A 56,260-nucleotide genomic window follows, 5' to 3' on the forward strand; every position below is an offset into this window, starting at 1 on the left:
GCGCTTGAGCCGCGAAGCGCCCCAGAGATCTTTTCGGAAACGGCTTCGCGGCTCAAGCGCCGCTCCTACGGGAATGAAAATTAGGGTATCTCAGTCTTTGTCATCGGCCTGTGAGGCTAGCAGGCATGCCTCAATCACCGCAAAACGATCCTGCCCCCAGACCATGGTGTTTTCGGTCAGGAAGCTGGGTACGCCCCAGCTGCCGGCGGCCATCATGGCGTTGCGGTTGTCTTCGGCGCGGTCGCGCCAGCTGTCGTCATCCAGCCAGCGGCGGGCCCGGTTCCAGTCCAGCCCGGCATTTTCCACCAGAAACTTCAGGCCGTTGTCGGTGGCAGCATTGATGCCCTGGCTCCAGATGCCGGTGGCGGCAGCACGCAACCATTCGCGCAGGCGACCTTCCTTTTCCGCAAAAGGCCAGATGGCCATGCAGCGTTCCACCCCGGCACCCACCGGATCGCACACCTTGCCGAACGGCACCTTGTGCAGGCGGGCTTCCCGGGCGGCGTCCTTGAGAATGTAGAAGCGTTTAGCCTTGGGCACCGAGAGCCCGCGCATAACCATGGGCAGTACCGGGCGGATTTTCAGGTTCAGACCATAGTGGTCGGCCATGGCGTAGGTGCGGGCCAGGGCCAGATAGGAATAGGGGCTGCGGAAGGAGAAAAACAGCACCAGCGGTTTGCCTTTCAGGCCTTCCGGCACGTCTTTCAATCGGGCGCGTTTGGCGCGGCCGTAGGGCAGCGGCCAGTCCGCGCTGCCAAGCCCCAGGTCGTTGAGACGATGGGCCAGGTGGTCCAGCCGCTCGATGCTCCAGTACCACTCACCCTCGTACTGCAAGGTGCCGGTGAGGTAGTGGCCGTCCTTGAGGAACTGGTCGCGACGGGCTTCCAGGGACAGCTGTGCCCGGTCGGCGGCCATCTGGCCGTGCTCGGTGAGCAGGTCTTCCAGCTTGTCGTGGTCGTTGCGCCACAGGGCATCGGCCAGGGCGGCGGCCAAGCTCCAGAAGCGCTCGTCGCCCTCGTGTTTGAGCAGGCAGCGGGTGGCCGCCAGGCTCACTTCCCGGGGTGGTAGTTGCCAGGTCTTGGGGAAATCCAGATCGTGAACGCGGGCAAGTTGGATGGCATCGCGGGGAGCCAGCTCTTCGAGCATGTCCGCTGCCGGGTACATCTGCTGATCCAGGTACAGCATCACCCGGGGGGTGATAGTGATGCCGAAGTGGCGGGCAAAGCGGGGCAATACCTGGGCCATCAGCACCGAATAGGGGTCATCAATGCGGAAGTAGAATACCGCCTGATGAGGGTGCCGCTTCAGCTTGCGTTGCCATTCACGAAAGGCCCGCCGCCATTGTTGCAGGCGTTCGCTGGTGATCAGCTTGGCCACCAGTGGCATCAAACGTTGTGTCAGACTCATTAACAGAGTGCTCCTCGTATTGGGCACAAGCCGGGACCGCCGAGAGGGTAACGCGTCGGCGCCGGTCAGGGTTTCTACGATACTTGTTCAGAAAGCGCCTTGTGGCAACACCTTGTCTACCGGGGTGCGGCAGCGGTCATGGAACCGTGTGGGGCAGATGGGAAGCGAGGCCAACGAAAAGGGCGGCCCGAAGGCCGCCCGTGTCGGTTACTTGTTGAGCTGGCTGAGATCCCGTACGGCGCCGCGGTCGGCGCTGGTGGTCAGGGCCGCATAGGCTTTCAGGGCGGTGGACACCCGGCGCGGGCGCATTTCCATGGGCTTGTAGGCCAGTTTGCCGCGGGCTTCCATCTTGCTGCGGCGGTGGGCCAGTTCCTCATCGGAAATGTCCAGGTTGATGGTGCGGTTGGGGATGTCGATGGCGATGGTGTCGCCTTCTTCCACCAGCGCAATGGCGCCACCTTCCGCCGCTTCCGGAGAGGCGTGGCCGATGGACAGGCCGGAGGTGCCGCCGGAGAAACGACCATCGGTGAGCAGGGCGCACTGCTTGCCCAGCCCCTTGGATTTCAGGTAGCTGGTGGGGTAGAGCATTTCCTGCATGCCCGGGCCACCTTTCGGCCCTTCATAACGAATCACCACCACGTCACCGGCGACGATCTGGTCACCGAGGATGGCGCGTACAGCGGAATCCTGGGATTCGAAGACCCGGGCGCGGCCGGTGAAGGTGAGGATGGAGTCATCCACCCCGGCGGTTTTCACGATACAGCCGCGCTCGGCGATGTTGCCGTACAACACCGCCAGGCCGCCGTCCTTACTGTAGGCGTTCTCATAGTTACGGATACAGCCGTTTTCCCGGTCATTATCCAGGCTGTCCCAGCGGGTGTCCTGGCTGAAGGCAGTCTGGGTAGGGATGCCCGCCGGGCCAGCGGTGAACATCTTTTTCACCCCTGCATCGCTGGTCCGCATGATGTCGTAGTGCTCCAGGGCTTCCGCCACGCTGGCGGAATGCACCATGGGAATATCCCGGTGCAGCAGCCCGGCCCGGTCCAGTTCACCGAGAATGCCCATGACGCCACCGGCGCGGTGTACGTCTTCCATATGATACTTCTGGGTGGCCGGCGCCACTTTCGACAGGCAGGGCACCTTGCGGCTGAGCCGGTCGATGTCTTTCATGGTGAAGTCCACTTCGCCCTCCAGTGCAGCCGCCAACAGGTGCAGCACGGTGTTGGTGGAGCCGCCCATGGCGATATCCAGGCTCATGGCATTTTCGAAGGCCTTCACCGAGGCAATGTTGCGTGGCAGTACCGCTTCCACATCCTGTTCGTAATACAGCTTGGCCACATCCACGATGCGACGGCCGGCTTCCAGGAACAGCTCGCGGCGGTCCGCGTGGGTGGCGAGCAGCGAGCCGTTGCCGGGCAGGGACAGGCCCAGCGCTTCAGTCAGGCAGTTCATGGAGTTGGCGGTGAACATGCCGGAGCAGGAACCGCAGGTGGGGCAGGCGGAGCGCTCCACTTCGTTGAGGGTTTCTTCGTCCACGCTGTCATCGGCGGCCATCACCATGGCGTCCACCAGATCCAGCTTGCCCTCGGCCAGCTTGGTCTTGCCCGCTTCCATGGGGCCGCCGGACACGAAGATCACCGGAATATTCAGGCGCATGGCGGCCATCAGCATGCCGGGGGTGATCTTGTCGCAGTTGGAGATGCAGACAATGGCGTCGGCGCAGTGGGCGTTGACCATGTACTCCACGGAATCGGCAATGATGTCGCGGCTGGGCAGGGAATAGAGCATGCCGTCATGGCCCATGGCGATGCCGTCGTCCACCGCAATGGTGTTGAATTCCTTGGCGATGCCCCCGGCCTTCTCGACTTCACCGGCCACCAGCTGGCCCATGTCCTTCAGGTGCACGTGCCCCGGCACGAACTGGGTAAAGGAGTTGGCGATAGCAATAATCGGTTTACCGAAGTCCCCGTCCTTCATGCCCGTGGCACGCCACAGGGCACGGGCGCCGGCCATGTTACGGCCATGGGTGGTGGTACGGGAGCGATACTGCGGCATGGGAACCTCGTAATGATCGATAGCGGGACATAGCCGAGCATTGTAACCCACAGTCACACGCTGTTGGAGCCTTGCTCGCAAGGCGAAGAAGCGGGGAGAGGCGCTCCCCCTGGAGCAGCGCCCGCCCCGCTCGACGCAATCATCCCATCCCCCTCCCACCGTTGGAGCCATGCTCGCATGGCGAAATAGCCCAGACGCTAACCTGCAGAGCGCCAGGGCCGTTTTTCACCAGCGCGCAAGTTGAATATGTAGGATATGGCTTACAGAATTTTGTAAGTGGCTGAGATAAAGTGAATTTTCAGGATTGGCACTGCAAGAAAAGTCCGGCTAAAAATTCCTGTTCAACACGCAAGTGCAAGAAAAGTCTGATGAGATTGGTTCCCGGATTTCGGGTAAGTCATTGGTTGCCTTGGGGTTGTGGGTGGATTCAGGGAAAATCAGATCGGGGATATATTGCAAAGTGATATATCGCAAGTGCAATTGAATACGCTGTTATACGTGAAGGAGCACAGATGAACATCGTCACCCCCCCGATTACTGTCGGAGAAGATGAGGCATTCGAGCAAGATGTCCTTGGCCGAAGTAATTTTGGTAAATCTCTATTGAATTTAGTTTGCCAGTCAAGCGATGAGCTTGTTATCTCTCTCGATGGAAAGTGGGGTGAAGGAAAGACTACGTTTGTAAAAATGTGGAAAGGCATGCTTAACCAAGCCGACGTTCCTAGTATATATATTGATGCTTTTGCAAATGACTATATAGATGATGCATTTATTGCCGTTGCTAGCGCTATTACAACATATATTGAACTGAATTCTGTAAACCCGGATGCTCAAAAGTCAAAAGAATTCCGGGAAAAGGCAAAACATGTTGGAGTTCAATTATTATCCTGGACTGCTAAAGTTGGAATTAAAGCGGCCACGCTGGGTGCAATAAAGGATAGTGACATAGACGAATTAAAAGATATTCAATCCGATGTGGCTAAAGGGTTGTCTACAGTCGTAGGAGACTACGTCGGCGAAAGGCTAGCATCACACAAGCAAGATGTAGAGCTGCTTCAGTCATTTAAAGCCTTGCTATCGGAAATGCCGAGCCTTCTTAGTCCAGAAGGCAACAAGCCTCTAGTAATAATTATCGATGAGCTCGATCGATGTAAACCCACTTATGCCGTAGAGCTCATTGAAAAAATTAAGCATCTATTTTCTGTTAAGAATGTTGTATTTATTCTGGTAATGCATAGAAAGCAGCTTGAAGAGGCCGTTAAGTGTATATACGGGGAAAATATAGATGCGCACACCTATCTTCAAAAATTTATTAACATAGAAACCACGATCCCCAAGAAAACTGGTGACCGTCACGATAGCGACATCAATCAGTACAATAAAAGGCTATTCGGCTTACATCAAATAGAAACGTGGGGAGATGACCGCAATCTAGTGGATTCCCTGGACGTGCTCGCCACGCACTTTAATTTGTCATTGCGCCAGCTTGAGCGGGTCTACACAAATCTGGCTGTTTTTTACGCATCTTCATCAAGGAATCAGCTTAGGCTTGTTCCTATAATTTCGTTTCTGGCCGTTATAAAGGTAGTTGATCCATCCGTTTATGAGGCTCTTTTGCATCAAAAAATGACCTACGAAGAGCTTTGCGAAAAGACTGGGCTATCCGAGCATGATCAAGAAGGTAGAAATTTGAGAAGGTTACAGTTTTTAGCAATGTGGCTTAAGTTCTCGCTTATAACGGATGAGCAGTTTGAACAGCTTGATGAGAATGATCGAATAAGAGGCTTCGGCCAATCATTGTGGGAGTACAGTGTAGAACGAAATCGATTAATTCCTATATTTATCCAAAAGTTAAGCATGTTTACTGTTTCATAGAAATGTATAACAAGCGCATGTTGTCGGACTGGTTTTACGCTGCGCTACAAACCAGCCGCAAATGCGGGCGTTAGGCTGATATATGCCACTAGATAATCTTTACAGTAATTTCAGGGCTGAATTCCCAGAAGTAACACGATTAGCTGATCGCAAGCATATCCAGGAGTGGGATTCGGTTGATCCTGAAATGGCATTCAGTTGGTTCGAAAGTCTAGCGAAAGCCATAAATCTGGAAATGAGTAGGGCTGCCCCTGTAGAACAATACCTTCCTGTTTTTGAATTCTTTCGCAGGGAGTTCATGCTTGGAACTGAAGAAGAGAAGAAGTGTATTGATGCTTCCTTTGTCGAGAACCTCTTCTGGGGAGTGGATAAAGTGAAGGCAAAAAATTACTGGCTGGCTTTTCCTGATGTATTAAAGAAGCTATATGTTGCTTTTCATGGTAGGGGGCCAGCCTAACAATGCCATGCATGCGACAAGCGCATGATGGCGGGCGTTATTAACTTAAGGGAATTTATCATAGACAAGTTGCTCGTGAGATCTTCAGAATTTGAAGATTATGTAGTGCATATCCTAAGGCACCCCCTTTACGATAACTCTGACAGAATAAGAGTCAGCAAAATCATGTGCAGTGTCTCTCTGGAACATGCAGAGAGCTTCAAAATTCTATTGGTTTCAAGGAATTTTACTTCAGCTATAAGTCTGCTCCGCCTCCAATTTGAGTGCTTGGTGCGGGGCATGTGGATATTCTATGCAGCTCCAGAAACAGCATTGAGAAAGCTGACGGCCGAACTGAGCGAAGATAGCCAAAAAAGAGCGAACAATCTCCCGATGCTGAGTGAAATGATTAGTCATCTTGAAAGGAAAGCGCCCAAAAATGCTATTGATCCAATCCTAGAGTTTAAAGAATATTCTTGGAAGCCATTGAGTTCTTATGTGCATGGAGGCCTTCATGCGATTGACCGCCACAGCAAAGGCTATCCCACCCAAATACTAGAGCAGGCACTTAAAGCATCAAATGGTGTAAATGGATTGGTTGCTGTGTTCGGATCAATACTTACTGGTCAACATCAGCTAACCAAAGAAGTGTATAAATCATTCGATGAATACTCAGACTGTTTCCAAGCTAAGGGCGCAGTTGTTTTATAATAAGTGGTTCCAGTTGACGCCTGCGGCGCAACTGAGCCAAGCGTTCATTCCTTGCAAGCCCTTCGCCATGCGAGCATGGCTCCAACGCCAACCGTGCGGTGGCTGTGTAGCTGGCTGGGCGGCGTTGGTCAAAGCCCCTTCACAAACACCTTCGAATTCCGCTGCCAGTTATACAGCGACTTCCGGGCCCCCGGCAGCGCTTCCACGCCAGCCAGCTCAAACCCCTGCTGCTGAAACCAGTGAGCGGTCAGGGTGGTGAGCACGAACAGGCTGGTTAGCCCCTGTTCCTTTGCCCTCCGTTCCAGATAGCCCAGTAGCTGGGCGCCGCGTTCGCCCTTGCGATAGCCGGGGTGGACGGCCACGCAGGCCAGTTCGCCGGTCTTGTCGTCCGGGAAGGGGTAGAGGGCGGCGCAGGCGACTACCATGCCGTCGCGTTCGATGATGGCGAAGCGCTGGATTTCGTTTTCCAGCAGTTCCCGGGAACGGCGCACCAGGGTGCCGTCCGCTTCCAGGGGTTCGATCAGTTCCAGGATGCCGCCCACGTCGTCGATGCGGGCGCCACGCAGTGTCTCGTAGGTTTCCCGGGTGACCAGGGTGCCGCAGCCGTCGCGGGTGAACAGTTCCTTGAGCAGGGCGCCGTCGTCGTTGGCATCGATCAGGTGGGCCCGGCCGACGCCGTTGCTGGCCGCGTGGCAGGCGGCGGTGAGCTGTCGATCCACGCCGTTGTCTTGGTACTGGTCACCGGCAAGCAATTTGCCTGCCTGCTGGGGGCTGAGTTCGCGGACCAGGTTGCCTTCCGGGTCGGCCAGGCGCAGGTCATCACCCATCAGGATGAGCTTGTCTGCGCCCAGGGCGATGGCGGCGGTGGAGGCGACTTCTTCCGCATTCACGTTGAACAGTTCACCGGTGGGCGAGCAGCCCAGGGGTGACAGCAGCACCACATTGCCATTGCTCAGTTGCTGGCGGATGGCGTCCACTTCGATGCGCCGCACTTCGCCGGTGTGCTGGTAGTCAAAACCGTTGCGTACCCCTACCGGCTTGGCGACCACGAAATTACCGCTGATCAGGCGGATACCGGCGTTGTACATGGGGGAGTTGGCCAGCCCCATGGAGAACAGCCCTTCCAGTTTCAGGCGCAGGGCACCCACCGCCGCCATGACACCGTTGAGGGCGGCGCTGTCAGTGATGCGCATGTGTTGTTCGAAGGTGGATTCGATGCCGGATTCCGCCAGCCGCGCGCTGATCTGCGGGCGGGCGCCGTGGACCAGTACCAGCTTGATCCCCAGGCTGTTGAGCAGGGCCAGGTCGTGAATCAGGGTAGGCAGGCGCGGGCCGTCCAGCAGTTCGCCGGAAAGCATGACCACAAAGGTGCGCCCCCGATGGGCGTTAATGTACGGGGACGAATTGCGGAACCAGTGGACCTGATTGTCGGGGGTGGTGCTGGGCACGGCATGTCTCGGCGGTTGGTGGCTGACAGGCCAGTATAGCCAGCGGATCACGCTTGATGCCAGATGCTGAACGCTGAACAGAAACAAAAACGCCGCCCCGAAGGGCGGCGTTAGCGTCAGGCATCAAGCGTCCTGCGTCTGGCTTCTGCTACGCCCCGAACAGGCCCTTGAAGAAGTAGAAGAACAGAATGGACAGCAGGGCCCCGGCCGGCAGGGTCACCACCCAGGAGGTAAAGATGGTGCTGACCACCCGCAGGTTCAGTGAGCCGATGCCGCGGGCCATGCCGACACCCAGGATCGCCCCCACCAGGGTGTGGGTGGTGGAGATGGGCAGGCCAGTGCCGGAGGCCAGGATCACCGTGCCGGCAGCGCCCAGCTCGGCGGCGAAGCCGCGGCTGGGGGTCAGCTCGGTGATGTTCTTGCCCACCGTGGCCATCACCCGAGCGCCGAGAATGGCGAGGCCGAAGACGATGCCCATGGCGCCGACCAGCAGAATCCAGCCTGGCATGGCGGCTTCCCCGCCGATTACGCCTTCGTTGACGATGACACTGTTGATGGCGGCTAGCGGCCCCACCGCGTTGGCCACATCATTGGAGCCGTGAGCGAAGGCCATGGCACAGGCGGTGAAGATCATCAGTACGGCAAAGATGCGCTCCACGGAGTGAAAGCGGAAATCCTTGTCGGCTTCCGGGTTGGGCTGGATACGGCTGAGAATAGCGGCGCCGATCACGGCGACTATCAGGCCGCCAACGGCGGACCAGCCAAGACTGGCGCCATAGCTGATTTCCAGGCCGATATGCTTGAGGCCTTTCAGCAGGGTGACGGCGCTAATCGCGAAGCCCACCAGGAACATGTAGAAGGGCACCACCCGCTTGGCTCGCTGGAAGGGGTCGTCCTGGTTGAGTACCAGTTTCTGCACGCTCTTGATCAGGGCAAAGGAAATAAAGCCTGCCAGTAAGGGAGAGGTCACCCAACTGGCGACGATGTTGCCCACTTTGCCCCAGTTGACCGCATCCATGCCCACGCCCACAGCAGCAAAGCCGACAATGGCGCCGACGATGGAGTGGGTAGTGGAGACCGGCCAGCCGAACCAGGAGGCCACGATCAGCCAAATCCCGGCGGCTAGCAGGGCGGACATCATCCCGTACACCAGATAGTGGGGGAACTCGGCAAAGACGCCGGCATCGACGATGCCCTTGCGCACGGTGGCAGTGACTTCGCCACCAGCCAGATAGGCACCACAGAACTCAAAGACGATGGCAATCATCACGGCTTGCTTGACCGTCAGGGCGCCGGAGCCAACCGAGGTGCCCATGGCGTTGGCCACGTCGTTGGCGCCCACGCCCCAGGCCATCAGAAAGCCGAAAGCGCCGGCCAGCAACAGCATCAGGTAGCTGTGTTCAATCATCCACTCCATACGATAGCTCCTAGCGTGCGACCAACATCTGCAGGCGGCCGCCCACTTTCTGGGCGCGATCGGCGAGATCGCCTACCCATTCGATGATCTTGTAGAGAAAAATGACATCCACCGGGGGCAGTTCGCTTTCCAGCTTGAACAGGGTGGAGCGGATGGTGATTTGCTGCTCGTCGTTATTGCGTTCCAGCCGGTCCAGCTCTTCGATGAGCTCTTCCACGATCTGGATTTCACGGCCGCTGAAGCCGGTCTCGATCAGCTCATCCAGTTCGTTGATGGCTTTCTGGGCCTGAGCAGAGGTGTCGATGGCGCCCTGCACATAGTCGCGCATTACCTCGGCCAGTACCGGCGGGATGCTCATCTGCCGGCCCAGCATCAGCCCGGAGATGTCCTTGGCCTTGTTGGCCACCTTGTCCTGCACGCTGATCAAATCGAGTAGATCGGTGCGGGGCATTGGCAGAAACAGACTTTTGGGCAGGTTCAGGCGGAACTCTTTTTTCAGTTCGTCGGCCTGGTTTTCCAGCTCGGCGATGCGCTTGCGGGCAGCGCGTGCCTTGTCCCAGTCACCGTCGGTAACGGCGGCGAAGAAATCTGCCAGGGTGCGGGCACAATCGTGAACGGTGTCGTAGTGTTGCTGCAGGGGCTTGATGGGGGAGCGGCCAAAGAGGCCGGCAATGGAGCTTCCAAAGGACATAGGCGCCTCGGATCCAGAGTCAGAGTAAAACCTGAAGCTGAGGCTTCAGGTGGAATCAGTGTCCCACTTTCCCGGGCGGTCGCCCAGAGGGAGAGGGCTCGGGTCATGGCACGACCGTGCATCTGTCACAGATGTGTCATGAAACTGGTCGCGAGTATAGTCAAAGCCGCCGGGGCTGTCAGGGGTTCAATGTTAGGGTTACAGTACTAGGACAAAATAATGAGGCCGCATGACGGCCCGTTAGTGAAATCGGAGAGTCTTGAGTGAACGCTACCGCCAATCCCGCCAAACTGGATGGTCTGCTGATTGATGTGCGCTGGCTGATGCGCGAGTTGCTGGAAGAGGGGCGTGTCAGTCAGGAGGATTTTAATGTCATTTCCACCACGCCGCGGGAAAAGAAGGAGCTGAATTGGCATCCGATTCAGGTGCTGGCCAAGTATCGGCTGACTGATCAGACCAATACTCACCAGCTGCTGGATGTGGACTTCCTTACCCATTGGCTGGGAGAAAAGGCGGGTATTCCGGTCTGCCATATTGACCCACTCAAGGTGCATGTGGACCAGGTTACCAATGTGATGAGCTACGCCTTTGCCGAGCGCCACGGCATCGTGGCGGTGGAGGTGCTGCGCGACAAGGTGGTGGTAGCCTGTGATCAGCCCTTCGTGCGTGACTGGCAGGCCCACCTCAAGCAGGTGCTGCGCGATCGGGAGCTGGAGGTGGTGCTGGCCAATCCGGAGCAGCTGCGCCGCTACCGGGTTGAGTTCTATAACCTGAGCCGTTCCATCGCCGGGGCCTCCGGCAACACCGGCCAGGAAATGTCCGGCATTACCAACTTCGAGCAGTTGCTGGAAGTAGGTAAGGGCCACCACGATGCGGACGATCAGCACATCGTCAATATCGTGGACTGGATTCTGCAGTACGCATTCTCCCAGCGGGCCAGCGATATCCACCTAGAGCCACGCCGGGAAACCGGCAAGATGCGCTTTCGTATTGATGGCGTGCTGCACGATGTCTACGAACTGCCAGCGGCGATCATGGCGGCGGTGACCAGCCGGTTGAAAATTCTCAGCCGCCTGAATGTGGCGGAAAAGCGTAAACCCCAGGATGGCCGTTTGAAGACCAAGTCGCCGGAGGGGGATGAGATCGAGCTGCGTATCTCTACCCTGCCCACCGCCTTCGGGGAGAAGATGGTGATGCGGGTGTTCGACCCGGATGTGCTGGTGCGCAGTTTCGAGCAGATGGGTTTTACTACCGAGGATTACGAGGCCTGGCAGCGCATGACGTCCCACCCCCATGGGATCATCTTTGTCACCGGGCCCACCGGTTCAGGCAAGACCACCACCCTGTATTCCACTCTCAAGCAGTTGGCTACCAGCGAAGTGAATGTCTGCACCATTGAAGATCCCATCGAAATGGTGGAGCCCAGCTTCAACCAGATGCAGGTGCAGGCCAATATCGACGTGAGTTTCGCTCAGGGGGTCAAGGCCATGCTGCGCCAGGACCCGGATATCATCATGATCGGCGAGATCCGCGACCTGGCCACGGCGGATATGGCGATTCAGGCGGCGCTTACCGGTCACCTGGTGTTGTCCACGTTGCATACCAACGATGCGCCGTCGTCCATTACCCGGTTGGTAGATCTGGGGGTGCCGCCCTACATGATCAGCGCCACGGTACTCGGGGTCATGGCCCAGCGGCTTATTCGCACTCTCTGTCCCCACTGCAAGCAAGCCACGGAGACCGATGTGCAGGCCTGGGAGGAACTGGTGCGGCCTTTCAAGATGAAGCCGCCGGAAACCATCTATCGGCCGGTGGGTTGCCTGGAGTGTCGGGATACCGGTTACCTTGGCCGCATGGGGGTCTATGAAGCCATGCCGCTGAATACCGGCCTGAAACAGCAGATTTCCCGGGGCGCCGAACTGGAGACGCTCACCCGCCAGTCTCTGAAGAATGGCATGAAGCCCCTGCGCATCAGTGGTGCCATGAAAGTGGCCAAGGGGCTGACCACCATTGAAGAGGTGATGCGGGTGACACCGTCCCAGGATATTTTGCTGGGGTAGAAAAGGAGCAAGTTGAAAGTTCAAAGTTGAAAGGCGCCAAGAAAGGATTGGCGACACCCGGGAAAGGCAGCGCCTAGCGTGGCAGGGCTGGCTCGCCATGTGAACATGGAGCATGTGGCAGGTGTAGGAGCTATGCTTGCATGGCGAACCTGCGGATCGTGAATCGCGGGCACGGCCTGGATTGAGCGGTCTCGGTTCTTCCTGTGTCTTTCAACTTTGAACTTTCAACTTGCAACTCCCCCTGGCCTCTAGCCTTTCGCGCCCTCCCGTACGACAATAGCCGCCCATGAAAGAACCCCAATATCACGCTCTGCCGGATGAACTATCGGTGCTGGTCAGCCAGCACTGGCAACACTTTGTGGAATCCGGTCATCGTATCCCCGACGCCCTGCTTGATGACCTGCCCCGTGTGTGGGCGGGCTCTGACTATGTGGCGCAGCAGTTTCAGCGTGATCCAGGCTTGGGCCAGTGGCTTGAGGATAGTGATCCAAGTGGCGCCCTGGTGGAAAGTTCGCTCCGTGAGACCGTGCAGGAGCAGTTGGCCGCCTGCCACAACGAGGATGAGCTCAAGCGCGCCCTGCGCCGTCTGCGCCACCGACACATGGTGCGCATCATCTGGCGGGATCTGGCCGGGATTGGGGATTATCACAGTACTGTGGCGGATCTGTCGCTGCTGGCAGACACCCTGATTCAGGAAGCGCTGGCCGTGCTGCATGGCTGGGCCTGCGAGAAAAGCGGCACCCCGGTGGGGCCGGATGGCAAGCCGGTAAAGTTGGTGGTGCTGGCCATGGGCAAGCTGGGGGCGCGGGAGCTGAACCTGTCCTCGGACATTGATCTGATTTTTGCCTATGAGCATGAAGGCGAGATCGAGGGTGAGCGACGCAGCCTTAGCCACCACCAGTTTTTCGTGCGCCTGGGTCAGCAGCTGATCAAGGCGCTGGATCAGCCCACCGCTGATGGCTTCGTATTCCGGGTGGACATGCGCCTGCGCCCCTGGGGCAAGAGCGGCGTGCTGGCCATCGGTTTCGATGCCATGGAAGGCTACTACGAAACCCAGGGGCGCGAGTGGGAACGCTATGCACTGATCAAGATGCGCCCGGTGGGTGGCGATCTGCAGGCCGGCAAGCGCCTGATCAAGCGGCTCAATCCGTTCGTCTATCGCCGGTATATCGACTACGGCGCCTTCCACTCCCTGCGTGAGATGAAATCCCTGATTGAGCGGGAAGTGAACCGCAAGGGCATGCAGGCGGATGTGAAGCTGGGTGCTGGCGGCATCCGTGAAGTGGAGTTCATTGTTCAGGCGTTTCAGTTGATCCGTGGTGGCCAGCTGCCGGCCTTGCGGGAACCGAATCTGATCAAGGTGCTGCCGCAACTGGTGGAGCTGGAATTGCTGCCCGAGGATGTGGCGGATGAGCTGACCGAAGCCTATCTGTTCCTGCGGGACGTGGAGCACCGACTGCAGGGGGTGGGCGATAAGCAGACCCAGCGTCTGCCGGACGACGAGCTGGGCTGGCAGCGTCTGACCTTTGCCATGGGCTTTTCTGCCCGCGCCGCCTTCGAGCGCAAGTTACGTCGTTTCCGGGAAAGCGTGCGTCATCATTTCAGCCAAGTGATTGCCGACCCGGAACAGGAAACCGATGCCGCCCAGGGCGCCGATCAGGAGCTGCTGGATCTGTGGCTGGGCGAACTGGATGAAGATCAGGCTGCGGCTCAGCTGGCAGCCATCGGCGTGCAGGAGGGCGAAAAGGTCTACGCCCATCTGAATGATTTCCGCGAAGGTCGCTCGGTGCAGAACATGCAGGCGATCGGCCGCGAGCGGCTGGACCGCCTGATGCCCTTGCTGTTGGAGGCGCTGGGCTATCAGGGCCATGGCGAAACCACCGTGGTGCGGCTGCTGGCCTTTGTGGAAGCCGTGTTGCGCCGTAGTGCCTACATTGCCCTGCTGGTGGAAAACCCCAGTGCCCTGACCCAGCTGGTGAAGCTGTCTGGCGCCAGCCCCTGGATTGCCGAGCGTCTCACCCTGCATCCGGTGCTGCTGGACGAATTGCTGGATGTGCGAACTCTCTATTCGCCGCCGGAGCGGGCAGAGCTGGACGACGAGCTGCGTCAGCAATTGCTGCGCGTGGCCGAGGATGATCTGGAACAGCAGATGGAGGTGCTGCGTAACTTCAAGCAAGCGCACTTGCTGCGGGTGGCAGCCTCGGAAGTGACCGAGGTGCTGCCACTGATGAAGGTCAGCGACTACCTCACCTGGCTGGCGGAAAGCATTCTCAATCAGGTGGTGATGCTGGCCTGGGAGCCGCTGGTGGAGCGACACGGTCGTCCCTCGCGGACCGATGGTCAGCCCTGCAGCCCGGATTTCGTGGTAGCAGGCTACGGCAAGCTGGGCGGTATCGAGCTTGGCCACAACTCCGATCTGGATCTGGTGTTCCTCCATGATGCGGCCAGCGGTGGTGTGACCGATGGCGACAAGCCGGTGTCCAACGAGCAATTCTATGCCCGCCTGGGGCAGCGCATCATCCACATCCTTTCCACTCGTACCATGAGTGGCCAACTCTACGAAGTGGACACCCGCTTGCGCCCCTCCGGCAGTGCCGGCCTGCTGGTGAGTTCCATGGATTCCTTCGAGAAATATCAGCTTAATGATGCCTGGACCTGGGAGCACCAGGCCCTGGTGCGGGCCCGCGTGGTGGCTGGTTGCAACCAGGCCCGGGCACGCTTTGATGCGATCCGTCACCAGGTGCTGTGCGCCGAGCGCCCCCTGGACAAGCTGCGCGAAGATGTCCTGGCCATGCGCGACAAGATGGTCGACCACCTGGGGGAGAAAGGGGAGGACCGCTTCCATCTCAAGCAGGACCCGGGTGGTATCGTTGATATCGAATTTATGGTGCAATACGGGGTTCTGAGATGGGCCTCCTCCCACGGTGAACTGACCCGCTTCACCGATAATGTGCGGCTGCTCGAAACACTGGCTGCACTGGATATTATGTCGGCACAGGATGCCGGCCTGCTGCGGGAAGCGTACCTCGCTTACCGATCCGCGGCTCATCGCGCCTCGTTGCGCAAAGAGAAATCCATTGTCGACGACACTCAATTCCGCGATTTGCGTGAAGGCGTGCGAGCGATCTGGAAGCACTGGTTCGACCTGCAGGGCTGACACCTGCAGGTCCTTAGCTCTGGGAGTATCACTGCCATGTCGATGGCTGTAAGAGACGGTTTTATCTGGTTGGATGGCGAACTGGTTCCCTGGCAGGACGCCAAGGTTCACGTGCTGACGCACACTCTGCATTATGGCATGGGCGTATTCGAAGGCGTGCGCGCCTATGAGACGGCAAAGGGGCCGGCGATTTTTCGTCTGCAGGATCACACCGACCGCTTTTTTAACAGTGCGCATATCCTCAACATGAAACTGCCCTTTAGCAAAGAGCAGATCAACGAGGCGCACCTGTCGTCTATTCGGGAAAACAATTTACCTCACGCTTACCTGCGCCCGATGGCCTTTTATGGCAGCGAAGGGATGGGCCTGCGCGCCCACAATCTGAAAGTGCATGTCATGGTGGCAGCCTGGGAATGGCCGTCCTACATGTCTCCGGAAGCCCTGGAGCTGGGCATCAAGGTGCGCACCTCCAGCTACACCCGTCACCACGTGAACATCACCATGTGCAAGGCGAAGGCCAACGGCAATTACATGAATTCCATGTTGGCCCTCAATGAAGCCCTGTCCGGCGGTGCCGATGAGGCGCTGCTGCTGGACAACGAAGGCTATGTGGCAGAAGGCTCCGGCGAAAACGTATTCCTGGTTCGTGACGGCGTGCTTTACACCCCGGAACTGACGTCCTGTCTGGACGGCATTACCCGTAAAACCATCATTCAGCTGGCTGAAGAACGCGGTTATCCGGTGCGCGAAAAACGCATTACCCGCGATGAGCTGTATATCGCCGACGAAGCTTTCTTCACCGGCACAGCCGCTGAAGTGATGCCGATCCGCGAACTGGATGGCCGCATCATCGGTGAAGGCAAGCGCGGCCCAATCACCGAGCAATTGCAGGCGGTGTATTTCGACCTGGTGCGCGGCAAACTGGATGACAACTACGGAGACTGGCTCACTTACGTGAGCTGAGCAGGCGTATGCCGGCAATCTTGTCCGACTCGCCCTCCGCCATCCTTGTCGTCGGCCCATCCTGGGTCGGCGACATGGTCATGGCCCAGACCCTGTTTTCCGAACTGCGTCGCCAATACCCCGATTGTGCCATCGACGTGCTGGCGCCTGCCTGGTGTCGGCCGTTGCTGTCGCGCATGCCGGAAGTGCGCGAAGCGCTCTCGCTGCCTTTTGACCACGGCGATCTGAAGCTGGGTGAGCGGCATGCGCTGGGCAAATCCCTGCGTGGTCAGTATCAGCACAGTTATGTGCTACCCAATTCCCTCAAATCCGCATTGGTGCCCTGGTCGGCGAAGATCCCGCGGCGCATTGGCTGGCGTGGGGAAATGCGTTACGGCCTGCTTAACGACGTGCGCAAGCTGGACAAGGAAGGCCATCCGTTGATGGTGCAGCGTTTTGTAGCGCTGGCACTGCCACCGGAGGCGCCGGCACCGAAACTGGATACCATTACTGCGCCGCATCTGGAAGTCAGTGAAGACTCGCTTCAAGACGCTATCGCGATACATGGCCTTGATACGCAACGGCCGGTGCTGGGCCTGTGTCCCGGTGCCGAATTCGGCCCGTCCAAACGCTGGCCGGAGCATCATTATGCGGCGGTAGCACAGCACTGGATCGAGCACGGTGGCCAGGTATGGATCTTCGGCTCCGGCAAGGATCAGCCCGTGGCCGATACCATTGTTGAAATGCTGGAAAACAGTGCGGATGAGCATGCCGTGGTACTGGCGGGGAATACGTCCCTGGAGCAGGCAGTGGACCTGCTGTCGGCTACCACCGCGGTGGTCAGCAACGATTCCGGGCTGATGCATATCGCCGCCGCGCTCAAGCGTCCGTTGGTAGCGGTGTACGGCTCCACCTCGCCGGGTTTTACCCCGCCGTTGGGCGATAGAGTGGCTGTGGTGCGGCTGGGGCTGGAATGCAGCCCCTGTTTCGAACGGGAATGCCCGCTGGGGCATTTGAACTGTCTGCGCCAGCTGCCCCCCTCGCAGGTGATCGACGCCCTGCAGCAGCTGGAAAGCGCGGATGCCTGACGTTGACGGCGAGCGGGTTCTGATATGCGTGTCCTGCTGATCAAAACCTCCTCCATGGGGGATGTGATCCACACCCTGCCGGCGCTGACCGATGCGCTGTCGGCCATTCCCGGACTGCAGGTGGACTGGGTGGTGGAAGAGGCTTTTGCCGACCTGGCCCGTCGCCACCCGGCGGTCCATCAGGTTTTTCCTTGTGCCTTGCGCCGCTGGCGTAAGCATCCTCTCAAGGCCCGCCGTTCCGGTGAATGGGCCGAATTCAAGTCCGCGGTTCAGGCAACGTCTTATGATGCGGTGATCGATGCCCAGGGTCTGATCAAGAGCGCCTTCGTGACCCGTTTGGCACGCGGAAAAAAATTCGGGCTGGACAAGCAGTCCGCCCGGGAAGGCTTGTCTGCCAGAGCTCTTGATTATCCTCTGCCGGTGGCGAAGGGGCAGCATGCCATCGACCGGGTGCGTCAATTGTTTGCGCTGGCGCTGTCCTACGACCTGCCCGATGGTGCCCCGGATTACGGCCTGCCGCGCAGCCATGTGCCCACACCGTTGAGCCGCCCGGCACAACTGGTGTTTTGCCATGGCACCACCTGGCCGACCAAACATTATCCGGAAGCCTTCTGGCGTCAGCTGCTCGAGCTAGCCACCAGTGAGGGCCATACGGTTTTTTTGCCCTGGGGTAACGATGCAGAACAATCCCGTGCCCAGCGCCTGAGCGAAGGGCTGGATGGCGCCCGGGTTTTACCGAAAATGGGGCTGGATGCGCTCACCGACAAACTGCTCAGTTGGGATGCGTTCATTGCCGTTGATACCGGCCTGGCTCACCTGGCCGCTGCCGCCGGCTTGCCTGGCGTAGCGCTCTATGGTCCTACCGATCCGGTATTGACCGGGGTGCGTGGCATTCAAGCGCACTCCCTGGCTGCAGATTTTCCCTGCGCACCCTGCGTGCAGGAAAAATGCACCTATCGCGGAGAACTGGGCAAGGGTGTGGAGCCGCCCTGTTTCAGCAGCCTGAAACCGAAACAGGTGTGGCGGGAACTGCGGAGACGTACCGCATGAAGCTGGCCATGGCGCTCTATCACTACTTCCCCTATGGCGGTCTGCAGCGGGATTTCGCCCGTATCGCCCGCGAAGCGGTGAGGCGTGGCCATGAGGTGGTAGCCCTGGTCAGTGACTGGCAGGGGGACACCATTGATGGGGTTACGGTTCAGCGCGTTGCTGTTTCCGGCGGCAGCAATCATGGCCGCATGCGTTCCTTTGCCAAGGGGGTGCTGGCCGCCCGGGAGACGGGAGAATTCGACCGGGTGGTAGGGTTCAATCGCCTGGCCGGACTGGATGTGTACTTCGCCGCCGACAGCTGTTTTGCCGAGCACGTAAACAGCAAGCCGAAGCCGGTTCGCTGGCTGCCCCGTTATGCTACCTACCTGAAACTGGAGCAGGCGGTGACGGCGGCCAATGGCCCCCTGATCCTGTTCCTCAACGACGACCAGCGTGACCAGTACCTAGGCCATTATCCGCTGGCGGAAAACCGTTATGCTTTGCTGCCGCCGGGGATCGAGAGGGACCGTCAACGGCCTGATGACCACAAAGCCTTGCGGCAACAAACCCGTGCCAGCCTGGGTATCGATGAGCAGGATACCCTGCTGCTGTTTCTTGGCTCTGGCTTCAAGGTCAAGGGGCTGGACCGGGCGTTGAAGGCCTTCGCCACTCTGCCAGAAACCGTGAAGTTGATGATCGTGGGCAACGATCAGGCGGAGCCTTATCTGTCCGGTCTGCCCGAAGCCCTGCGCCGTCGCATTCTGGTGCTGGGTCCGCGGGATGATGTCACGGCCCTGATGCAGGCCGCAGACCTGCTGCTGCACCCGGCCTATCGGGAGTCCGCCGGCATGGTGCTGCTGGAGGCTACGGTGGCAGGATTGCCGGTGCTGACCACGGACACCTGTGGCTATGCCCGCTATGTCCGCGAGGCCGGCTCCGGGGAAGTCATTGCGTCCCCGTTCAGTCAACAGGCGCTGGCCGATACCCTGCAGAAAATGGTCAGCCAGTTGCCTGGGCCCTGGCAGGAAAATGGGGTGGAGTATGGCCGTAACCCGGCCCTCTATTGTCTGGCCCAGACGGTGGTGGATCATGTGGAGGGCTGGACGCCGTGAAACTTTTTCTGCGCGATGACATCGTCGCCCTGTGGGGCGACCGCGACCCTTTCGATCAGGCCGCCGAACAGGATGGGGAAATTTTCCGGGCCCGGGAGGGGCGTCGCACCCTGCGCTTTACCGGCAACGGGCGCAGCTATTTTCTCAAGTACCACGGTGGCATCGGTTGGAAGGAAATTTTCAAGAATCTAACCCAGGGCAAGTTACCGGTGCTGGGTGCCATGGACGAGGTGACTGCCATCGATGCAGTGCGTGGCGCCGGCCTGGATACCATGACAATTGCCGCCTATGGCTCGCGGGGCAGTAACCCGGCGTCGGTGGAATCCTTCATCATTACCGATGATCTGGTGGGGACCCTGAGCCTGGAAGATCTGGGTGAGCGTTGGGTAAAAGACCCACAGGCCATGCCGGCGATTTTCAAACGGGCACTGATCGAGCGGGTGGCCACTATTGCCCGCACCATGCACGGTGCGGGCATCAACCACCGGGATTTCTATCTCGCCCATTTTCTGATGCGCGACAGTGATGCGGCGTCGAACAACGCGGATGGCCCCTTGTATCTGATCGACCTGCATCGCTCCCAGGTGCGTGGCCAGGTGCCTCGTCGCTGGCGTATCAAGGACCTCGGTGGCCTGTATTTTTCCACCGCCCGGTTCGGCATGACCCGTCGCGATCTGTTGCGGTTTATTCGTACCTATAGCGGCATGCCGCTGCGGCAGGCGCTGGCAGAGGGACGCACCTGGTCAGGAGCCCGCCGCGAGGCGGAAAAAATCTATCGCCGTTATTTTGAAGTGGAGCCCGAGCTGCCGCTGCAGTTCAACGAACACCCGGGAAAGGATATCTGATCTGATGGCGGAGTCGTCACAGGACATCACCCAGGCCTTGCTGGCCAGCCGCGAAACCGTTCTGCCGGTGACGCTGAGCGTGGACGGGCAGGTGCTGGAGATGCAGGCTCTACTGCGCTTCATGCCTGAACGTAGGGCTGTCTATTCCGGTCTTCTGGATGGGCAGCCGGTGATTATCAAACTGTTTTCTTCGCATCCTCGTTCCCGTCGTGAAGTGCAGGTCGAACAGCAGCGACTGGCGGCGCTGGCAGAGAAACAGGTGCCGGCTCCCCGGGTATTACTGCGCGACTATCCCGGGGAGGCGGCCTTGTTGGTGCTGGAGCATTTGGGTGAGGTGTCCGCCAAGGTTCGCATGCAGAAAATGTCTGCTGAAAACATTCCCGGGCTGGTGCAGGAACTGGTGGCGCTGACCAGCAAAATGCATCGCCAGGGCGTGATACAGAATGATATTCATCTGGACAATTTTATTTTTTCTGACGGGAATTGGCATGTAATTGATGCGGGTGATGTGGGCGTGGTCGATGCTCCCGTGGAAAAGAGCAAGGCTCTTGCCAATCTGGCTCTGCTGCTCGCCCAGTTTCCGCCCTTGTCTTTGCCTTCGGCGCAGCAGGTCGTCAGCGCTTATGGAGAGTCTTTTTCGTCTCAGCAATTAGCGCAATCCCTGAAAAAAACGCGGCAGATACGTTTACGGAAACTAGTCAAAAAGTCCCTGCGAAACTGTACCGAATTTGTTGAGCTCAATGGTAATGGCTACATCGGTATGGGACGACGTGACGACAGGCCACTGATTGATGTCTTGCTCCATCGTGGGCTGGATGTCTTGCTTGAAGACAGTGAAAGACTCAAGGATGGCAACAGCGCCACTGTCGGACGACTTCAGGTTCAGGGCGAAAGCCTGGTGATCAAGCGCTATAACGTGAAAAGTACCTGGAAGAAACTGGCCCGCCAGTTCAAGAGTCGGGCGAAAAATTCCTGGCTCAATGCGGCCTATCTGGGACTTGTTCAGGTTCCCACTCCTGAGACAGTTTGCTATTTATCCAACAAGCAGTCAGGGCTGACGGACCGTGAATATCTGGTATGCAGGAATGTGGATGGTCGTATGCTGCCGGAAATCTGCGAAGAAGGCGGCGCCTTGCGCGATCAGGCGCTGAGCCAGATGGCTGATTTTTTCGCGGTAATGCGGTTGATGGCGTTCAGCCATGGCGACAGCAAATATACCAATTTTCTGTTTCAGGATGGCCAGCTCCAAGTCCTGGATCTGGATGGCATGAGCCGGGAGCCCGGCAGGGGGCTGGAGCAGGACCTGGCAGATCAGCGCGAGCGCCTTTTTGAAAGTTGGCGTCCCCGTGAAGCCTTGGCTCCGCAAGCCAGGCAGGAATTCAATGCGTTTTACGAGGCGCGCATCAAATCGATTGAGAGCTGGCTATGAAAACCCTGGTTGTGTCCACCGATGGCAAGCTGATGGTCACGCGCCCTCTGTGGGAAGCGGCGAAGCAGCACTTTGATTTCGATCATGTGGAAGTGACCCGGGAACATGGCCTGGAAGCCTATTTCAATGGTGCGGATTTCAGCGGCTATGATCGCGTAATCGCCGATACTAACCTGCGCCGTCTGGGTAAGCGTTATCAGTGTCTCAAACGGGCGCCGGGTCTGGTGATATTCGATCACGATGTATGCCAGAACAATGTCCCCACCAGCGAGTGGTATCGCCGTTACCCGGCGGTGCTTCGTGACCTGGAAAAGGCAAGGATCATCGTGTCCGGTGCCAGCCTGGCGGGACAGCTGCGCGAGGAAGGCATCGACGCCTGTTTTCTTCCCAAGGGCTATGACGGCACAACCATTACTGACCTGGGGTTGGACCGTACCATCGAATCTGCGTTTGTTGGCCGGGTGAAGAACAAGGTCTACAAGCGCCGTAAGCGCTTTTTGTTGAGGCAGGAAAAGCTGGGCAAGGTGCAGCTTCTGCGAGCAGACCCGGGCGAGCCCTATAATCGGTTGCTCAATGAGATCCGGGTGTTTGTCAGCGCAGACATCGGCTTCAATGAATATATGATCAAGAATTTCGAAGCCATGGCGGCGGGCTGTGTATTGCTGGCCTGGCGGCAACCGGTCCTGGAGCAGCAGGAGTTGGGTTTCTTGGAAAACGAGAATGTGGTTCTGTACGACAGTGAAGCGGAATTACATGAAAGGTTGCAATGGCTTCAGGATAACCCTGAAAAGGCCGGGGCTATTGCCCGAGCCGGACAGGAGATCGTGAGCGAACAGCATACCTGGGCCTGCCGTGCTGCCACCTTCCCCGGTTTGCTGGACGCGGAGATCATGAGTGCTCCGGCAGTGAGTTGGAAGGACAGGATACGATTGCTGGGAGCCGGTAAATGAGCGCGACACATCTGCATGTAGTGGGGTGTCCACGCAGTGGCACTACCTTGATGGCGGAAATGCTGGTGGCCTGCTATCCCCATGAAGGTCACTCTGAACATGAAGAAACCATCTTCAAGGTGCCGCCGCAGAAAAGCGGGCTGCGGCTTTCCAAAAAGCCCAATGATGCCCTGTGGATGGCGCCGCTGCTTGATCGTGATCCGAATCTTTATGTGATTGCCATGATGCGTGATCCCCGCTCGGTGATCTGCAGTATGCACAAGGCCTGGCCAGGCATGTATTTCTGCAACTATCCGGTATGGAAGCGGGCAGAAAAAGCCATCACCGATATTCAGGCGCACCCCCGGGTTATGGTGCTGAGGTACGAGGATCTGGTCAGTGACCCCACAGGGGTTCAGCAGCGTATGGAAGATATCTTTCCTTTTTTACGTAGAAGCCATGATTTCGATCGCTTTCATGAAGTGGCCAAGGCTGGACAAGATGCTCAAAACGCCCTCGGTGGGCTCCGCCAGGTGGACCTGTCGCGCATTGCTGGCTGGCGAGAGCATCTGCCACGCCTGAAACAGCAGCTGCTGCGATACCCGCAGCTGGCGCAGGATCTGATCACCCATGGTTACGAGAGCAGTAATGACTGGCAGGCGCAGCTGGACGGGGTGGCAGCAGAAAACTTTCCTTGTCGTTATTCCGACTCTTCCGAGTTCTGGAAGCATCTTGAGCAGAAGCTGCGTTTTGTCGGCAAGCGCCGCCGCTATTTCCGTGACAGGGGGCTTTAACCATGCAAACTCTTCGTGAGTTTTTTTTCCTGGGACTGGCGAACCATTTGCCGCGGCTGCGTTTCAGTGACAAGTGGCGCTGGTTGTTTCTCAAGGCTGCCGGCTTTGATATGCAGGGTCGCTCCACGGTCTATGGGCCTGTGGTGCTGCGCCCGATTGGCGGTGCCGCTAAGGTGCATATCGGCAAGGGGTGTTTTATCAATACGGAAGTGCGGTTTGCCTGTCCAAAGGCGCCGATCACTCTGGGCGAGCGATGCCGTATCGGCCCCAGGGTCTGCTTTGAAGGGGCGCAGCACAGTCTTTATCTCAATGAGAAAGGGCGGCGTGGAACTACTGGGGCGCCTATTGTTGTTGGTGATGATGTCTGGGTAGGCGCTGGCGCTATTGTGACCGCAGGGGTTGAAATTGGCGAAGGTGCAGTTGTGGCAGCGGGTGCAGTAGTGACGCAATTTGTTGCGCCTTATACCTTGGTGGGCGGAGTGCCGGCGAAGGTTATCCGGGATCTTTCTGTGCCGTTGTCAGGTTAGAGACTTTTGCGTGGTGGTCGGTATCGCTGACCCAGCTCCCGGAAAAAAAGCTCTATTCGCCGTAGCCAGCGACTGTTGTCTTTTTTCTTGTGTTGCCGCTGTTTCCGTTTTTGCCGCCCTTCTTCAAGGGTGGATTGGTGCGCATGCACACATAGGCTTGCGGCCTTGGGTGTGACTGCATACATGTCCAGATCTTTGCGTACCCAGCCACCACAGACAAAATCATCAGCTGGCAGGTAGAAATGTTCACTGAGCGTGAGCAATTTTTTCGCGCCCTCTGGGCTTACCATATAGGCGGCAAGACAGTAGGTACGTCGATTGGCGAATTTAACCAGTCGGTGGTCTTCTGTCAGCCTCCGCTGTAGCCACACCGAAGGCAGGCACTTGGAGTAGTAGAGCATAGATAGCTCCCAGTCAGCCGTTCGGTTGGCCAAAGCCCGACAGACCGAGATGGATTCACTGTTCAGCAGCGCATCGCCTTCCAGAATCAGGGTGGGTTTGTCCGTTGCTGCTGCTACCCGCCAGGCATTGCGGTGGCTCAGGAAGCAGCCAATTTCCGCAGGGCTAAGGTCTCGTCCCAGCATATTCAGGGATTTGTCATGGTCATAACCCACGTCGGGCCAGTTTTCCGGTGCCACGGGGGGGGACGTTTCAGCCAAAGAATACGTTATGCCCAATTCGGCCATCATTTTCGCGAGATGCTCGCGGCGTTCCACTTCGGTGGGGAGAGCGATCGCGAGTACATGAAAGCTGTCTTGACCCATTATGACGTCGCTCTCAATCGTGTTGTTGTCAGAATCAGTATTAGTAGTGGAAGCCATGTATATAGCCAGAAACTGTTGGGTGGCCTTAGTGGATAAACACCTTCAAAAAATTGTGTAACTAATCCAAAAAACAGGACAAGAAGCCAAATGTTATCCGTGGTCAATTTCCGTTGCCGTGCTCTGGTGATGGCTAGAGCTATTAAGCTGCAGAAAATTACCAGTGCTAGCAGCCCTCCGCGCAGGATCAAGGAAAAGAAAAGGCTGTGAGGCTCGAGCTTTCGGCCTAACGCTTCGGTCTTGATAGTAATGCTGTCGGTCAGGCCTGCGCCCCACAACAAGTTGAAGTGCGGACTGTTATCCAGAAAAGCCTGCCAAAGCGTGGGTCTGCGGCTGAGCAGGCTGTCGGCATCCAGATAGCCCGTAATCATCAAGGCAATCATGATGACGCTGCCGGCCAGGCAGACCAGTAAGAAACCAGCAGCGGCCCTAGTGAAACCAAGGCCCCATAGTAGCGCAAAGGGTATTGTCACAGCGAGCCCGAGCATGGCTGCGCGGCTATAGGCCAGATAGACGGCTGCCAGCAGCGGAAGAATCAACAGCCACCAGTAGTGATTGTGATCATCTTGGTACCGATACAGTGCCAGTAATAGAGTTATAGCAAAGGCCAGGCCTGTTTCGTTGGGGTTGTCGCCAAGGTTTCCCATGCCTATATTCCCGCCATGGCGGGGGCCCGTCTGCAAAAAACTGATAAAAAACAATACCAATGCCAGCATTCCGCACCATAACAATAGGTCCGGTAGTCTTTTCAGGTATGCGGGGTAATAAATCGCCAGATGGCGTATGGCAACCGCCAGGGACAGAACAAACAGGATTCCCTTCAGGTTCTTTCTCAGGGTGTTCAGCAAGCTGCCGGACTCTGCCCATAGTGACGGAAGATAGAAGGCGATCAGAGCTGCTAACAGCCAGAGCAGCAGTTTTCCGTCTGCGAGATAATGTTCCCGGAACGCCCAAAAGCTGAAATACAAGGCCGGCAGAATTAGACCGATATACAGGGTCAGATATTGGAACTTGCTGGATGGGGCGATATAGAATCCGGCCAGATACAGCACAAGACCGAGCACGATCCAGTGAGAAAAGAAACGAAATAGCGGAGACGTATCGGTCATCAATAAAGCTTGGCTTGGCCAGGGGGCTGATGTTTGAACCGCTTGTGTACCCACAAATACTGTTCCGGGTGCTTGCGGACATAATGCTCAATGGTCTGGTTGATGCGGGCGGTATCGGCTTCTTCATCGCCGCTGGGGAAACCGTCGAGTGGCGCGCCGAATTCGATCTCGTATCGACCTCCGGGCAAGCGGTAATGCGCACACGGGATCACGGCGGCCTTGCCCATCTTGGCGATGCGGCTGGTGGCGGTGATGGTGGCGGCGGGAATGCCGAAGAACGGCACGAACACCGCGTGGGCGGTGCCGTAGTCCTGGTCCGGCGCATACCAGACAATTTCGCCGCTGCGCAGCAGGCGCAGCATTTGCCGTATATCGGTACGGTCTACGGTGCTGCGAACGTAGTGACGGCGCCCCCGGTCGATAAGCCGGTCGATAACCGGGTTGTCATTGGGGCGGTAGACCGCATGGATATCCACCAGGGTGGCCAGCATTCTCGAGCATGTATCCAGGGTGTTGAAATGCATGCCGAGCAGCAATACGCCCTGGCCCCTGGCCCGGCAAGCCTCGATATGCTCCATGCCGGTCACGGTAAGATTTTTATTCAGGTCGATGCGGTGATTATTGTAACTGCCGGCCATTTCCAGGATCGCCTCGCCGGTGCTGATCACGCAGCGGTGGGCCAGCGCGTCCTGTTCTTCAGGAGTCAGCTCCGGGAAGCAAAGTCGCATGTTGGTCTGGGCAATATGGCGCCGTTTTTTTGCCAGGTGCCACGCCAGGCGCCCCACGCCTCTGCCTGTGGCCTGTAAAAGACGCCAGGGCAGCTGACCAATCAGCCAGAACAGGCCCACGCCGATCCAGGTAGGGTACAGCCTGGGATCAGACAATCGGGTGGGGCGGTTATTACGTTTTCCCATGCAAGTCTCGAGACGAGTTCAGCGGCTGTTAGGGCGGATAGAGGGGCGCTCACTCAGCCGGGCGAGCAGCAGGGCCAGTGGCAACCAGACGCTGAGCCAGCTGGCATGAAACGGCACCAGCAGATAGGCGCCGGCAGCGAATGCCATGAACAATCCGGGAAGAACCGCGATGGAGTAGGCCGCGTCTTCATGCCAGTTGATCTGGCGCTGTAATAAAGCAGTGAAGGGGCTGATCCAGCTGGCCAGGAACAGTACCAGGCCGACCAGACCCACGCTGTGGATCAGTAATACGAACAGGTTGCGTGGATGCGCCAGGCTGAGCAGGCGGTTGTTGTCCTGGGCAAGAACGCTGTTGAGGGTCTCCTGATTGAGGCCATTGCCAATCAGCGGATGCAGGAAATAGTTGCTCAGGGTGAAGTCACTGCGGCCTTCCAGCATCAGATAGACCCCGGCCAGCAGGGGGATCACCGCTAACCAGGAGCGCCGCCGCCGACTGGCCAGCCAGCTCAGCCCCAGCATTACCGTCATCAGGCCCAGTGGCAGTGATGTCAGGCAGAGAAAGGCAAAACCCACAGCAGCACCGACCAGGCGCCGCCCGCCCTTGCCACTAACCCCTTCTTCCATGCCCTGGGCGAGCAGGATAAAGGTGGGAGCTACCATGGCCATCAGGGCAACGCTGGGATCCAGGGACGGCAGGTGGAAGATCAGATTGGCCGGCTCGCTGAACAGGGGGCTGCTAAGCGGTTGGGTGGTGTAGTAACTGATCATCACCATGGTGGCAACGATCATGCAGCACAGGGCGCCATTGGCCAGGGCCTGCTTGAAGGTGTTGCGAAAATACAGGTGTAGCCAACGGAAGATGCCAACCATGACGATGATCTGCACCATGCCGCGAACAGCTCGCGATGTGTTGGGCTCTTCTGCCCAGATGAAACTCAAGGCTGCCCAGCCGATAAACAGATAGAGGGGCACCAGCAACGGCGATGTCATCAGGCGGTAGTCACCGCTCACCACGGCCCGGGTCAGCAAGGTCAGTGCCGGCAGAAAGAACAGCACGTCCAGCACGTTGAGAAAGCCAATGCGGGAATTGAACAGGAAAGTACCGCTGAACATCACTGCAAAAGACAGGGTCAGCCACCAGCGTAGCCAGCGACCTTGCATGATGTTGGGGGGTAATGGCGGCATATGGTCCTGTGGCTCCCTGGATTCTCTCGGTTGGCGGACATGATACCCGTCTGGCCGGTGGATGCGTAGCGGCGGCAAAGTGTACTGCCCAGAGTCTGCGGCATCTACTGTCTATACGGCTTGCCAGGTTTTGTCTGTGTCCCTGGCGTTTTGGTGTTTCCCCGAACACTTTCAGCAGGTTAGCTAAGTATCAGGCTATGCTACACTGCCACGAAATCCGGCTCTGTTGTGTTTTGGAGAACCTATGCACATTCCCGCTTTTGGCAAGGCCCGCGTTCTGGTGGCAGGTGATGTCATGCTCGACCGTTATTGGCATGGCCCCACCGGGCGAATCTCGCCGGAAGCGCCAGTGCCGGTGGTGCGGGTGACCGAGCTGGAGGATCGTCCTGGTGGCGCGGCTAACGTGGCCCTGAATATGGCCGCTCTTGGCGCCCGGGCCGAGCTGGTAGGCATTACCGGCGATGATGAGGCAGCCTCCATCCTTGAGGAGCGCCTCGGTGCCGCAGAAGTGGGCTGTCATTTTCAGAAAGTTAATGGCCTCCCCACCATCACCAAGCTGCGCGTCATCAGTCGTCAGCAACAGTTGCTGCGGCTGGATTTCGAGGAAGCGTTCCACGACCAGGACCCGGCGCCCTTCGCCAGCAAGGTAAAGGAGCAGCTGGCCCACTGCGGGGCGCTGGTGTTGTCCGATTATGCCAAGGGGGCGTTGCGTGATTGCCCCGGTCTGATTGCCCTGGCCAGGGACGCCGGCGTGCCGGTACTGGTGGATCCTAAAGGTACGGATTTCAGTCATTACCGTGGTGCCACCTTGCTGACGCCCAATCTCAGTGAATTCGAAGCGGTGGCCGGCCCTGTCAAAGATGAGCAGGACCTGATTGCCAAGGGCCAGCAACTGATCCGTGATCTTGACCTGCAGGCCTTGTTGGTGACCCGCAGCGAAAAAGGTATGACCCTGCTGCGCGATGGCCAGCCGGAGCTGCACTTGCCTGCCCGTGCCCGGGAAGTATTCGATGTGACCGGCGCCGGCGATACGGTGATCTCGGTGTTGGCGGTGGCGCTGGCTGCCGGTGCCGACATGGCGGATGCGGTAGCGTTGGCGAATATCGCCGCTGGTATCGTGGTCGGCAAGCTGGGCACCGCGGTGGTATCCGCCCCGGAGTTACGTCGGGCGGTGCATCAGGAAGGTGGCCTGGGCCGGGGGGTGATGACGGAAGATCAGTTGCTGATTGCCATCGAAGATGCCCGCGCCCAGGGTGAGCGGATCGTCTTTACCAATGGCTGTTTCGACATTATTCATGCCGGTCACGTGGGCTACCTGGATTCCGCCCGACGCCAGGGTGATCGCCTGGTGCTGGCAGTGAATGGCGACGAATCCATTCGCCGGCTGAAGGGGCCTGGCCGCCCCATCAATCCCCTGGAGCGCCGTATGGCGGTGCTTGCTGCCCTTGAGGTGGTGGACTGGGTGGTACCTTTCGACACCGATACCCCCGAACCGCTGCTGGAAGCCATCAAGCCGGATGTGCTGGTGAAAGGCGGCGACTACAGTGTGGATCAGGTAGTCGGCCACGAGTTTGTGCAAGGCTATGGCGGTGAAGTGAAGGTGCTCGATTTTATCGACGATATCTCTACGACGAAGATTGTGGAGCGCATCAAGAAAGACAGGTGATTTAGTTAACAGTGAATAGTTAACAGTTAACAGCGACGCGGACCAGGATTGTCTGATTTTAAATGCCAGAAGTCGCGCTTATGGTTTGGGCGCGGCTTCATCGTTGAAAGCAAAGACAGACTCGCTTCGCGAGCTATTAACTGTCCACTGTTAACTATTCACTGCTTTTACGGTGTTTGGCCGGCGTCATCCCCGTCCATCGTTCAAACGCCCGCACAAAGGCCGCCGACTCGCTATAACCCAACAGCTCGCCGATCTGGGCCACGCTTTTCTCTGAATCGGCCAGGTACCGTTTCGCTTTCTCTTCGCGCACCTGATCCATGATGCTCTGAAAGGGCTTTTGCTCGCTGCTTAACTGTCGCCGGAAGCTGCGTTCCGGGATGCCGAAGGCCCGGGCCACCTGCTCGGCGGTGGGGTAGCTGCGCACGAACAGCTGCAGATAGCTGGCCACCCGGGTGGCCAGGTTATCGGTGGGCATCTCCCGGCGGGCCAGCATGGCATCGCACTGGTCGCGGTACATGTCCTGGGCCATCTTGTTGTAGCCTGGCATTCGCACGGCCAGATCCTGATTGCGGATCAACGCCCGGCAGTGGGGCTGGTCATAGCGTATCGGGCAGCCGAAATAGTCTTCGAACCGTCGCACCTGTTCCTCCGGCGGTCGCGAATAGGGCATCCAGACTTCCGCGGGTTTCAGGTCCAGGTTGAGCTGGGTCTGGATATCATTGACCAGCTTGAAGGTGCCTACCATATCCCGGTCGATCAGGGTGCGGCGCAGCTCCGGTGGCAGGGAGATGGGGTACAGGTCCAGAGCGGTGCTGTGTTCTCCGGGGGTCAGGGCGATTTCGCCGTAGAGATAGGTCAGAGCCTGATATTTCACGCCGAACTGGAAGCCCTGAAACGCAGTCTCGCTGGTCATCAGCAGCATGGTGAGCTGGCCATAGCCGGCAAAGCCGAAGCGGCTGCCCATTTCGAAGCCCAGCATGGGGTCATCCACCTGGGGTAGCAGCTCGGAAAAAATCAGCAGTTCCCGGTCCCGGCCGATCTCGCTGCTGGGGTCCAGGCTGGCCTTGTCCAGGCCGTGGCGGGCCAGTGCCGGCGCGCAATCCAGTCCTTTCTCCTTTTCCAGGAGTTCCACGGTATAGATCAGTGCCAGGATCGAACGAGCGGACATGGGGAGACGCCTTGGCCGGAATTATCAATTTTCAGCTCAGGCTAACACGTATTCACGGATGCCAGCCATGGTTAGAGTAACGGCAATGACGAATGACAGCGGTGCTGTCCATGGAGGATAACGATGACAAGTCAGGCCCGGATCAATCTGCAAACCCGTCGCGTAAAGGTGGCCATTGTTGGTGGTGGCTTCGGCGGTCTGTGTATGGCCATCAAGCTGCGAGAAGCTGGCATCGATGATTTTGTGCTGCTGGAGAAGGGCGGCGATGTGGGCGGTACCTGGAATCACAACAGCTACCCGGGCGCAGCCTGTGATGTGCAGTCGCACATGTACTCGTTTTCCTTTGAGGGCAATCCGGACTGGAGTCACCGCTACAGCGGCCAGCAGGAGATCCACAGCTACATCAATGAGGTTACCGAAAAGCATGGCATCCGCCAGTTCACCCGCTTCAATGCGGAAGTGACCGGTGCCCATTTTGATGACCAGGTCGCTCTGTGGACCCTGGATCTGGCAGATGGCTCCCAGGTGATCTGCCAGCACTGGGTGCTGGCCAGTGGCCCCCTGCATGTGCCTTCTTTCCCTAACTTCAAGGGCATGGAAAACTTCAAGGGCAAGATCATCCACTCTGCCCAGTGGGACCATGATTACGACATGGCGGGCAAGAAGGTGGTGTCCATCGGCACCGGCGCCAGCGCCATTCAGTATGTGCCCCACGTGGCAAAGGAAGCCGAACAGCTCACCGTGGTCCAGCGCACCCCGCCGTGGATTATTCCCCGTGACGAGCGCGCCTATTCCGGGCTGAGCAAGTGGGCGTTCCGACGCTTCCCGGCCCTGCGTAAACTGCATCGCCTGCGTTTGTATCTGAGCAACGAGGCCCGTGTGGTGCCGATCTTCAATCCGCGCCTGGCCAAGCTGGCGGAGCCGGCACTGAAGGCCTTTATCCGTTATCAGGTTAAGGACAAGGACACCGCGCGCAAGCTGATCCCCAGCTACACCCTGGGCTGCAAGCGCATCCTGATTTCCAACAACTATTACCCCACCTTCAACCGGGACAATGTGTCACTGGTTACCGAAGGGGTGAAGGAAATCCGCGAGAACAGCATCGTTTTCAGCGATGGCACCGAGCAGCAGGCGGACTGCCTGGTGCTGGGTACCGGTTTTATCGTCGATCCGCGCATCTATATGAAGGATTTCGAGATCACCGGCCTGCCGGGCCGTCGTTTGCAGGATGACTGGAAGGACGCCGCTGAGGCTTACCTGGGCACCACCGTCAGTGGTTACCCGAACATGTTCCAGCTGGTGGGGCCGAATACCGGCCTGGGGCATAACTCCATCATCTTCATGATCGAGAGCCAGGTGCGCTACATCATGGATGCCATCGGTAAACTGGATGAGCGTGGTGATGCCTGGCTGGATGTGAAGCAGGATGTGCAGGATCGCTACAACGACAAGTTGCAGGAAGAGCTGAAAGGCACCGTGTGGCAGAACGGCGGCTGCATGAGTTGGTACCAACAGGCCGATGGCCGCAATACCGCCCTGTGGCCCCACGCCACCTTCCAGTTCATGGCCCGCACCTGGCGCGTTAACATGAAGGATTACGATTGGCAGCCGGCGGTGGTGCCGGCTACGGCGAAGGCGTCATTGGCCGGGTAGGCTGACCTGACCGCAGGCGCGTCGCTGGCGGCGATAGTCACACGGTTATGCCGAAGCCGCTGTAGGAGTTCCTCTTGAGGGACGAACCACCCGTGAGCGTGGACATCGCCCGCAGGGCGATCAGGAGTACCGAGCACTGTTAGAGTGATGAAAGCATGCTTCCTCGCTCAGCTCGGATTCGTCCCTCAAGAGGGGTATTCGCTGCGCTCCCCTTCGGGCCGCACGGAACTACGTGCGTTACTCCGCTACGCTCCGTTCCTGCAGCGGCTTTGTAGATGTCACGGAGCGTGCCGTCAGGCAAGTTCACGGGCTCTCGCAATTCGCCGGGGAGGTGCGCTGATACAGTGGCAGCGCCACCTCCATCCGTTCTTCCAGTGCCTCGATCCGCGATTCGTGGTTCGGGTGGGTAGAAAGAAACTCCAGTGGCTGTCCGTCCCCTGCGGCGGCCATATTGCGCCACAGTTCGGTACTTTCTCGCGGATCGAAGCCGGCACTGGCCATCAATTCCAGACCCATCACATCGGCTTCTTCCTCGTGGGCACGGCTGAAGGGCAGGGCAATGCCCAGATGGGCGCCAAGCCCCAGGGCCTGGATGATCCGCTCGCTGTCTCCGTCTCCCTCGCTGAATAACCCCACCAGTAATAATACCGCCTTGATACCCAGCTCTTGGGTCAGGCGCTCATTACCGTGTCGAGCCAGCACATGAGCCACCTCGTGGCCGATGACGGCGGCCAGTTGGGCATCATTGCCGGCCACGTCCAGCAAGCCCTGATTTACGCCAATCTTGCCGCCAGGCAGGGCGAAGGCGTTGGGCGTGGGGTCATCAAACAGCACGATTTCCCAGGTGTCCGGCATGGGGGTGCCGGGAAAGCGGTTGCCTACTTCCAGCAGAATTTCCCGGGCGATGCACTGCACGCGGGCATTACGGCTCGTATTCTCGCTGGCCGGGACCTGTTGCTGCATCTGCAGGAAGGCCTGGCTGCCAAACTGGGCCATCATCGATTCGGGTATCAGTGCCAACTGGTCGCGACCGGTAGGGGTCTTGTCGCAGCCGCTGACCAGTATCAGGGTGGCAAGCAGAAAGAGACGTATCTTCATGGGCTGTCCTGCGGTGAGTGCAGTGTCAGGATAAGGGGGAAGCCGATAGGAGTGTAGCCCTTGGGCGGGCAGGCGATTGTGCAGCATAAAAAAAGCCCCGCTCGTTTGAGCGGGGCTTTTCAAGATGGTGCCCGGAGGCGGAATCGAACCACCGACACGGGGATTTTCAATCCCCTGCTCTACCGACTGAGCTATCCGGGCAATCAGGGCGCGTATTAAAGCGGCTCGGGCCGGAGGCGTCAAGTGATCAGCGGCTATTTGTTCGCATCGTGAGCAGGGGGAACATAACCCTCGGCTTTTTCGTAGTTTTCGTTGTTCAAAAAACGATCACGCTGCTCGTCCAGAAACCCTTTTGCCTGTGGGTCCATCACGTTCAGGTGCTTTTCGTTGATCAGCATGGTCTGCTCGTGGAGCCACTCCTGCCAGGCTTTGCGAGATACATTGTCGAAGATGTCCTGCCCCTTGGGGCCGGGGAAGGGGGGGCGGTCCAGGCCTTCCAGTTCGCTCTGGTATTTGCGGCAGAAAACCGTGCGACTCATAACGTCTCCATGGTGCGGAATGGGAATGGCGGGACTATAACATGCTCGTCTGCTGTGGGCGGTCGAGCCGGCTCAACAGTTTTTTGACCGGGGCGGCCAGCCCCAATTCGCCCGGGGCCGCCGGGTCCACCCAGCGGCCGTTGCTGTCTCGTGTGCCGACCGTTTGTACCCGGAGTTCCAGCGGGGTGATATCCAGATGGAAGTGGCTGAAGGTATGACGAAAGCCCGGCAGGGGCTGCGGTGTGTCACTGGCACTGAGTGCTCGCTGGGCCAGCGCCTCGTCGAAAAGGTCGACGTCTTCTGTCTGTGGGAAGCACCACAGGCCGCCCCAGATACCCGAGGATGGCCGGGGTTCCAGCCACACCCGGCCTTGTGTATCTCGCAGGATCAGCATCACGGTGGTGCGTACCGGCAGAGCCTTCTTCGGTTTGCGTCCGGGATAGTCCTGCGGGTTGCCATTGGCGTGGGCCTGGCAGTGGGGTTGTATCGGACAGGCGCTGCAGTTGGGCGTGCCCCTGGTGCAGACGGTGGCGCCGAGATCCATCATGGCCTGGGTGTAGTCTGCCAGTCGCTGGTGGGGGGTGTAATGTTCTGCCAGTTCCCACAGGCGGTTTTCCACCGGTTTCTTGCCGGGCCAGCCTTCCACCGCATGCAGGCGCGCCAGGACCCGTTTCACGTTGCCGTCGAGAATGGCGGCACGGACACCTCGGCTCTGGGCGAGAATGGCGCCGGCGGTGGAGCGGCCGATGCCGGACAGGGCGGCGACCTCCTCCACGGTATGCGGGAAGTCACCCGCATGTTCCGCCACCAGCGTTTGCGCGCACTTGTGCAGGTTGCGGGCGCGGGCGTAGTAGCCCAGGCCGGTCCACAGGTGCAGCACTTCATCCTGGGCGGCGCTGGCCAGGCTGTGTACATCCGGAAAGCGCTCCATAAACCGCTGGAAGTAGGGAATGACGGTGGTGACCTGGGTCTGCTGCAGCATGATTTCCGAAACCCACACCTGATAGGGCGTGCGGGGGTGCTGCCAGGGCAGGCTTTGGCGACCGTATTGGTCGTACCAGGCGAGCACGGCATCGCTGACGGTGGCGGGGGAGATCGGGGAGGGACTGCGCATGCGGCGAGTTGTACCTGTGAAGACGCTGGCATGCAACACGCTTCACGCCCTGCGCCGGTGACGAAACCGGCGTGGCGTGTAGCGTGAGGCGCGCCGCGCGAGGGGTTAGTTAAACAACTTTTTCAGGCCGTCCTTGAGCTGCTTGTCCACTTCTTCCTTGGCTTTTTTCTTGGCGGCATCCTTGATGACTTCTTCGGCGGTGTCGCCCTCGCCGTCGATGCCCAGCTTGTCCTTGATCTTTTGCTGAGCGGCTTTGGCGGCGACTTGCTTGCCAATGTCCTTGAAGCCGGATTTGTCCGGGCCACACCATTTGGCGGGGCTGCCGCCCAGGTTGCCTTCACAGCGCAGCGGCCAGGTGGTGCCTTCCAGGTACTTGGACGTGCCCAGTTCCGGGGACTGCATGCCGATCTTCAGGTCGAAATCCTGGTTGAGGATATTCATCCAGCCGTTACCGGTGATCTCCCCTTTGCTAAGTATCGCATTCAGGCTGTCCAGGTAGGCCACGTTCTTGTCCAGGCGCGCCTTGGTGGTCAGATCCACGATCTTGGTGTCTTCGGACAGGGCGCTGGGTAGCTTGCCAGATTCCTGGCTGGGGATCAGGGCTGTGGCCAGGCCCTGGAATTGGCCAAGCATATCGTTCACGCCGCCCACCAGCGTCTGGTAAAGGTTGAGACCGCGCACGGTGGTATCGGCCAGTGACATGTCGATAGTGCCTTTTGCGGAATCCATCAGTGCTTTTTCACTATTGCCGCTGGCGCTGTAGCTGCCGTTCATGGCGAAAATGCCCTTGGCCAGATCGTCTTCCAGTGCCAGTTGCACCAGTGGCTGAATCTGCATGCTGGTCACGGTGTTGCTGGCGGTGATGCGTGGAGTCTTGCCGGACGCATCCAGCTTCCCTTTGGCGCTGAAGCTGCCGCCGAGGGTGTCGCCACTGGCTTCAGTAAGCTGCAGGATGCCGTTGTTGGCAGTGACTGCAAATTTCAGGTTGCTCGCGTCGATGGTGTCGTACTTCAGGCTGCCGATGCGCAGCTTGCCATCCATGACAAGCGGCCGGAGGCTCTCTACCGGAATCAGTTCTGCGGTGGACAGGTTGGCCGTGCCGCCATCCTTGCCGCCGCCAGCGGCAGCGGTGGCCGGCTCATCCGAGGACGGCGGTATATAGCCGTCCAGAGTGATCTGATCCAGCGCCAGGTCAAAGACGATCTTGCCACTTTCCAGGCTGGCCAGGCCGGCGCTGCCGCTGAGGGTGCTGCTGTCCAGCGTGATTTTCAGCGGGTTGGCCATGACGCTGCCGGGCTCGCCGGCCAGAGTGGTTTCCATGGCGATATTGCTGAGCGCCTTGCTGTCGGTGGTCTCGATGGGGGCTTCGCCGATGGCTTCCAGTACCTTGTTGGCGTCAAAGGAGGCCGTTGCCAGTTTGCCGCTGAGCTGCATGTCGCCAGTGAGGGCGGCGATGTCGATGTTGCCGCGGGTTTCGGTGCCGGCGGCGGTGAGCAGCAGGTCCTTGATGGAGACAGTGTCTTCGTTGAGGTTCACGTCGAGCTTCTGTTCCAGGTGCACATCCACTGGCATGGTGGTGGCGCCAGCGATGTTGGCGTCCAGGATCATCGGGTCGAGGATGAAATGATTGGCATCCAGGTCGGTGGTGAGAGTGGTATCCAGATTCAGGTCCACGCGCATGTCGCTTTGGTCCTGATAACGCAGTGACATTTGCAGCGGGAACGCTTCATCCAGATTGACATCCTGGGCGTTCAGGTTGAAATGCTCTACCACGATGTCGGTGCCGTCGCTGGTATTGCGATAGCGCACCTTGCCGTCGGTGACGGCCACGCTGGGAATGGTCAGGGGAATATCCAGACTGCTGCTGCCTTCCTCGTCAGCGGTGGTAGTTGCCTCTTCCGGCGTTTCTGGCGCTGCAGTTTGCGGGCCGATCTGCTCCCAGTTGGCGCCATCCGGGCCATCGATCAGGTTCACATCCAGGCCTGCCAGCGTGATGCCGTCCATCTCGACCTGGCCGTACAGCAGGGGAAGCACTGCAACGCTGACGCTGGCCGCGTCGAGCGCGGCAAACAGCTCTTCCTCATCCGCGATGCGGGCCTCGGTGCGGCCCAGGCTGACGCCCAGCGATGGCCAGAATTGCCATGCCAGGTCACCCTGGATATCCAGAGTCAGATTGGCCTGCTCCCTGGCCTGTTTTTCAATTTCCGGTTTGAACTCGTTGGGATCAATCACCTGTGTGATCACAAAAACCGCAATAGCCAATAGCAGAATGATGGCAAAAATTGTGATCAGCAAAATTTTTATCAAGCGTCCCATGGAGCTCTCCTTGCGTGTTGGACGATGGACCCGGATTATACCAGTCGGAAATGACTGACTGATAACTTAGCATTGATCGTGTGAGTTTAGGGGAAGGACCTTTGCAAAAGTTCCAATTTTCAGTGTTGATGCTTCTGCTTGTGTGGTGCGGCCTGACGACGGCCGCTCAGGGCAGGACGGTGGCACTGGCTGATGCCAAGGAGAAAGTGCTGCTGGGCGAATACATGCAGATCCTGGAAGATCCGGAAGGCGACTGGACTCTGGATCAGGTGCGTGACCAGTTTGCCAGTCGTTTTCGCAACAGCGAAAGCAGTGCCCTGAACTTCGGTTTCACCCGCAGCACTTTCTGGTTGCGCATTGCCGTGGATGCCACCGGTGTGGACGGAAGCTGGTTTCTGGTGGAGCGCCATCCGATCCTTGATGAGCTGACTCTTTATGCTCCAGACGGGGATGGCAATTACCGCGCTTTGGAAGTGGGGGACACTCGGGACTTTGACCAGCGACCCATGAAGCACCGGGCCTTTGTGTTTGGCCTGGAAACCGACGATCCCGGGGTTAAGGAGTATTACCTCAAGGTACGCGGCAAGGGCGCCCTCAACATGATGCCGGCGCTCTACAGTGCCAAGGGGCTGGTGGAGTTCACATACCTTGAGCAATTGATGCAGGGTCTGTTTTACGGCTCCCTGGTGATTATGCTGGTCTACAACCTGCTGCTCTACCTGTCCCTGCGCGACAATGTGCATCTGCACTTCGTGATGTTCCTGGGCGGGATAATTTTTTTCAACATCAATGTCAGCGGCTTTGGGTTGCAATACTTGTGGCCACAAACGCCCAAGATCAACGAATACTTCTGGCTTAGCACCTATGTGATTACATTGGCTCTGGCCCTTTATTCACGCCAATTTCTGCAACTGGCGCAGCGTTTCCCCCGCTATGATCGTCTGATAAAGCATTATCTGATGATGGTTGGTGGTGCCTTTTTGCTGCAGTGGCTCATGGAGCCCCCCTGGACCTATCACCTTTCCACGGTCATTGCGCTGATGACCATCGTGCTGTTCAGCTGGCTGGGCTGGATGGTCTGGCGGCAAGGGTTTCGAGTTGCGCGGCTCTATGTGCTGGCCTGGTCGGTGTTTCTGCTGACTATCTTCCTGTTCGCCCTGGGCAATCTTGGGTTGATGCCCTATAGCGTGTTCGTGCCTTATCTGCCGCATTTTGGCGCCCTGTGGGTGGTAGTCATGCTGTCGCTGGCGCTGGGCGACCGGATTCGCTTTCTGGAGACCGAGCGCAAACAGCTGGCCCTTGAGGCGCAACAGAATCTGGAGCGGCATCTGGCAGATATCGAGCAGATGAACCAGGACAAATCCATGTTCCTGCAGTACATCAGTCACGAGCTGAATACGCCGATTAACTGGATCGGTGCGGCTGACTCCCTGGGCCAGGATTCACAGGGTGACCAGGATGTGGATGTCTGGGCCATGGTGCGCAAGGGCCAGCGGCGGCTGACCGGTATCGTCAGCACCTCGCTGCGTTATTTCGATTTGTCAGACCGCAATCAGCCGCCACCGGTGGGTAACTGTCAGCCCATGTGGGTGCTGGATGGGATTTTGCGTGAGCAAGCCGGGCGGATTGAGCAGAGCGGCATCGCCGTGCGTAACCGTGTATCACCGAACCTGCGGGTCAACGCCAGTGAAGGGGAGCTGCAGGAAGTGTTGTCCATTGGCCTGGACAATGCCCTGCGTTTCAGTGCTGAAGGCGGCAGCGTGGACATTTCCAGTGAAGTGGATGTGTCCGGCGGTTACGCGGAGATTCGCATCCGGGATGAGGGCAAGGGCGCCACGGCGGAGCAGCTTGAGCATATTCTTGAGCCCTTCTTCGTGATGGGCTCGCGCCACCACGAGGAAGGTTTCGGTCTGTCACTGGCCATGGCCCGGGTGATGATCGAACAGGTGGATGGCCAGCTATGGGCGGAAAGCCCGGGGCCCGGGCGCGGCTTTACCCTGCATATTCGCCTGCCGCTCTCGGACATGCAGGCACCGCGGGCATAACCGTTACCGCGCGGGGGCACAGATCAGCGTGTTGGGTCGCATTTGCGGGGCAGGGCCAGGATTGCCCCCAGTTGCTGGCCGATCAGACGCAGGAAGTCCTTGCCCACTCCCCGGCCCCGGGTGGCCGGGTGTACCACCACCCAGTCCAGCTCGGACCGATCTTCTTCTACCAGCGCCACTGCCACCCGTTTGCCGTTGAAATGGGCGGCAAACAGGCGTTTGCCGCCGGCAGCCACCGCCGCGTCCAGTTTTTCCCGGTATTGCGGGTCATCGCGCAGCACCTGATCGAAGGTGGCGGCCTGTTCCGACGATAAAGGGTGGGATTCAGCACTGATCGGCATGAAATTGCTCCGCTGGTTAGGCTCTGTCAGGGTGCGTATAATAACCGGCCCACTGCCCTGGGTAACCCCTGGAGATATAGATGAGCAAGCGCAGCGCCACTGTTGAGCGCAACACCCTGGAAACCCAGATCCAGGTCTCCATCAATCTGGATGGCACCGGCCAGTGCAAACTGGATACCGGCCTGCCGTTCCTGGAGCACATGCTGGACCAGGTGGCCCGCCATGGTCTGGTGGATATCGAGATAAAGGCCAAGGGGGATTTGCACATCGATGCCCACCACACGGTGGAGGACATCGGCATTACCCTGGGCCAGGCTTTTACCAAGGCGATTGGCGACAAGAAAGGGGTGCGCCGTTACGGTCATGCTTATGTGCCACTGGATGAGGCCCTGTCCCGCGTGGTGCTGGACCTGTCTGGCCGTCCCGGCCTGGAAATGTTCGTGGACTTTACCCGGGGCAGCATCGGCGGCTTCGACGTGGACCTGTTCTACGAATTCTTCCAGGGCCTGGTGAACCACGCCATGATCACCCTGCACATCGATAACCTGCGTGGCAAGAACGCCCACCATCAGGCAGAGACTGTGTTCAAGGCTTTCGGTCGTGCCCTGCGCATGGCGGTGGAGCCGGACCCGCGCATGAGCGGCATTACCCCGTCCACCAAGGGCACCCTGAGCGAAAGCGAGTAATCACAGCTTATGAGTGAAGTAGTAGCCGTCATTGATTACGGCATGGGCAATCTGCACTCCGCCGGAAAGGCGCTGGAAAAGGTGGCCAGTGGGCAGCAGATCGTCATCACCGGTGACCCGGATCAGGTACGGGCGGCAGATCGGGTGGTGTTCCCCGGTGTTGGCGCCATCCGTGACTGTATCGCGGTACTGCGCGACACCGGCCTGGACCGGGCCATTCTGGATGTGATTGCCGCCGGCAAGCCGGTGTTGGGCATCTGTGTGGGCATGCAGGCCCTGATGGCGCGCAGTGAGGAGAACAACGGCGTCGATTGCCTGGGCGTGTTCGGCGGTCAGGTGACTTTTTTCGGCGAGTTGCAGAATGATACCGGTGGCCGTCTGAAGGTGCCGCACATGGGCTGGAACCAGGTGCGACAGGGTATGGCGCACCCCATGTGGGCAGGCATTGCCGATAACACCCGGTTCTACTTCGTGCACAGCTACTGCGTCACCGGGTTGGTGGATGAGGAAGTGGCGGGTCGTTGTGATTACGGTCTGACCTTTGCCGCTGCGGCTACCCGAAAAAATGTCTTTGCGGTGCAGTTTCACCCTGAGAAGAGCGCAGATGCCGGCCTGACGCTGCTGGAAAATTTCCTGCGCTGGCAGCCGTGAAGTCGCTGACCGTTGCAGTGGGTCGCCGACAGTAATGTCACCACTAACGTCGTTATTCCCCGCGCAAGCGTAAACCCAGCTTTTGAGATTTTGACATGCTTTTGATTCCCGCCATCGACCTGAAAGACGGTAAATGTGTACGCCTGAAGCAGGGGCGTATGGAAGACGATACGGTGTTTTCCGATGACCCGGTGGCTGTGGCCAGCCACTGGGTGGAGCGCGGCGCCCGTCGTCTGCACCTGGTGGACCTGAACGGTGCCTTTGCCGGGGAGCCGGTGAATGGTGATATCGTCAAGGCAATTGCCAAGGCGCATCCGGATCTACCGATCCAGATTGGCGGCGGTATTCGCAGCCCGGAAATCATCCAGGCCTATCTGGATGCCGGGGTGCAATGGGTGATTATCGGCACCAAGGCGGTTAACGAGCCGCAGTTCGTCAAGGAAATGTGCCAGCAGTTCCCCGGCCACATCATCGTTGGTCTGGATGCGAAGGATGGCAAGGTCGCCACCGATGGCTGGGCCAATGTCACTGATGTGGATGTAATCGATCTGGCCAAACAGTTCGAGAACGATGGTGTATCCGCCATCGTCTATACCGATATCAGCCGTGACGGCATGCTGCAGGGCGTCAATGTGGACGCCACCGTGCGCCTGGCCCAGTCCATGTCCATCCCGGTGATTGCGTCCGGTGGTATCACCAATCTGGATGATGTGCGTGACCTGTGTGCAGTGGCGGATCAGGGCATTAGTGGCGCCATTACCGGCCGCGCCATCTACGAGAACACCCTGGACTTCGGCGAAGGCCAGGCACTGTCCGACGAACTGATCGGCGCCTGACGGGGACGCATTATGGGCTTAGCCAAACGCATTATTCCGTGTCTCGATGTGGACGCCGGCCGGGTGGTAAAGGGCGTGCAGTTCGTGGACATCCGCGATGCCGGTGACCCGGTGGAAATTGCCAAGCGCTACAACGACGCCGGCGCTGACGAAATTACCTTTCTGGATATCACCGCCAGCCACCAGGAGCGTGACACCACCCTGCACATCGTGGAGCGGATCGCCAGCCAGGTGTTTATTCCGCTCACCGTGGGCGGTGGCGTACGGACTCTGGAAGATATCCGTAATCTGCTCAATGCCGGTGCTGACAAAGTGGGCATAAACTCGGCGGCGGTGCACAATCCGGAATTTGTCCGCGAGGCGGCGGAGCGTTTTGGCTCCCAGTGCATCGTGGTAGCCATTGATGCCAAGAAAGTCAGTGCCGAGAGCGAGACCAATCGCTGGGAAATCTTCACCCATGGTGGCCGCAAGCCCACCGGGCTGGATGCGGTAGCCTGGGCAAAGCAGATGACCGACTACGGTGCCGGTGAAATCCTGCTCACCAGCATGGACCGGGATGGCACCAAGAATGGTTTTGATATTGCCCTGACACGGGCCATTGCCGATGCCGTGCCGGTGCCGGTGATCGCGTCCGGCGGGGTCGGCAACCTGCAGCACCTGGTAGACGGCGTGGTCCAGGGCGGTGCCGATGCGGTGCTGGCCGCCTCCATTTTCCACTTCGGTGAATACTCCGTGCAGGAGGCCAAGCAGTTTATGCAGGCCGCCGGCGTGGAGATGCGGCTGGACTAGCGGCGCTACCCCGTCGACCCGCTGGCGCTTTGCTCGCAAGGCGAATCTTTCGGTTGCCTTTACCCTTCGCTTTGCGAGCAAAGCTCCAACAGGTATATCAGACCGGGGTCGCATATGTAGCAAGGCAGCCGCTTTGTACTGGCTGTCAGTGAAATCCTGTTTTACTCTCGAGGCTTTACCAAGAATAAAACCTCGGGAGAGTGGCAATGGGTTCCAATGCGCTAATCGATATCGGCCTGCCGGTATCGCTGTTTCTGATCATGGTGGGGATGGGCATGACCCTGACTCCCAAGGACTTCCGCGAAGTCGCCATCGCCCCGCGCGGCACCTTCTTCGGCCTGCTGGCCCAGATTCTTCTGTTACCTCTCATCGCCCTGGGTGTGGCCCTGGCGCTGGAGTTGTCACCGGCATTGGCGGTGGGATTGATCGTGATTGCCGCCTGTCCCGGTGGCACAACGTCCAATCTTTTCGTCTACCTGGGCCGCGGTGATGTGGCCCTGTCCATTGTGCTGACGGTACTGGCCAGCCTGATCACCATTGTTACCCTGCCGGCCTTTACCGGTTGGGCGCTGGAGCGCTTTCAGGATGCGGACAAAGTGCTGGAGCTGCCGGTGCTGCGCACCATCATTACCCTGTTTGTGATCATTCTGCTGCCGGTGGCCGTGGGCATGACGATTCGCCATTTCCGCCAGGACTGGGCGCAAAAGGGCGAGAAGGCGGTAGGTTTGCTGGGTTTGCTGGTGCTAGTGGCGGTGATTGCGTTGCTGATGGTAGAGCTGGGTGAAGAAGCGCTGGAGCTGTTCCGCAAGGCAGGGTTGTCGGCGGTGATTCTGAACATTGCCGGACTGGTACTGGGGCTGGTGGGTGGACGTCTGATCGGCTTGAGCCGGGACCAGGCCTTTACCGTCGCCATCGAGCTGGGTATCAAAAATGGCACCCTGGGGCTGATGGTGACCCTGACCCTGTTGCACTCCGAAGCCATGTCGGTGCCGTCTGCGGTGTACGGGGTGCTGATGTTTGTCTTCGGTTTCCTGATGATCGGCTATGCCAGGCTCACCGGTATCGGCCGGGGCCGGGCAGAGCCGGTTTCCGAATAGCCGGACTCAGGACCCGGCGTGGGTGCTATTTCCCGTAGTGGCAGTGTCCAGCGCCGGGGTGTCCAGTAGCGAAGAAACCGGCACCACTTGAATGCCGGCATCGTCCATCAATGGCAGTACCTGCTGCAGATAATGGACGGTTTCCGGATAAGGGTGACCGATGGCAATCGCCTGGCCGCGCTGGCGGGCCAGGCGGATCAGTTTGTTGAACTGGGCATTGATCTTGGCCAGATCACGCTCGTTATCCAGGAAGATATCGCGTCCGGCGTTGGCCAGCCCCTGTTGCCGTGCCACCCGCTGGGCCACTGAGCGGCCACTGGTGCGGCTATCCACGAAGAATAGTTGATGGGCTTTCAGTTCTGCCATCAGCCAGCCCATGGGTTCGTCCTGTTCGGTGAGTGCACTACCCATGTGGTTGTTGAGGCCCCGTGCCTGGGGGATCTGGCTGAGTGCCTGGCGTACGGTATCGAGTAGTTCGTTTTCGCTGATTCCCTGCTGGAGTCCGCCGCGATCCAGGCGAATATGCTCACCGGCGGCCATGGGCAGATGGACCAGCACTTCCTTGCCGGCCCGGCTGGCGCGCTCGGCCAGTTTGCGCCCGTGCGGGGAATAGGGGATCACCGCGCAGGTCACCGGCGCGGGTAGATCGGCAATGGCCTGGCCGTTCTGGCGGTGATAGCCCAGATCATCAATGATGATGGCAATGCGCGGCTGGGCTGTGGCAGTGGCTGTGGCCAGCAACAGCACCAGACCCATGGCGAGACGGCGCATCAGTGGCTTTCGTGATTGCGGGCCAGTACCACGCCTTTCAGCACGGACAGGGCCTGAGCCAGGGCGTAATCTTCCTGGGCAAGGGACAGGCGCTTGCCGTCGTCGCGACTTTCTCCGTTTTCGTTGTTCAGGTGACGGGGCAAGTCTGCTTCTCGTACCTGCATGTCTTCACGGACTTCGAGCTTGGTGACCACGTCCACGGCGATGTCCGGTTCAATGCCTTCGGCCTGAATGGAGCGACCATCGGGTGTGTAGTAACGGGCGGTGGTCAGCTTCAGGGCCTTGTCCTTGCTCAGCGGCAGCACGGTCTGTACCGAGCCCTTGCCGAAGGTGCGATTGCCCACCACGATGGCGCGGCCCTGATCCTGCAGGGCGCCGGCGACGATTTCCGAGGCGGACGCGCTGCCGCCATTGACCAGCACCACCATGGGCATGCCATTCAGGCGGTCGCCGGGTTTGGCATTGAAGTCGCTGCGGCTGCTTTTCTCGCGGCCCTGGGTATAGACAATCAGGCCGTTGTCCATGAACAGGTCGGCCACTTCCACGGCGCCACCCAGTACGCCGCCGGGGTTGTTGCGCAGGTCCAGCACCAGGCCGCGCAAGCTGTCTTCCTTGGCCAGCTTGTCCAGGGCCTTGCGGGCATCGTTGCCGGTATTGTTCTGAAATTGGGAAATGCGCAGATAGCCCAGCCCGGGCTCCAGAATGCGGGATTTGACGCTGTGCAGCTGGATCTTGTCGCGCTCGAGGGTGACCTGGTGGGGTTTTTCATCCCCTTCGCTAAGCACCATCAGTTCGATTTCCGAGCCGATCTCGCCGCGCATCAGTTCCACGGCCTCGCTCAGGGTCAGCCCTTTCACAAAGGTCTGGTCTATTTTCAGGATCAGGTCGCCGGCCTGGATGCCGGCCTTGCTGGCCGGGGAGCCGTCCACCGGGGTAACCACCTTGACGAAGCCGTCTTCCATGGTGACTTCGATGCCCAGGCCGCCGAACTCACCGGTGGTGGTGACTTGCAGGTCGTCAAACTGGTCCGGGGTCAGGTAGCTGGAGTGGGGGTCCAGTTCGTAGAGCATGCCGCGAATGGCGGATTCCAGCAGTTCGCGGTCATCAACCTCATCGATATAGGCGCTGCGGATGCGTTCCATGACTTCGGCAAAGGCACGCAGTTCATCCACGGGCACGCCTTGCTGGCGGGCCTGTTGATCCAGTGCCGGGTCTTCGGCATGAAGGCTGGCGAGGGGGACGGCTGATAGCAGTGCCGTCACCACAGCGGTGCGCAGAAAGGACAAGGTTGGCGTTGGCATTCAGTATCCCCGGCAGGCACGCGACATCAATGCGCGCGCTTTAATCATTTGTGTTTTGGGCCAGTGGCGGCAGTGTAACACGGCGATTACACCAGCGTGTGGGGTTCACTGCCTTGCCGCGATGGCGTATCTCGAAGTACAGACCACTGGCACGATTGCCGCCGGAATTGCCGGCCAGCGCCAGGCTGTCACCGGCTGATACCCACTCGCCCACTTCCCGCAACAGGCTCTGGTTATAACCATACAGGGTCAGGTAGCCGTTGCCGTGATCGACAATGGTGAGCAGGCCGTAGCCGCGCAGCCAGTCTGCAAACACGACGCGGCCGGCGTACACCGACCGCACCGGTGTGCCGGCAGACGCATTCAGGATGACTCCCTGCCAGCGTAGCGCCCCTTCGCGGGCACTGTTGTAGCTGGTGCCGATATTTCCATCCAGAGGCCATGGCAGTTTGCCGGCCAGCTTGCCGAAGGGTTTGCCGCCCAGGTCGGCGGGGATATCGTCGAGACTGCGCTGCATGTCTGCCAGCAATTTTTCCAGCTGCTGTTGGTCTTGCTTGAGCTGGCTGAGGCTGGAGCTGCGGTCATCCAGGGAGCGGTTCAGGCTGGCCAGGGTCTGCTGGCGGCTTTTCTGGGCCCCCTGCAATTTATCGGCATGGCGCTGTACGTCGCTGCGCTTGTCGAGCAGGGCCTGGCGTGCCTGCTCCACGCGCAGGCTGACAGCCATCAGTTCATCAAGCTCACCATTCACCTGTTGCAAGCGATCACTGCGAGCGCGCTGGTAGTATTCCTGGTAGCGCAGCAGGCGGGCAATCTGGTCCGGTTGCTCCTGGTTCAGCAGCAGTTTGATGCGTTCCTGGCGGCCGGCCTGATAACTGGCGCGGACGGTTTTGGCCAGCCAGTTGAGCTGGGTCTGTTTTTCCCGGGCCAGTTGAGCCTGTTCCTTTTCCAGTTTGGCCAATCGTCGGCGTGCCTCGCCGGCCTGTTGTTCCAGATTGCGTTGCTCCCGGGACAGGCGACTGATGCGCAGCTCGGCTTCGCGCAAATCCGCCTGAACCGAATCGCGCTTGCGCAGTTCCCGGTTCTGGGCGGCACTGAGCTCGCTGATGCGGTCCTTGAGCTGCTCCAGCTGGGCCTTTGAGGGGGTGTTCTCGCCCCAGGCCAGGGCGGGCAGAAGTAATAGCAGCAGTATTCCGGGGCGCATGGTTTTACCTTACCCCCTTGCGGGTGTGTATACTTGGCGCCGATTTTCCATCGGCGCGGGGCTGTCCAATTATCTGCACAGTGTCGGCCATTGCCACTGATTCGGGGTTCCAATGAGCCAATTGCTTGAGTTTGCCAGTAACCATTACCTTCTGGTGTCCGCCTTTTTTCTGCTGTGGGCCGTTTTCTTTGTGCTTGAGTCCCGCCGTGGCGGCAAGGCTCTGAGTCCTCAGCTGGCCACCAATCTGGTCAACCAGAAGGATGCGGTGATTGTTGACCTGCGCGATAGCGATGAGTTTCGTGCCGGGCATATTGCCGGCAGCATCAATATCCCTGCCAGCCAAGCCCTTGAGCGTATTGCAGAACTGGAAAAATACAAGGACAAACCCATTATTCTGACTTGTGATATGGGCGCCAAGGCCTCACATCTCGGTCGTCAGCTGCGTGGTAAGGGCTTTGACGAGCTGTATCGCATCCAGGGCGGACTTAACGCCTGGCGCGGGGCTTCCCTGCCTGTGGTTAAAGACTAGGCGGGAGGTGAATATGGCCAAGGTGGAGCTTTATACCACAGGTTGGTGCCCTTTTTGCGTTCGCGCCAAGCAGTTGCTGAACAGCAAAAACATTTCTTACCAGGACACGGATGTGGACCGAGAGCCTGATCAACGTGCGGTGATGATGCAGCGCGGCGGGGCTCGTACGGTGCCACAGATCTTTATTGATGACCGCCCCATCGGCGGTTGTGATGAACTTTATGCTCTGGAGCGCGCAGGGGAGCTGGATTCGCTGCTCGGCGCCAATTCGGGGGAGTCGGGAACAAGGTAACAGGAGAAAAACGATGGCCGAACAACAACAGGTTTTCCAGCTGCAGCGTATTTATCTGAAGGATGCGTCTTTCGAGTGCCCGGGAGCCCCGGAAGTGTTTCTGGAAGAGTGGAAACCCAAGGTCAATGTGCAGCTCAATAACGGCGCCCGCCGCATTGGCGAGACCGATGAATTTGAAGTGGAACTGACCGTCACAGTGACGGCCAAGGACGAGAAGGAAGAGAAAACCTTCTATCTGGCGGAAGTGAAGCAGGCCGGTATCTTCACCGTGAAAGGTGTGGAGGGCGAAGAGCGCGCCCAGTTGCTCGGCGCCTACTGCCCGAACCTGCTGTTCCCCTACGTTCGCGAAGTGGTCTCGGACCTGGTCGCCAAGGGCTCCTTCCCGCAGATGGTACTGCAGCCGATCAACTTCGACGCCCTGTACCAGCAGCAACGCCAGCAGCAGGCAAAAGCGCAGGCGGAAGCTGAGGGTGAGACGGTTCAGTAAATTCAGTGAGCAGTTAATAGTGAATAATTAACAGTTCGCGGACTGGCACTGTTGCCGGTCTTTAACGCAAGAGGCCGCGTCCAACCTTTGGGCGCGGCCTCTTGCGTTCAGGAACAGATAAAACCGTATCGCGACGCTGTTCACTGTTAACTATTCACTGTTACCTGCCCCTATGTAGTCCAGCTGTCGCCATGCCTCATACAGCGTCACCGACACTGCATTGGCAAGATTAAGGCTGCGGCTGTTCGCCACCATGGGCAGGCGCAGTTTTTGTGTGGGTGGCAGGCTGTCGAGAATGTCGGTGGGCAGGCCGCGGGTTTCCGGGCCGAATAGCAACACATCCTCGTCCACGAAAACCGCATCACTGTGTGGCTGGCTGGCCCGGGTGGTCAGGGCAAACAGGCGCCGGCCCGCCATCGCTTCAAGGAATGCAGAAAAATCCGCATGCACGGTGAGGTGGGCCAGTTCGTTGTAGTCCAGTCCGGCCCGGCGCAGTTTCTTTTCTTCCAGGGAAAAGCCCAACGGCTCGATCAGGTGCAGGTGAGCTCCGGTGTTGGCGGCCAGGCGAATGATATTGCCGGTATTGGGCGGGATTTCTGGTTCGAACAGTGCGATATGGAGCATGGGAACCTGTTTCAAGTCTGGGCGCAGCGAATTCTGTCGCCGGGCTCTTATTGCGACTGCGCAGTGTAGTCATTCTACCTTAACAAGGGTAATCGCCCGTTCGTGTTGCGGCGAAGCACTGCTCTTATGTTTTGCCTTGGTGGGCCGCGCATGGTACTGCTTGTCACCTGTGAGGGAAAAATAACAAGGCTGGTACCATGATACTGAAACACACGCTGTTTGCGGCGCTGTTTTTACTGGTTGCTTGTGGTGAAAAAGAAGACAAGCCCGGCGATATTCTGCATGTTGCTCCCTACACCTCTGCCTGCATCGGTGCGGGGCCTATGGATTGTCTGCGGGTGCGCAGTGATGACGAGGCCAACTTCCAGCTTTTCTATAATCACATTGACGGTTTCGATTTCGAGCCAGGTCACCGTTACACGTTGCGGGTGAAAATAGAAGAAGTGGCATCACCGCCAGCGGATGGCAGCAGCTTGCGTTACACCCTGCTTGAGGTGGTGAGCAAGGAAGCGGTCAACCCCTGATGAATGAGAGGGCGCTGCTGTGAAATGTGTTTTCCGTGCCCGCGACGGTATTGAGGCGCATATGCTGGCGGACCTGCTGGAGCAGGTGGGTATCATGGCGCAGGTTCAGGGTGACATGCTGCAGGGGGCCGTAGGAGAACTGCCTGCGGCGGGCCTGGCGTCAGTGTGGGTGGCGGAAAGCGATGAGTCGCGAGCTCGTGAGGTGATCGCCGAGTTTGAGACCAGTCAGCCGGCAGACACGGTGCAAGCGGCTAGCCCGGACGCGCAGCGCTCTTTCTCCCAGGGTTTGTTGCTGGGAATGGTGATTGGCGCGGTGGTGATGTTGATGCTGCTGCGTTGAAAAAGGTTGGACACAAAAAAAAACCGGGCGATGCCCGGTTTTTTTGTGTCCAACGTTGGCGTAGAGGGTGGAATTCGCTTTGCGCATTCCACCCCGCGACCATTGTTGCGGTTACCGTCCGGCGCGCTTGCGCTCGGTTTCGGTAAGCAGCTTCTTGCGGATACGCAGACAGTTCGGGGTCACTTCCACCAGCTCGTCATCTTCGATGAAGTCCAGTGCCTGCTCCAGGCTGAAACGGATCGGCGGAGTCAGGACGATGTTTTCATCGGTGCCGGAGGCGCGCATGTTGGTGAGCTGCTTGCCTTTGGTGGGGTTGACCACCAGGTCGTTGCCGCGGCTGTGGATGCCGATGATCTGGCCTTCGTACACATCCACGTTCGGGTCGATCAGCATGCGGCCACGCTCCTGCAGGTTGAACAGGGCGAAGCCCAGCACCTTGCCTTTCACCATGGACACCAGCACACCGTTGATGCGCTTGGCCATGTCGCCGGCCTTGTATTCGCCGTAGTGGCTGAATGTGCTGTTAAGGATGCCGGTACCGGAGGTGAGGGTCAGGAACTGGCTGCGGAAGCCGATCAGGCCACGGCTGGGTACCAGGAATTCCAGGCGTACCCGGCCCTTGCCGTCCGGCTCCATGTTGGTCATTTCCGCACGACGCAGACCCAGATGCTCCATGATGGAGCCCTGGTGTTGCTCTTCCACATCGGCGATCACGGTTTCGTAGGGCTCCTGCTTGACGCCATCTTCTTCACGGATGATCACCTGCGGGCGACCCACGGCCAGCTCGAAGCCTTCGCGGCGCATGTTCTCGATCAGCACAGACAAGTGCAGTTCGCCACGGCCGGAGACGCGGAACTGGTCGGCGCTGCCGGTTTCTTCCACGCGCAGGGCCACGTTGTGCTTGAGCTCCGCTTCCAGGCGCTCGCGGATCTGGCGGCTGGTAACGAACTTGCCGTCCTGGCCGGCGAACGGCGAGGTGTTCACGTGGAAGAACATGCTCACGGTAGGCTCGTCCACGCTCAGCGGTGGCAAGGCTTCCACGCTGGCCGGATCACACAGGGTGTCGGAAATGTTCAGTGGGTCCAGGCCGGTGATGCAGACGATTTCGCCGGCGGAGGCGGTGGGGGCGTCAACACGCTCCAGACCGTGATAGCCCATGATGGTGAGGATCTTGCCATTGCGTACCTTGCCGTCGGCGCCGATCACTTTTACCGGGCTGTTGGCCTTGATGTTGCCGCGCTTGACCCGACCGATGCCGACGATGCCCAGGTAGCTGTTGTAGTCCAGGGACGAAATCTGCATCTGGAAGGGGCCAACGGCGTCCACGTTCGGGTAGTCCACCTTGTCGACGATGGTCTGTAGCAGCGGGGTCATGTCGTCGGCCATGTTGTCCGCTTCCAGGCCGGCAATGCCGTTCAGGGCGGAGGCGTAGATTACCGGGAAATCCAGCTGCTCGTCGGTGGCACCCAGATTGTCGAACAGGTCGAATACCTGATCCATGACCCAGTCAGGGCGCGCGCCCGGGCGGTCGATCTTGTTGATCACCACGATCGGCTTGAGGCCGGCGGCAAAGGCTTTCTGGGTGACGAAACGGGTTTGCGGCATGGGGCCGTCGACAGCGTCCACCAGCAGCAGTACGCAATCCACCATGGACATAACCCGCTCCACCTCGCCACCGAAGTCGGCGTGGCCAGGGGTGTCGACGATGTTGATGCGGTATTCATTCCACTGGATGGCGGTGTTCTTGGAGAGGATGGTGATGCCCCGTTCCTTCTCCAGGTCGTTAGAGTCCATTACCCGCTCAATATCGCCAGCGCGATCTCCCAGGGTGCCGGACTGTTGCAACAGCTTGTCCACCAGGGTGGTCTTGCCGTGGTCAACGTGGGCGATGATGGCGATATTGCGCAGACGTTCAATCACAGATGTAGCTCCGTTAAGAAATGGGCGGGATGACGCTCGTGCCTGATCTCGACCTGTACGCAGCCACGTAGTGGGCGTTGAAAAGGGTCTGGCATCCCGCGGGGGCGCGCATTATACCAGCGCTGAGCGCAGGTGATAGCCCGTCGGTCAGGCTTTCGCATAACATTTACGAATGTGAAAAGATTCAAAAATTCACGGTTGTTCCTGCGAGTCGGCTGCGGATCGCCTAGAATGGCGCAACCATTTTCCCGGAGAAGGGTCAGACCAACCGTCTTTCTCCGTTGTCGGTGCCGATAATCCGGCAATAACGCTTTTATAATCAGGTTGTTATGATGCGAATCCCCTTGGTGCTGATAGGGGCGCTGGTGCCTGCTGTGGCCCTGTCCGAGGTGCCACCAGTCAACAAGAGAATCTATGGTCTGCACGAGAGTGTGCATATCGGTGAACTGGGTATTACTGTGCCGGCCAAGCTGGACACCGGGGCGGACTCTGCCTCACTGAGCGCCCGTTACATAAAGACCTTTGAGCGTGACGGGGTGAAAATGGTTGAGTTTGATATAGCCATCGACCGGGATGACCGTGAGGAATGGGGCATCCAGCAGAATCAGTGGGATGACGTGGAATTGCCGCTGGCCGGGCATGTGCGGATAAAACGCCGGGCAGAGAGTGTTCAGGACGGCGAGCGGGATTTCAGCCGCCGGCCAATGGTGACGCTGACGGTCTGCATGGGCAATCGGCGGCAACAAATTGATGTCAACCTGACCGATCGCAGCGAGTTTCGCTATCCGCTGTTGATCGGGGCAGAGGCCCTGAAGGGCCTGGGAGCCCTGGTGGATCCGTCGCTGTCCCATTCTGTCGGGACGCCGCGCTGCCAGGAAGAGCAAGAGGATACACTGACGATGGAGGCTGCCGGGGCGCATTAACATGGGGTCTGTCAAACTACAGGCACGGATTTTGGCCGTGTTTCTCTTGCTGCTGGGCGGCGGCAGTATCGCTTACCAGTTGCTGGTACAGAAGGTGCCGCTGACTCAGGACGAGAAGGACCCGGTGTGGGTGGTGGACGCCCAGGTCAGTTTCACTGCCCGGGCCAACAAGCCGATCAAGGTGCGCATGTTCGTGCCGCCCCAGGGAGCAGGCTATACCACCCTCAACGAAAGCTTTATCTCCAATAACTATGGCGTGAACGTCAATGTGGAGAAAGGCAATCGGCAGGTTACCTGGTCTGCCCGTCGTGCCGAAGGCAATCAATATCTTTACTACCGGCTGATGCTCACTCCCCGTTTTGCGGAAACCCGGGAGAATGAGCCAGGCCCTCAATTCCGTCCAGCACCGGTGCTGGACGGCGCGGAAAAACTGGCTGCCGAGGCGCTGTTGCAGCCGATCCGTCAGCATTCCGCTGATGTGGAAACCTTTATCGGCGAGACCATCAAGCGGGTAAATGAGCTGGAAAACGACAACGTCCAGCTGTTACTCGGTGGTGATGTGAGCCCGGAAAACCGGGCCCAGGTGGTGGATCTGCTGCTTGCCATGTCTCACATTCCTGCTCAACCGGTACATACCTTGCGATTGGTGGAAAGCCAGGAGCAGCAGCCTGAGTTGTGGTTGCGGACCTATAACGGCAAGCGCTGGCTGTACTTCAATCCGCTGGATGGTCAGCAGGGTTTGCCGGATGACCGCTTGGTGTGGTGGAGCGGCAGCGAGTCGTTGCTGAATATCGAAGGCGGGCGCTCGGCGAATATGACGTTGAGCGTGCACCGCAATGAAATGAGTGCCCTGCAACTGGCGCGTTCCCTGCGGCTGCAGGATGCCAGCAGCTTTATCGATTTCTCCCTGTACGAGTTGCCGCTGCCCTCTCAGCAGCTATTCCGTATCCTGATGATGATTCCGGTGGGCGTACTGCTGGTGCTGCTGATCCGCTCTCTGGTGGGCATGGAAACCCTGGGCACGTTTACGCCTGTGCTGATTGCTCTGGCTTTCCGGGAAACTCAGGTGATCTGGGGGGTGCTGCTGTTTACCTTCATCACCGCCATCGGTCTGTCGGTGCGCTCCTATCTTGAGCATTTGAAACTGCAGTTGCTGGCGCGGCTCTCCATTGTGCTCACTTTCGTGGTGATCCTGATGGCGGTCATCAGCCTGCTGGGCTATAAGCTGGGAGTGTCGTCGGGGCTGTCGGTGGCACTGTTCCCCATGGTGATTCTGACCATGGTGATCGAGCGGGTTTCCATTGTCTGGGAAGAGCGGGGTGGAACCCAGTCCCTGAAAGTGGCTCTGGGTACCCTGGTGGCGGCGGTGTTGTGTCATTTGCTAATGGTATGGCCGCCGCTGGTCTATTTCGTCTTTACCTTCCCGGGTGTGCTGTTGTGCATGTCCGCAGTGATGGTGCTGATGGGGCATTATCGTGGCTACCGTCTCACTGAGCTGTTGCGTTTCCGGGCCATGGTGGAGCGCTGATATGTTCTGGTCAAAGACCCGCAAGGCCCTGCGTGCCCGTGGCGTAATGGGGATCAACCAGCGCAACGGTGATTACATTCTCCGTTATAACAAACGCAGTCTGTATCCGCTGGTGGACGACAAGTTGCAGACCAAGCAGATGGCGCTGGATGCGGGCATTCGGGTGCCGGAGCTGTACGGCGCCATTGCCACCGAACAGGGCATCAGCACCTTGCACCGGGTGGTGGAAACCCATCGGGATTTCGTCATCAAGCCGGCTCAGGGTGCGGGCGGTGACGGCATCATGGTGATTGCCGACCGCTTCGAGGATTATTTCCGCTCTGCCTCCGGGCGCATCGTTACCACCGAAGAGCTGGAGCATCATATTTCCGGGATCATCTCCGGTATTTATTCCCTGGGCGGCCACCGTGATCAGGCCCTGATCGAATATCGGGTGCGCTCCACAGAGCTGTTCAATCGCATCAGTTTCGAGGGTGTGCCGGATATCCGCATCATCGTTCTGCAGGGGTACCCGGTGGCGGCCATGCTGCGCCTGCCTACCCGCCAGTCCCAGGGCAAGGCCAACCTGCACCAGGGGGCCATTGGCGTGGGGCTGGATCTGTCCAGCGGCGTGACCCTGGGCGGTACCTGGCACAACCAGAGAATCGAGCGCCATCCGGACACCGCCAATGCAGTGGCGGGCCTGACCGTGCCGGACTGGGAAGAGTGTCTGGAGCTTGCCGCCCGTTGTTATGACCTGACCGGCTTGGGTTATCTGGGGGTGGACCTGGTGATGGACCGTGAATTCGGGCCGATGATGCTGGAGCTGAATGCCCGACCAGGGCTTAACATCCAGATTGCCATGGATGATGGTCTGCTGCGTCGCTGCAGTATTATTGAGGATCACCTGGACAGCCTGGGCAATACCCGCCGCCCGGTGGCGGAACGTATCGCTTTTTCCAAAAAGCATTTCGCCGTGGCCGGGCCGGTGCCGGTTAGCGAACCTGATCCCGCCGTTACTCCCTGATTCCCTGACCGCGTTGATCCCCCTCCCATAGCAGCGAGATCAGCGGGTCGTCGGGATTTCCCAGCACACTGTAGAAGCGGTAGTTGGCGCGCAGGCTGTTGCCGTCGTCGCGCATATCCAGCGTTACAAGACCATGGGTGGCGCGGGTGAAGTGCTGGTTGCCGCTGGGCTGGCCCAGGTCATTGTTGATGCTGGCGGAGCCCGAGATCAGTTGCCGGGTGCCCTGGTATTGCCCCTCGTCGGATAAAATGTGGTCGTGGCCGCCCACCAGCAGATCCAATCTGCCGATCAGCTTGTCGCGAAGATGCAGCGCTATCATTTCCCCGGCGTTGCCGTGGGAGCCGGAGCTGACCATGGGGTGGTGTGAAAAGGCCAGACTGAAGCCGCATTGGTGGCGTTGAGCCGTTTCCATGGCCTGCGACAACCAGGCTCCCTGGCGGCGCAGGTAATACCATTTCTCGAACCAGGTGGTCTCGAGGCTGAATGCGCAGGCGTCCGGCCACTGCTCGAAATAGTAGTAGTGGGGGAAGTGGATCAGCGGGTGGCGCCGCGCCACCTCCAGCCAGGCGTCGGCATTCTGCTTCCAGTCGTGGTTGCCCAGCACCAGATAAACCGGAATACCGGCATCCAGAGCCGGGCCAAGCGGGGCAAAGAAACGACTTTCCAGCAGCGGATCCTCCGGGCTGGTGATGCCGTCCGGGTAGACCAGGTCACCCAGGTAGCGCACCTGATCGCAGTCCAGCAGCACCAGTGCCCGGCCCACCGCCATAGAGGGGGCGTTGCCCCAGCCGCCATCACCGATTACGCACAGACGCTGCCCGGCCAGGGGCTC

50 protein-coding genes, 1 tRNA gene and 1 pseudogene (1 of these 52 cut by a window edge) are annotated in these 56,260 nt (G+C 58.9%); 30 read left to right on the top strand and 22 right to left on the bottom strand.

Annotated elements, in window-relative coordinates; all coding sequences use genetic code 11:
• Positions 1-90: 90 nt before the first annotated feature.
• Both Q0Y02_RS13475 and ilvD read right to left on the bottom strand, forming a co-directional pair.
• The gene (locus Q0Y02_RS13475) at positions 91-1,407 is read right to left on the bottom strand and encodes a DsbA family protein (RefSeq protein ID WP_297769470.1); all 1,317 of its coding nucleotides are present in this window, start codon (positions 1,405-1,407) and stop codon (positions 91-93) included.
• 207 nt (positions 1,408-1,614) lie between these two features.
• Positions 1,615-3,462: a dihydroxy-acid dehydratase gene (gene ilvD / locus Q0Y02_RS13480; protein ID WP_297769473.1), complete on the bottom strand. Its 1,848-nt coding sequence runs from the start codon at positions 3,460-3,462 to the stop codon at positions 1,615-1,617.
• Between the two features lie 512 nt (positions 3,463-3,974).
• Here ilvD and Q0Y02_RS13485 point away from each other — a divergent pair.
• From Q0Y02_RS13485 to Q0Y02_RS13495, 3 genes are all read left to right on the top strand, one after another.
• Positions 3,975-5,336 carry a P-loop NTPase fold protein gene (locus Q0Y02_RS13485; RefSeq protein WP_297769476.1) on the top strand — a complete coding sequence of 454 codons (1,362 nt, stop codon included), beginning with the start codon at positions 3,975-3,977 and terminating at the stop codon, positions 5,334-5,336.
• 82 nt (positions 5,337-5,418) lie between these two features.
• Complete coding sequence (locus tag Q0Y02_RS13490; protein WP_158672431.1) at positions 5,419-5,793, top strand: hypothetical protein; 375 nt, start codon at positions 5,419-5,421, stop codon at positions 5,791-5,793.
• A gap of 279 nt (positions 5,794-6,072) precedes the next feature.
• A complete protein-coding gene (locus Q0Y02_RS13495) occupies positions 6,073-6,483 on the top strand; it encodes a hypothetical protein (protein WP_297769483.1) in 411 nt (136 codons plus the stop codon).
• 128 nt (positions 6,484-6,611) lie between these two features.
• Here Q0Y02_RS13495 and argA read toward each other — a convergent pair whose 3' ends face one another.
• The 3 genes from argA to Q0Y02_RS13510 all read right to left on the bottom strand — a co-directional run bounded on the left by argA (position 6,612) and on the right by Q0Y02_RS13510 (position 10,039).
• Positions 6,612-7,931: an amino-acid N-acetyltransferase gene (gene argA, locus Q0Y02_RS13500; protein WP_297769486.1), complete on the bottom strand. Its 1,320-nt coding sequence runs from the start codon at positions 7,929-7,931 to the stop codon at positions 6,612-6,614.
• 148 nt (positions 7,932-8,079) lie between these two features.
• A complete protein-coding gene (locus Q0Y02_RS13505; protein ID WP_272975560.1) occupies positions 8,080-9,348 on the bottom strand; it encodes an inorganic phosphate transporter in 1,269 nt (422 codons plus the stop codon).
• Positions 9,349-9,358: 10 nt separating this feature from the next.
• Positions 9,359-10,039 carry a TIGR00153 family protein gene (locus Q0Y02_RS13510; RefSeq protein ID WP_272975561.1) on the bottom strand — a complete coding sequence of 227 codons (681 nt, stop codon included), beginning with the start codon at positions 10,037-10,039 and terminating at the stop codon, positions 9,359-9,361.
• A gap of 323 nt (positions 10,040-10,362) precedes the next feature.
• Between Q0Y02_RS13510 and Q0Y02_RS13515 the strand changes: the two genes are divergently transcribed.
• The 11 genes and pseudogenes from Q0Y02_RS13515 to Q0Y02_RS13565 form a co-directional block, all read left to right on the top strand.
• Entirely contained in the window at positions 10,363-12,099 is a 1,737-nt protein-coding gene (locus Q0Y02_RS13515; protein WP_297770809.1) for a GspE/PulE family protein, read from the top strand.
• A 286-nt stretch (positions 12,100-12,385) separates the two neighbouring features.
• A complete protein-coding gene (glnE, locus tag Q0Y02_RS13520; RefSeq protein ID WP_297769491.1) occupies positions 12,386-15,256 on the top strand; it encodes a bifunctional [glutamate--ammonia ligase]-adenylyl-L-tyrosine phosphorylase/[glutamate--ammonia-ligase] adenylyltransferase in 2,871 nt (956 codons plus the stop codon).
• 36 nt (positions 15,257-15,292) lie between these two features.
• A complete protein-coding gene (locus Q0Y02_RS13525; protein WP_272962728.1) occupies positions 15,293-16,219 on the top strand; it encodes a branched-chain amino acid transaminase in 927 nt (308 codons plus the stop codon).
• A gap of 8 nt (positions 16,220-16,227) precedes the next feature.
• Positions 16,228-17,286, top strand: a complete 1,059-nt coding sequence (gene waaF / locus Q0Y02_RS13530; RefSeq protein WP_297769495.1) for a lipopolysaccharide heptosyltransferase II — start codon at positions 16,228-16,230, stop codon at positions 17,284-17,286.
• 24 nt (positions 17,287-17,310) lie between these two features.
• Entirely contained in the window at positions 17,311-18,336 is a 1,026-nt protein-coding gene (waaC, locus tag Q0Y02_RS13535; RefSeq protein WP_297769498.1) for a lipopolysaccharide heptosyltransferase I, read from the top strand.
• Positions 18,333-19,427: a glycosyltransferase family 4 protein gene (locus Q0Y02_RS13540; protein WP_297769500.1), complete on the top strand. Its 1,095-nt coding sequence runs from the start codon at positions 18,333-18,335 to the stop codon at positions 19,425-19,427. The genes waaC and Q0Y02_RS13540 overlap by 4 nt, the downstream gene beginning before the upstream one ends.
• Positions 19,424-20,272 (top strand): lipopolysaccharide core heptose(I) kinase RfaP, encoded by an 849-nt coding sequence (rfaP, locus tag Q0Y02_RS13545; protein WP_297769502.1) that lies wholly within the window; start codon positions 19,424-19,426, stop codon positions 20,270-20,272. Before Q0Y02_RS13540 ends, rfaP begins: the two co-directional genes overlap by 4 nt.
• A gap of 4 nt (positions 20,273-20,276) precedes the next feature.
• The gene (locus tag Q0Y02_RS13550) at positions 20,277-21,701 is read left to right on the top strand and encodes a lipopolysaccharide kinase InaA family protein (RefSeq protein WP_297769505.1); all 1,425 of its coding nucleotides are present in this window, start codon (positions 20,277-20,279) and stop codon (positions 21,699-21,701) included.
• Positions 21,698-22,651: a glycosyltransferase gene (locus Q0Y02_RS13555; RefSeq protein WP_297769509.1), complete on the top strand. Its 954-nt coding sequence runs from the start codon at positions 21,698-21,700 to the stop codon at positions 22,649-22,651. Before Q0Y02_RS13550 ends, Q0Y02_RS13555 begins: the two co-directional genes overlap by 4 nt.
• Complete coding sequence (locus tag Q0Y02_RS13560; protein ID WP_297769512.1) at positions 22,648-23,424, top strand: sulfotransferase; 777 nt, start codon at positions 22,648-22,650, stop codon at positions 23,422-23,424. The genes Q0Y02_RS13555 and Q0Y02_RS13560 overlap by 4 nt, the downstream gene beginning before the upstream one ends.
• Positions 23,425-23,765: 341 nt before the next feature.
• A pseudogene (locus Q0Y02_RS13565) lies at positions 23,766-23,951 on the top strand (DapH/DapD/GlmU-related protein); the annotation flags it as partial.
• On the opposite strand, the gene Q0Y02_RS13570 reads toward Q0Y02_RS13565, so the two are convergent.
• Genes Q0Y02_RS13570 through Q0Y02_RS13585 form a run of 4 tightly spaced genes read right to left on the bottom strand, consistent with a single transcriptional unit; the run spans position 23,948 to position 27,980 of the window.
• A complete protein-coding gene (locus Q0Y02_RS13570) occupies positions 23,948-24,715 on the bottom strand; it encodes a glycosyltransferase family 25 protein (protein ID WP_297769514.1) in 768 nt (255 codons plus the stop codon). The pseudogene Q0Y02_RS13565 and the gene Q0Y02_RS13570 overlap by 4 nt on opposite strands.
• Entirely contained in the window at positions 24,715-25,881 is a 1,167-nt protein-coding gene (locus Q0Y02_RS13575) for an O-antigen ligase family protein (protein ID WP_297769517.1), read from the bottom strand. The genes Q0Y02_RS13570 and Q0Y02_RS13575 overlap by 1 nt, the downstream gene beginning before the upstream one ends.
• Entirely contained in the window at positions 25,881-26,795 is a 915-nt protein-coding gene (gene lpxL / locus Q0Y02_RS13580) for an LpxL/LpxP family Kdo(2)-lipid IV(A) lauroyl/palmitoleoyl acyltransferase (RefSeq protein WP_297769521.1), read from the bottom strand. The genes Q0Y02_RS13575 and lpxL overlap by 1 nt, the downstream gene beginning before the upstream one ends.
• 18 nt (positions 26,796-26,813) lie before the next feature.
• Positions 26,814-27,980 carry a hypothetical protein gene (locus Q0Y02_RS13585; protein ID WP_297769524.1) on the bottom strand — a complete coding sequence of 389 codons (1,167 nt, stop codon included), beginning with the start codon at positions 27,978-27,980 and terminating at the stop codon, positions 26,814-26,816.
• Positions 27,981-28,224: 244 nt separating this feature from the next.
• Here Q0Y02_RS13585 and hldE point away from each other — a divergent pair, with 244 nt between their 5' ends.
• Complete coding sequence (hldE, locus tag Q0Y02_RS13590) at positions 28,225-29,646, top strand: bifunctional D-glycero-beta-D-manno-heptose-7-phosphate kinase/D-glycero-beta-D-manno-heptose 1-phosphate adenylyltransferase HldE (protein WP_297769527.1); 1,422 nt, start codon at positions 28,225-28,227, stop codon at positions 29,644-29,646.
• Positions 29,647-29,800: 154 nt separating this feature from the next.
• Here the strand turns inward: hldE and Q0Y02_RS13595 are convergent, their stop codons facing one another.
• Positions 29,801-30,817 carry an AraC family transcriptional regulator gene (locus Q0Y02_RS13595; protein ID WP_297769530.1) on the bottom strand — a complete coding sequence of 339 codons (1,017 nt, stop codon included), beginning with the start codon at positions 30,815-30,817 and terminating at the stop codon, positions 29,801-29,803.
• 123 nt (positions 30,818-30,940) lie between these two features.
• On the opposite strand from Q0Y02_RS13595, the gene Q0Y02_RS13600 reads away from it, so the two are divergent.
• Entirely contained in the window at positions 30,941-32,470 is a 1,530-nt protein-coding gene (locus tag Q0Y02_RS13600) for an NAD(P)/FAD-dependent oxidoreductase (RefSeq protein WP_297769532.1), read from the top strand.
• A gap of 303 nt (positions 32,471-32,773) precedes the next feature.
• Here Q0Y02_RS13600 and Q0Y02_RS13605 read toward each other — a convergent pair whose 3' ends face one another.
• The 5 genes from Q0Y02_RS13605 to Q0Y02_RS13625 form a co-directional block, all read right to left on the bottom strand.
• Complete coding sequence (locus Q0Y02_RS13605) at positions 32,774-33,568, bottom strand: M48 family metallopeptidase (protein ID WP_297769534.1); 795 nt, start codon at positions 33,566-33,568, stop codon at positions 32,774-32,776.
• 125 nt (positions 33,569-33,693) lie between these two features.
• Positions 33,694-33,769: transfer RNA gene (locus Q0Y02_RS13610), tRNA-Phe, on the bottom strand.
• 53 nt (positions 33,770-33,822) lie between these two features.
• Positions 33,823-34,107, bottom strand: a complete 285-nt coding sequence (locus tag Q0Y02_RS13615; RefSeq protein ID WP_035245207.1) for an oxidative damage protection protein — start codon at positions 34,105-34,107, stop codon at positions 33,823-33,825.
• Between the two features lie 34 nt (positions 34,108-34,141).
• Positions 34,142-35,221: an A/G-specific adenine glycosylase gene (mutY, locus tag Q0Y02_RS13620; protein WP_297769539.1), complete on the bottom strand. Its 1,080-nt coding sequence runs from the start codon at positions 35,219-35,221 to the stop codon at positions 34,142-34,144.
• Between the two features lie 105 nt (positions 35,222-35,326).
• Complete coding sequence (locus Q0Y02_RS13625) at positions 35,327-37,537, bottom strand: AsmA family protein (RefSeq protein WP_297769542.1); 2,211 nt, start codon at positions 37,535-37,537, stop codon at positions 35,327-35,329.
• A gap of 128 nt (positions 37,538-37,665) precedes the next feature.
• On the opposite strand from Q0Y02_RS13625, the gene Q0Y02_RS13630 reads away from it, so the two are divergent.
• Positions 37,666-39,582, top strand: a complete 1,917-nt coding sequence (locus Q0Y02_RS13630; protein WP_297769545.1) for a sensor histidine kinase — start codon at positions 37,666-37,668, stop codon at positions 39,580-39,582.
• Positions 39,583-39,605: 23 nt separating this feature from the next.
• Here the strand turns inward: Q0Y02_RS13630 and Q0Y02_RS13635 are convergent, their stop codons facing one another.
• Entirely contained in the window at positions 39,606-39,923 is a 318-nt protein-coding gene (locus Q0Y02_RS13635; RefSeq protein ID WP_297769548.1) for an acetyl-CoA sensor PanZ family protein, read from the bottom strand.
• An 80-nt stretch (positions 39,924-40,003) separates the two neighbouring features.
• Here Q0Y02_RS13635 and hisB point away from each other — a divergent pair, with 80 nt between their 5' ends.
• The 5 genes from hisB (at position 40,004) to Q0Y02_RS13660 (ending at position 43,982) form a co-directional block, all read left to right on the top strand.
• Positions 40,004-40,609, top strand: a complete 606-nt coding sequence (gene hisB, locus Q0Y02_RS13640) for an imidazoleglycerol-phosphate dehydratase HisB (protein ID WP_035245197.1) — start codon at positions 40,004-40,006, stop codon at positions 40,607-40,609.
• Between the two features lie 9 nt (positions 40,610-40,618).
• The gene (gene hisH / locus Q0Y02_RS13645; protein WP_297769553.1) at positions 40,619-41,260 is read left to right on the top strand and encodes an imidazole glycerol phosphate synthase subunit HisH; all 642 of its coding nucleotides are present in this window, start codon (positions 40,619-40,621) and stop codon (positions 41,258-41,260) included.
• Between the two features lie 95 nt (positions 41,261-41,355).
• Positions 41,356-42,096, top strand: coding sequence for a 1-(5-phosphoribosyl)-5-[(5-phosphoribosylamino)methylideneamino]imidazole-4-carboxamide isomerase (gene hisA / locus Q0Y02_RS13650; RefSeq protein WP_297769556.1), 741 nt, complete (start codon positions 41,356-41,358; stop codon positions 42,094-42,096).
• A gap of 12 nt (positions 42,097-42,108) precedes the next feature.
• Positions 42,109-42,885, top strand: coding sequence for an imidazole glycerol phosphate synthase subunit HisF (gene hisF / locus Q0Y02_RS13655; protein ID WP_272975578.1), 777 nt, complete (start codon positions 42,109-42,111; stop codon positions 42,883-42,885).
• Between the two features lie 206 nt (positions 42,886-43,091).
• A complete protein-coding gene (locus Q0Y02_RS13660) occupies positions 43,092-43,982 on the top strand; it encodes a bile acid:sodium symporter family protein (protein WP_297769561.1) in 891 nt (296 codons plus the stop codon).
• A 6-nt stretch (positions 43,983-43,988) separates the two neighbouring features.
• Here Q0Y02_RS13660 and Q0Y02_RS13665 read toward each other — a convergent pair whose 3' ends face one another.
• From Q0Y02_RS13665 to Q0Y02_RS13675, 3 genes are read right to left on the bottom strand one after another with little or no spacing between them, the layout of a single operon-like run.
• Positions 43,989-44,753, bottom strand: a complete 765-nt coding sequence (locus Q0Y02_RS13665) for a divergent polysaccharide deacetylase family protein (RefSeq protein ID WP_297769564.1) — start codon at positions 44,751-44,753, stop codon at positions 43,989-43,991.
• Entirely contained in the window at positions 44,753-46,054 is a 1,302-nt protein-coding gene (locus tag Q0Y02_RS13670; RefSeq protein ID WP_297769566.1) for a S41 family peptidase, read from the bottom strand. The genes Q0Y02_RS13665 and Q0Y02_RS13670 overlap by 1 nt, the downstream gene beginning before the upstream one ends.
• Positions 46,055-46,094: 40 nt before the next feature.
• Positions 46,095-47,255: a peptidoglycan DD-metalloendopeptidase family protein gene (locus Q0Y02_RS13675; protein ID WP_297769569.1), complete on the bottom strand. Its 1,161-nt coding sequence runs from the start codon at positions 47,253-47,255 to the stop codon at positions 46,095-46,097.
• A 112-nt stretch (positions 47,256-47,367) separates the two neighbouring features.
• Between Q0Y02_RS13675 and Q0Y02_RS13680 the strand changes: the two genes are divergently transcribed.
• From Q0Y02_RS13680 to secB, 3 genes are read left to right on the top strand one after another with little or no spacing between them, the layout of a single operon-like run.
• Positions 47,368-47,784: a rhodanese-like domain-containing protein gene (locus Q0Y02_RS13680; RefSeq protein ID WP_035245184.1), complete on the top strand. Its 417-nt coding sequence runs from the start codon at positions 47,368-47,370 to the stop codon at positions 47,782-47,784.
• 13 nt (positions 47,785-47,797) lie between these two features.
• Positions 47,798-48,076: a glutaredoxin 3 gene (gene grxC, locus Q0Y02_RS13685; RefSeq protein WP_297769572.1), complete on the top strand. Its 279-nt coding sequence runs from the start codon at positions 47,798-47,800 to the stop codon at positions 48,074-48,076.
• Between the two features lie 13 nt (positions 48,077-48,089).
• Positions 48,090-48,563, top strand: coding sequence for a protein-export chaperone SecB (gene secB / locus Q0Y02_RS13690; protein ID WP_035245181.1), 474 nt, complete (start codon positions 48,090-48,092; stop codon positions 48,561-48,563).
• A gap of 150 nt (positions 48,564-48,713) precedes the next feature.
• On the opposite strand, the gene trmL is transcribed toward secB, so the two are convergent.
• Positions 48,714-49,187, bottom strand: a complete 474-nt coding sequence (trmL, locus tag Q0Y02_RS13695) for a tRNA (uridine(34)/cytosine(34)/5-carboxymethylaminomethyluridine(34)-2'-O)-methyltransferase TrmL (RefSeq protein WP_297769576.1) — start codon at positions 49,185-49,187, stop codon at positions 48,714-48,716.
• A 197-nt stretch (positions 49,188-49,384) separates the two neighbouring features.
• Here trmL and Q0Y02_RS13700 point away from each other — a divergent pair, with 197 nt between their 5' ends.
• A complete protein-coding gene (locus tag Q0Y02_RS13700) occupies positions 49,385-49,711 on the top strand; it encodes a DUF4377 domain-containing protein (RefSeq protein ID WP_297769578.1) in 327 nt (108 codons plus the stop codon).
• A 19-nt stretch (positions 49,712-49,730) separates the two neighbouring features.
• The gene (locus Q0Y02_RS13705; protein WP_297769581.1) at positions 49,731-50,051 is read left to right on the top strand and encodes a DUF2007 domain-containing protein; all 321 of its coding nucleotides are present in this window, start codon (positions 49,731-49,733) and stop codon (positions 50,049-50,051) included.
• 111 nt (positions 50,052-50,162) lie between these two features.
• Here the strand turns inward: Q0Y02_RS13705 and typA are convergent, their stop codons facing one another.
• Positions 50,163-51,971 carry a translational GTPase TypA gene (gene typA / locus Q0Y02_RS13710; RefSeq protein WP_297769584.1) on the bottom strand — a complete coding sequence of 603 codons (1,809 nt, stop codon included), beginning with the start codon at positions 51,969-51,971 and terminating at the stop codon, positions 50,163-50,165.
• A 329-nt stretch (positions 51,972-52,300) separates the two neighbouring features.
• Between typA and Q0Y02_RS13715 the strand changes: the two genes are divergently transcribed.
• From Q0Y02_RS13715 to Q0Y02_RS13725, 3 genes are read left to right on the top strand one after another with little or no spacing between them, the layout of a single operon-like run.
• Positions 52,301-52,894, top strand: a complete 594-nt coding sequence (locus Q0Y02_RS13715) for a RimK/LysX family protein (protein WP_297769586.1) — start codon at positions 52,301-52,303, stop codon at positions 52,892-52,894.
• Between the two features lies 1 nt (position 52,895).
• A complete protein-coding gene (locus Q0Y02_RS13720; RefSeq protein ID WP_297769589.1) occupies positions 52,896-54,422 on the top strand; it encodes an inactive transglutaminase family protein in 1,527 nt (508 codons plus the stop codon).
• A gap of 1 nt (position 54,423) precedes the next feature.
• Positions 54,424-55,428 carry an alpha-L-glutamate ligase-like protein gene (locus Q0Y02_RS13725; protein ID WP_297769592.1) on the top strand — a complete coding sequence of 335 codons (1,005 nt, stop codon included), beginning with the start codon at positions 54,424-54,426 and terminating at the stop codon, positions 55,426-55,428.
• On the opposite strand, the gene Q0Y02_RS13730 is transcribed toward Q0Y02_RS13725, so the two are convergent.
• Positions 55,418-56,260 carry the 3' portion of a metallophosphoesterase gene (locus tag Q0Y02_RS13730; RefSeq protein ID WP_297769595.1) on the bottom strand. The gene runs 102 nt beyond the window's last position, so the window shows 843 of its 945 coding nt (coding positions 103-945); its start codon lies beyond the right edge, outside the window — the gene reads right to left on this strand; the stop codon is at positions 55,418-55,420. The two genes, Q0Y02_RS13725 and Q0Y02_RS13730, sit on opposite strands and share 11 nt — an antisense overlap.

This window comes from uncultured Alcanivorax sp. (genome assembly GCF_947258575.1).
Taxonomy (GTDB): domain Bacteria; phylum Pseudomonadota; class Gammaproteobacteria; order Pseudomonadales; family Alcanivoracaceae; genus Alcanivorax.

Excerpts from the sequence above, each read along its gene's own strand:
- hisF (WP_272975578.1), top strand. The coding sequence starts at position 42,109 with ATGGGCTTAGCCAAACGCATTATTCCGTGTCTCGATGTGGACGCCGGC.
- Q0Y02_RS13490 (WP_158672431.1), top strand. The coding sequence starts at position 5,419 with ATGCCACTAGATAATCTTTACAGTAATTTCAGGGCTGAATTCCCAGAA.
- Q0Y02_RS13670 (WP_297769566.1), bottom strand. The coding sequence starts at position 46,054 with ATGCCAACGCCAACCTTGTCCTTTCTGCGCACCGCTGTGGTGACGGCA.
- Q0Y02_RS13680 (WP_035245184.1), top strand. The coding sequence starts at position 47,368 with ATGAGCCAATTGCTTGAGTTTGCCAGTAACCATTACCTTCTGGTGTCC.
- Q0Y02_RS13570 (WP_297769514.1), bottom strand. The coding sequence starts at position 24,715 with ATGGGTCAAGACAGCTTTCATGTACTCGCGATCGCTCTCCCCACCGAA.
- Q0Y02_RS13660 (WP_297769561.1), top strand. The coding sequence starts at position 43,092 with ATGGGTTCCAATGCGCTAATCGATATCGGCCTGCCGGTATCGCTGTTT.
- waaC (WP_297769498.1), top strand. The coding sequence starts at position 17,311 with ATGCGTGTCCTGCTGATCAAAACCTCCTCCATGGGGGATGTGATCCAC.
- Q0Y02_RS13505 (WP_272975560.1), bottom strand. The coding sequence starts at position 9,348 with ATGGAGTGGATGATTGAACACAGCTACCTGATGCTGTTGCTGGCCGGC.
- Q0Y02_RS13510 (WP_272975561.1), bottom strand. The coding sequence starts at position 10,039 with ATGTCCTTTGGAAGCTCCATTGCCGGCCTCTTTGGCCGCTCCCCCATC.
- Q0Y02_RS13600 (WP_297769532.1), top strand. The coding sequence starts at position 30,941 with ATGACAAGTCAGGCCCGGATCAATCTGCAAACCCGTCGCGTAAAGGTG.
- hisH (WP_297769553.1), top strand. The coding sequence starts at position 40,619 with ATGAGTGAAGTAGTAGCCGTCATTGATTACGGCATGGGCAATCTGCAC.
- Q0Y02_RS13595 (WP_297769530.1), bottom strand. The coding sequence starts at position 30,817 with ATGTCCGCTCGTTCGATCCTGGCACTGATCTATACCGTGGAACTCCTG.
- trmL (WP_297769576.1), bottom strand. The coding sequence starts at position 49,187 with ATGCTCCATATCGCACTGTTCGAACCAGAAATCCCGCCCAATACCGGC.
- Q0Y02_RS13720 (WP_297769589.1), top strand. The coding sequence starts at position 52,896 with ATGGGGTCTGTCAAACTACAGGCACGGATTTTGGCCGTGTTTCTCTTG.
- Q0Y02_RS13715 (WP_297769586.1), top strand. The coding sequence starts at position 52,301 with ATGATGCGAATCCCCTTGGTGCTGATAGGGGCGCTGGTGCCTGCTGTG.
- grxC (WP_297769572.1), top strand. The coding sequence starts at position 47,798 with ATGGCCAAGGTGGAGCTTTATACCACAGGTTGGTGCCCTTTTTGCGTT.
- Q0Y02_RS13605 (WP_297769534.1), bottom strand. The coding sequence starts at position 33,568 with ATGAAGATACGTCTCTTTCTGCTTGCCACCCTGATACTGGTCAGCGGC.
- Q0Y02_RS13475 (WP_297769470.1), bottom strand. The coding sequence starts at position 1,407 with ATGAGTCTGACACAACGTTTGATGCCACTGGTGGCCAAGCTGATCACC.
- Q0Y02_RS13525 (WP_272962728.1), top strand. The coding sequence starts at position 15,293 with ATGTCGATGGCTGTAAGAGACGGTTTTATCTGGTTGGATGGCGAACTG.
- Q0Y02_RS13665 (WP_297769564.1), bottom strand. The coding sequence starts at position 44,753 with ATGCGCCGTCTCGCCATGGGTCTGGTGCTGTTGCTGGCCACAGCCACT.
- Q0Y02_RS13630 (WP_297769545.1), top strand. The coding sequence starts at position 37,666 with ATGCTTCTGCTTGTGTGGTGCGGCCTGACGACGGCCGCTCAGGGCAGG.
- ilvD (WP_297769473.1), bottom strand. The coding sequence starts at position 3,462 with ATGCCGCAGTATCGCTCCCGTACCACCACCCATGGCCGTAACATGGCC.
- secB (WP_035245181.1), top strand. The coding sequence starts at position 48,090 with ATGGCCGAACAACAACAGGTTTTCCAGCTGCAGCGTATTTATCTGAAG.
- hisB (WP_035245197.1), top strand. The coding sequence starts at position 40,004 with ATGAGCAAGCGCAGCGCCACTGTTGAGCGCAACACCCTGGAAACCCAG.
- Q0Y02_RS13615 (WP_035245207.1), bottom strand. The coding sequence starts at position 34,107 with ATGAGTCGCACGGTTTTCTGCCGCAAATACCAGAGCGAACTGGAAGGC.
- Q0Y02_RS13485 (WP_297769476.1), top strand. The coding sequence starts at position 3,975 with ATGAACATCGTCACCCCCCCGATTACTGTCGGAGAAGATGAGGCATTC.
- Q0Y02_RS13725 (WP_297769592.1), top strand. The coding sequence starts at position 54,424 with ATGTTCTGGTCAAAGACCCGCAAGGCCCTGCGTGCCCGTGGCGTAATG.
- hisA (WP_297769556.1), top strand. The coding sequence starts at position 41,356 with ATGCTTTTGATTCCCGCCATCGACCTGAAAGACGGTAAATGTGTACGC.
- Q0Y02_RS13700 (WP_297769578.1), top strand. The coding sequence starts at position 49,385 with ATGATACTGAAACACACGCTGTTTGCGGCGCTGTTTTTACTGGTTGCT.
- Q0Y02_RS13550 (WP_297769505.1), top strand. The coding sequence starts at position 20,277 with ATGGCGGAGTCGTCACAGGACATCACCCAGGCCTTGCTGGCCAGCCGC.
- waaF (WP_297769495.1), top strand. The coding sequence starts at position 16,228 with ATGCCGGCAATCTTGTCCGACTCGCCCTCCGCCATCCTTGTCGTCGGC.
- Q0Y02_RS13555 (WP_297769509.1), top strand. The coding sequence starts at position 21,698 with ATGAAAACCCTGGTTGTGTCCACCGATGGCAAGCTGATGGTCACGCGC.
- Q0Y02_RS13575 (WP_297769517.1), bottom strand. The coding sequence starts at position 25,881 with ATGACCGATACGTCTCCGCTATTTCGTTTCTTTTCTCACTGGATCGTG.
- mutY (WP_297769539.1), bottom strand. The coding sequence starts at position 35,221 with ATGCGCAGTCCCTCCCCGATCTCCCCCGCCACCGTCAGCGATGCCGTG.
- Q0Y02_RS13625 (WP_297769542.1), bottom strand. The coding sequence starts at position 37,537 with ATGGGACGCTTGATAAAAATTTTGCTGATCACAATTTTTGCCATCATT.
- Q0Y02_RS13495 (WP_297769483.1), top strand. The coding sequence starts at position 6,073 with ATGTGGATATTCTATGCAGCTCCAGAAACAGCATTGAGAAAGCTGACG.
- lpxL (WP_297769521.1), bottom strand. The coding sequence starts at position 26,795 with ATGGGAAAACGTAATAACCGCCCCACCCGATTGTCTGATCCCAGGCTG.
- glnE (WP_297769491.1), top strand. The coding sequence starts at position 12,386 with ATGAAAGAACCCCAATATCACGCTCTGCCGGATGAACTATCGGTGCTG.
- Q0Y02_RS13515 (WP_297770809.1), top strand. The coding sequence starts at position 10,363 with ATGCGCGAGTTGCTGGAAGAGGGGCGTGTCAGTCAGGAGGATTTTAAT.
- hldE (WP_297769527.1), top strand. The coding sequence starts at position 28,225 with ATGCACATTCCCGCTTTTGGCAAGGCCCGCGTTCTGGTGGCAGGTGAT.
- Q0Y02_RS13675 (WP_297769569.1), bottom strand. The coding sequence starts at position 47,255 with ATGCGCCCCGGAATACTGCTGCTATTACTTCTGCCCGCCCTGGCCTGG.
- Q0Y02_RS13540 (WP_297769500.1), top strand. The coding sequence starts at position 18,333 with ATGAAGCTGGCCATGGCGCTCTATCACTACTTCCCCTATGGCGGTCTG.
- Q0Y02_RS13635 (WP_297769548.1), bottom strand. The coding sequence starts at position 39,923 with ATGCCGATCAGTGCTGAATCCCACCCTTTATCGTCGGAACAGGCCGCC.
- Q0Y02_RS13585 (WP_297769524.1), bottom strand. The coding sequence starts at position 27,980 with ATGCCGCCATTACCCCCCAACATCATGCAAGGTCGCTGGCTACGCTGG.
- Q0Y02_RS13560 (WP_297769512.1), top strand. The coding sequence starts at position 22,648 with ATGAGCGCGACACATCTGCATGTAGTGGGGTGTCCACGCAGTGGCACT.